Below are 56,281 nucleotides of genomic sequence, written 5' to 3' on the forward strand. Positions count from 1 at the left end.
AGCAAGGCGCTGCGCAATGTGACCGAAAAGATCGAGACGCAGGGCGCCGGCTCGCTGATCGGCGGGCAGAAGCTGCCCGATTACGAGCCATGACGGCCGCGAAGAGACAGGGGAACGCGATGCGCGCGACAGCCATCAGGACATTTCCGGCGCTGGCGGCGCTCGCCGTGCTCGCCGGCTGCGTGAGCTTCGGCAAGGAGCCGCCCGAAAGCCTGCTGACGTTGACTCCCACGGCGGAGGCGCCAGCCGGCTCGGGCACGACCGGTAGCCAGGCGGGAGCGCTCGCGGTCCTCGTTCCCGACGCGCCCGCACGGCTCGACGTCGTGCGCGTGCCGGTGCAGGTGGACGATGCCAACATCGCCTACCTCAAGGATGCGGTCTGGGTGGACAAGCCGGCGCGGCTGTTTCGCGGACTGCTCGCCGAAACGATCCGCACGCGCAGCAACCGGGTGGTGATCGATTCCGACGACCCGGCGCTCACGCCGAAGACACAGCTTCGCGGCGTGCTGCGCGATTTCGGCTACGACGCGCGAACGTCCTCGGTCGTCGTGCGGTTCGACGCGATCCGCGAGGCGGAAGGCGACGGGATCGAGACGCGGCGCTTCGAAAGCGTGGTTCCGGGCGTGGCGGCCGAGGCTGGACCTGTGGGCGAAGCGCTCAACAGCGCGGCGAACGACGTTGCCGGGCAGGTCGCCGAATGGATCGGCTGACCCAGCGGCAGGCCTGACCCGATCGAACTAGACCAAGAGTTTCACGAAGCGGAACGCTTCCAGGAACTCCGCCTTCCGCTTGTCCAGCCGCGCCTCGGCTTCGGCATCCCGGCCCCATAGTTCCGTCTGCCATTCTTCTTCGAGGTGAGCAGCGGACCACAGCGCGTCGGCATCGGCGTTTGCTTCCAGCGCCTCGAGCGCAATGCACAGCGAGGCGCAGAGCGAGGCCATCGTCTGCAGGGCGGCGAGCGTGAAGTCGTCGAGCGTGCCGAGCCGCGTGCGCAAGGCGTCGAGGCTGGCCTGCGGCTGCGGCCGGTGGATCACTCCGCTCACGCGGTCGAGCCGGATACCCTCGCGCGCTTCCAGCGCAGTCACCAGCGGCTCCCAGATCTCGTGCTGGCGGCGATAGAGCGGCTCGTCGGGATCGGCGCGGTAGCAGAGCGTATCGGTCTCGGCGAAAGCCATCAGCTTGCCGATCGCCGCAGCACGATCCGCACGCACCACGTCGATCGCATAGTCGGCCATGTCGCGCTGCGGGAACGTGTGCGGATCGATCTCGTCGCCCTGCTGCGACCACTCCGACGCGAGGGCTTCGGCAAGTGCGCGCGTCGGCACGATCTGCGGCGCGCCGAGTGCGGTCTTGATGGCGCGGCCGTCGAGCGCAACGCGCCATCCGCCCTCGGCTTCCACGACTGCAACCTCGCGGTAGAAGCGCTTCATTCCTTCGGGCTCCGCCAGCGCCGCGCGAGAACGGTGGGCATGACGAAGAAGCCGGCCAGCCCGGCGACGAGGAGTACATAGCCGAGCGCGTCGGGCAGCTCGAGAACGCGCCGCACGACGAGGATGCCGAGCAGGATCAGCGCGACGCTGGCGAAACGGACCGCGACGATCGCGAAATAGCGGGACTGCGCAGGATCGTTCACGACAGCAGGTCTCCCAGTTCGGCCGGAGTGGCGACGACGTGCTCGGCGCCCGCTTCGCGCAGCTCGCTCTCCGTATGATAACCCCAGGCGACGCCGATCGCGCGCACGCCTGCGGCGCGGGCCATCTCCATGTCGAACGTCGTGTCGCCGATCATCACCGCGTCGGCCGGCTCCGCACCCGCGTCGACCAGCGCCGCCTCGAGCATCGCGGGATGCGGCTTCGAGGGATGGCGGTCTGCGGTCTGGAGCGTGACGAAATGGTCGGCGAGGCCGTGGGCGGCGAGGCAACTCGCGAGCCCCCGGTCGGATTTGCCGGTCGCGACGCCGAGCGTCCAGCCGGCCTCCGCAAGACGCACGAGAACCTCGGCGATGCCGGCGAACAGCGGCTCCTCCAGCGTCCCGTCGAGCCGGCAGGCACGGAATGCCTCCTTGTAGGCGTCGACGGCGTGGCGGTGCAGCGCATCGTCGGCGTCGGGTGCGAGTAGGCGGATCGCCTGCGGCAGGCTCAGCCCAACGATGCGGCGCACGTCGTGCCGGTCCGGGGCAGGCAGGCCCGCACTGGCGAAGGCCGTTTCCATCGAACTGCAGATCGCCGCCTGACCATCGACGAGCGTGCCGTCGCAGTCGAAGATCGCGAGCCGCACCGTCACTTGCGCATGCCTCCGCCCTTGGGCTTCGGAGCCGCGCCGCGCGACCGGCGTTCGCCGCGACGCCCCCGGCGGTACTGCTTGGCGTAGGCACGGGCCGCCTGCTTCTTCTCAGCGGGCGTGCGCTCGTTCGATTCCTCTCGCAGGGGCTCGGCGTTGCTGAGCGCCGGGTCGAAGCCGAGCTGCTCCATGCTCGCCGCGAAATGCTCGGGCAGGTCGGCCGTCACGTCGAGCTTGCCGCCCTCCGGCTGCTCGATGATCAGGCGCCGCGCATGGAGATGCATCTTGCGGCTTACGCTACCGGTCAGGAAGGCGTCCTGCCCGCCGTACTTGCCGTCGCCGAGAATCGGATGCCCGATCGCGGCCATATGGACGCGGAGCTGGTGCGTGCGCCCGGTCATCGGCTCCAGTTCGACCCAGGCGGCCCTCTTCGCGGCCTTGTCGACCACGCGGTAGCGCGTGACGGCGCGCTGGCCGTTCTCCTCGTCGACATGCATCTTCTCGCCCCCGGTGCCGGGCTGCTTCGCCAGCGGCGCGTCGATCGTGCCTTCGGGAACGTCGGGAACGCCGATGACCAGCGCCCAGTAGACCTTCTTCGCGCTGCGGCCGGAGAAGCGGCGGGAGTACGATGCCGCGCTCCCCGGAGTGCGCGCCACGAGCAGCACACCGCTAGTGTCCTTGTCGAGCCGGTGCACGAGGCGCGGGCGCGGATCGTCCTCGCCCGGCGCGAAGGCGTCGAGAAGCCCGTCGACGTGGCGGTGCGTCTTGGTGCCGCCTTGCGTCGCGAGGCCGGGCGGCTTGTTGAGCACGATCGCGGAGCGCGTCTGCGCGATGACCATGGCCTGTGCTTCGGCGATCTCTTCCGCCGTCAGTTCGCGCTTCGTCACCTGCTTGCGGTGCGGCGCCTCACCGCCCGGAGGGACCCGCACGATCTGTCCGGCGGCGAGCCGGTCCTCGGGCTTCGCGCGCCCGCCGTCCACGCGAATCTGGCCGGTGCGCGCCCACTTGGAAATCGTCGCGAAGCCGATCTGCGGCAGGTGCCGCTTGAACCAGCGGTCGAGTCGCACCCCGTCGTCGTCGGGCTGGACGGTGAACTGGCGGACCGAATCGCTCATGCTGCGATCCGCATGGCGATGAGGCCGATGTAGAGCCCGGTGAGGCCGGCGAGCACGGAAATCAGCGCGTAGCTCACCGCCAGCCACGGCTGCCCGCGCTCGATCAGCAGCATGAGCTCGAGGCTGAAGGCGGAGAAAGTCGTGAAGCCGCCCAGCAGGCCCACGCCGATCAGCAGACGCCACTGCTCGCCCGCATCGCCGTGCCGTGCCAGCCAGCCGGCGAGCAGGCCCATGGCGCAGCTCCCGATGACATTGACCGCCAGCGTAGCCCAGGGAAAGGCCATGACGGCTTGCGGCCCGAGCAGGTGCGTGAGAAGGCGGCCCGCCTGATAGCGCAGCAGCGCTCCCGCCCCGCCTCCGGCGAAGACGTAGAACGAAGCGGTGAGGGGGGAGACAGCGGACATGGTTCGGCCCTTAGACTGCATTCGCGGGTTCGTCATCCCGCAGCACGTTTGCGATGCCCGGGCGGCGTCCCGGCTTGCCAATCGGTGCGAGTTCGCTTATGCGCGCCCCGGTTCGAGCCGATCCGGAACGGATTCGGCGCACTTTTCGTTGATTTCGAAAGGCGCGCCCCGCGCTGTGCGGGCTTCGCGCCTTTGCTGTGAGGTATTTGAATTTATGCAGATCATCGTTCGCGATAACAACGTCGACCAGGCCCTGCGCGCGCTCAAGAAGAAGCTGCAGCGCGAGGGTGTGTATCGCGAAATGAAGCTGCGTCGCCACTACGAGAAGCCGAGCGAGAAGCGCGCCCGCGAAAAGGCCGCCGCCGTCCGCCGCGCCCGCAAGCTGGAGCGCAAGCGGCTGGAACGCGACGGCGCGAAATAACGCCGGAACGCTTGAAGACGTCACAGCGATAAGCCATCAGGGCGCGGGCCGATCCCCGCGCCCTTTTGCATTCAGGAATCGACAATGGCCGAAGTCACCCGCGTCCCCCTCCAGCCGATCGCGAAAGGTTCGCTGACCAAGCTCTGGCTCGGCGTTGCCGCTGCGGTGCTGCTTGCCGCGGGAATCGCCTGGGCGACCGTGCCGCAAGGCGTGGACGTGGAGGAAGTGCGCGCGGGCACCGGCCCGACCGCGCAAGTCGGTGACGTGGTGTTCGTGAAGTACACCGGCAAGCTCGCCGACGGCACGGTGTTCGACCAGTCGCAGTCGCTGCCGCTTCCCCCGGGGCTCCTGCCCGACGGCAATCCGTTCCCGATCGAGGAAGGCGCGACGATTCCCGGCTTCGAGCAAGGGCTGCAGCAGATGCAGAAGGGCGGCAAGTACGTGCTCGAGATCCCGGCGGATCTCGCTTACGGCGATGCGCCGCCGCCGGGTTCGGGCATTCCCGCGGGCGCCGATCTGATCTTCGACATGGAAGTGACCGAGATCATGAGCCGCGAGGACTTCCAGCGCCGCGTCGCGATGGTCCAGCAAATGATGCAGATGCAGCAGCAACAGCAGATGCCGGAAGGCGCGCCGCAACCGGGGCAATGAGGCGCGCTGCCGCCGCTTGAACGCCCGGAGGCGCGCTGCTAGCGCCGCTCGCGACAATTCACCTCCCAACGAAGGGCAATTCTCATGTCCGTCGACCAGACCACCGTGGCGAAGATCGCCTCGCTGGCCCGCATCAAGATGAGCGAGGACGAGCTCGCGCGCATGGCGCCCGAGCTCTCGCAGATCCTCGACTGGGTCGAGCAGCTCGGCGAGGTCGATACCTCGCAGGTCGAGCCGATGACCGCCGTCATCCCCAACACCCTGCGCCTGCGCGACGACGTGATCGACGCCGACCCGCTGACCGGCGGCGACAAGCGCGATGCGGTGCTGGCCAACGCGCCCGCGGCCGAGCACGGCTTCTTCGGCGTGCCCAAGGTGATCGAATAATGACCGAACTGACCGAACTCGGCGTCAAGGCGATCCGCGACGGGGTCGCCGCAGGCGACTTCACCGCGCGCGAAGTCGCCGAAGCGCACAACGCCGCCGTGGCCGCCGCGGGCGAGCTCAACGCCTTCATCGTCACCACGCCCGACCACGCACTGGCCGCCGCGGAGCGGGTCGATGCCGATCGCGCGGCGGGCAAGCAGCTCGGCGCGATGGCCGGCGTGCCGATCGGGATGAAGGACCTGTTCGCCACCAAGGGCGTCCAGACCACCGCGGCGAGCCACATCCTCGAAGGCTTCACGCCCGAGTACGAGAGCACCGTTTCGCAGAACCTGTGGAACGCGGGCGCGGGCATGCTGGGCAAGCTCAACCTCGACCAGTTCGCAATGGGCTCCTCCAACGAGACCAGCTACTTCGGCAACGTGATCAGCCCGTGGCGGCACAAGGACGGCGGCAATGCCGACCTCGCGCCGGGCGGATCGTCGGGCGGCTCCTCGGCGGTAGTGGCAGCGCGGATCGCGCCGGCGGCGACGGGCACCGACACGGGCGGCTCGATCCGCCAGCCGGCCGCCTTCACGGGCATCTGCGGAATCAAGCCGACCTACGGCCGTTGCAGCCGCTGGGGCGTCGTCGCCTTCGCCTCCAGTCTCGACCAAGCCGGGCCGATGGCGCGCAGCGTCGAGGATTGCGCGGTGATGCTCGGCGCGATGGCGGGGTTCGATCCGAAGGACTCGACTTCGCTCGACCTGCCGGTGCCCGAGTGGGAGGCGAACCTCTCGGCCGATCTGCGCGGCAAGAAAGTCGGCATCCCGAAGGAATACCGGATGGAGGGGACCGACCCCGAGATCCTGGAAAGCTGGGAGCGCGGCAAGGAATGGCTGCGCGACGCGGGCGCCGAGGTGGTCGACATCAGTCTGCCGCACACGAAATATGCGCTGCCGGCCTACTACATCATCGCGCCGGCAGAGGCCTCGAGCAATCTCGCCCGCTATGACGGGGTCCGCTACGGCCTGCGCGATCTGCCCGACGGGGCGGGGCTGCAGGACATGTACGCCGCCACCCGCGCCGAGGGCTTCGGCGACGAGGTCAAGCGCCGCATCCTGATCGGCACCTACGTGCTCTCGGCGGGTTTCTACGACGCCTACTACAACCAGGCGCAGCGGGTCCGCACGCTGATCGCGCGCGATTTCGAGAAGGCCTGGGCACAGTGCGACGTGATCCTCGCGCCGACGACGCCGACCGCGGCCTTCGCGCTGGGCGACAAGATGGACGATCCGCTGGCGATGTACCTGAACGACGTCTTCGCCGTTCCCGCGAGCCTCGCCGGGCTGCCGGCGATGAGCGTGCCGGCCATGCTCAACGGCGACGGCCTGCCGCTCGGCCTCCAGCTCATCGGCAAGGCCTTCGACGAGCAGGGCGTACTGAACGCCGGCCTCGCGATCCAGCAGCGTGCGGGCTTCGACGCGAAGCCGGAGAAGTGGTGGTAAACATCGTCACCCCAGCGCAAGCTGGGGTCGCGGGCCGCTTGGTCCGACGGTTTGGATAGCGATCCCAGCTTTCGCTGGGATGACGGGAATGAGAGAATGAGCACATATCGCATCCAGGGCGCGACGGGCGAGTGGGAGGTCGTGATCGGCCTCGAGGTCCATGCGCAGGTCACCTCGAACGCCAAGCTGTTCTCGGGCGCCTCCACCGCGTTCGGGGCGGAGCCGAACACGCAGGTGAGCCTGATCGACGCGGCGATGCCGGGCATGCTGCCGGTGCCGAACCGCGAGTGCATCCGGCAGGCGGTGCGCACGGGCATGGCGATCGAGGCGACGATCAATGCGTGGAGCCGGTTCGACCGCAAGAACTACTTCTACGCCGACCTTCCGCAGGGCTATCAGATCAGCCAGCTCTACCATCCGCTGGTGGGCGAGGGTTCGCTGACGATCGAGGCGGACGAGAAGGCCGGCATTCCGCAGGACAAGGTCATCGGCATCGAGCGCATCCATGTCGAGCAGGACGCGGGCAAGCTGATGCACGATCAGCACCCGACGATGAGCTACGTCGACCTCAACCGCTGCGGCGTGGCGCTGATGGAGATCGTCTCGCGCCCCGACATGCGCTCGCCCGCCGAGGCCGGGGCCTATGTCCGCAAGCTGCGCACGATCCTGCGTTATGTCGGGTCGTGCGACGGCAACATGGAGGAAGGTTCCATGCGCGCCGACGTGAACGTCTCGGTGCGCCGGCCGGGCGAGGAGTTCGGCACCCGTACCGAGACGAAGAACGTCAACTCGGTGCGCTTCGTCATGCAGACGATCGAGCACGAGGCGCGCCGTCAGGTCGATCTGATCGAGGATGGCGGCACCGTGGTGCAGGAAACGCGCCTGTTCGATCCGAACACCGGCACCACGCGCTCCATGCGGAGCAAGGAAGACGCGCACGACTATCGCTACTTCCCCGATCCCGACCTGCTGCCGCTCGAACTCGACGACGCGTTTCTCGAGGAATGCCGGGCCTCGCTGCCCGAGCTGCCCGATGCCAAGCGCCGCCGCTATGTCGAGGAACTGGGGCTGTCGGACTACAACGCGGCGGTTCTGACGGCCGAGGTCGAGACTTTCGCCCGGTTCGAGACGCTGCTGGCAGAGACCGCCAAGCGGCTCGGCAAGAGCGAGAAGGATGCCGCCACGCAGGTCGCCAACTGGTCGCTGTCGGTCGCGCCGGGCGTGATGAATGCGCTGGGCGACGAGGCGAATCCCGCGCACGCCACGGCCGAGGCACAGGCCGCGATCCTGCAGATGCAGGCCGCGGGCGAGATCTCGGGCGGGCAGGCGAAGGAGATCTTCGAGATCGTCCTCAGGACCGGCCGCGAACCGGCCGAGATTGCCGAGACCGAAGGCCTCAAGCAGCAGAGCGACACCGGCGCGATCGAGGCCGAGATCGACAAGGTCCTCGCCGCCAACGCCGACAAGGTCGAGGAATACCGCGGCGGCAAGGACAAGCTGTTCGGCTTCTTCGTTGGCCAGACGATGAAGGCCATGCAGGGCAAGGCCAACCCGGCGGTGGTGAATGAACTGCTGAAGGCGAAGCTGGGCTGAGCTGCCTCGGCCATAGCCACGTGAGAATTCGGAACCGTTCGTCCTGAAGTCCTGAGCTTGTGGAAGGATTGAAGGGCCGCGCCGTGGGCAGCCTGAGGCCTCCGCCTTCGCGGAGGCTCGCAACAGAACATATATCTCCATCCCAGCGAAAGCTGGGATCGCTCTCGGCGAGGCCGTACGGTGCTGCACGCGATCCCAGCTTTCGCTGGGATGACGATAAGGTGAGGGAGGAGGGTAGGGCGGCGGGCGGCTGTGGCACGCTGCATGAGGACGGTCGGCACAAGCACCCCGCTTCAGTCCCCGTCCACGCCTCCCCCACCTCCATCCTCTTGACAAAACGAACCATATTGGTTACATGGCCACCGCCTGGTGGACCTCAACGCCAGGCAACGAGGATCGGGGCGAGCGCCAGGTCGACGGCGCCTTCGTCTCTCTTCCGCGACCGGGCGGCTCTCGGGCTTGGCCGGTGGCGGCGCGGCCGGTGCGGCTGGCGTGCGATGCATTGGCTTCGGGTGTTGTTTACCCCCAGAGGAGCCGGAAGCTCGCTCCCTTCCGCCGGAAGCCGGGATACGGATGTTCGTGGGTGCCATGCGCTGTCCCTTCGAGCCTCGGCATTGGCCCGAGGTCTCCCGGGCGGCCCCCGCACACCGCGCGCTGGCGTGGCGGATCAGCCACGGGGCATGGGCGGACTTCTCGCGAGTCCCGGCCGCCTGCGCCCGCCGGTCCCGGACCCACGGGATGGAACCGGGCCCGCGCGCGGCGGCGGCGGGCAAGCGGAGCGAGCGCGGCGAACCTCACGCCGGGCAAGCCTTCCGCCGGTCGTTCGCAAAGCACCCCGCCGAACCGCCCGACCCCGCGCGCACGCCTCCTGGCATGCCGCACCGGCCGCGCGATCCGAGTGCCAGGCGTTATGTGTCCGGGTTCGCCGCCGGAGGTTTTCGCACGTGCGTGTGGTCTTCTTAGGTTCACGCGGACATGCGGAGGCGTTTCCTCTCCCCCTAATCCGTCATCCAATCTATCCGTCATCCAGACACACCTGCCCGTCATCCCAGCGAAAGCTGGGATCGCTCACCTCACGCTCCGCTCTAGCGGCCAGCGATCCCAGCTTTCGCTGGGATGACGGCTAATGGACTTTGCATGCTTCCGACAAGCTCGGCATGAACGGAACGTAGGCCGCTCTAGGCGCGCAATATCTTCTCCATCGGGCGGCCCTTGGCCAGCTCGTCGATCAGTTTGTCGAGGTAGCGGATTTCGCGCATGAGCGGCTCCTCGACCTCTTCCACGCGCACGCCGCAGACCGTTCCGGTGATGAGCGAGCGCGCAGGGTTCATTTCGGGTGCCTGTGCGAAGAAGTCCTCGAAGCAGGTTTTCTTCGCCAGCTCGTCCTCCAGCGATGCCTGGCTGTGTCCGGTCAGCCAGCGGATGATCTCGTCGACTTCCGCTTTCGTGCGCCCCTTCTTCTCCGCCTTGGCGAGGTAGTGGGGATACACGCTCGCTACGCTCATCGAGTATATGCGGTGCCTGGTCATGACGCCTCCGGGAATAACGAGCTTGCCGGAGCGGACGCGAAAAGAAAAGGGCCGCCGGATCGCTCCGGCGGCCCTCATTCCCTTCGCGAGGGCGAGTGTCAGCCCTGGCGCTGGCCCGTCATCGGCATGGCGCCGAAGGCGCCGGCGTTGACCGAGCCGGTGAGCTGGTCGCCGTCGACGGTGGCCGTGCCTTCCAGCGTCATCGGCATCGGCACCGTCATGTCCATCTTCCAGGTCAGCGTGTTGCCGTCGATCTTGCCGTCCTTCACGTCCATCGACCCGAGCGTCCCGGCATTGCTGCCGGTGAAGGTCGTGCCGTCCTCGCTCGGGATCACGGTGAAGGTGCTCTTCTGCTCACCCATCGGGGTCTTGGTCACGCAATCGTATTTGCCGCCAACAGACATAGTCATCTCCTCGTTTGTAACGCGCGTCAGCAATCGCGATTGCTTACACTGATGTCAACAAGCTCATTCGCTCGGCGACGTCTCGGCCTCCCGCACTTCGATCGGCAGGCCGAGCGTTTCGAGCTGCGGCCGGACCACGTCGGCATCGCCGACGACCACGAAGACGAGGTCGCTGCCTTCGAGCGTTTCGACCGCCTTGGCGTCGATTTCCGCCGAGGTGAGGGCCGAATAGCGACCGCTCAGCGTCTCGTAATAGTCGTCGGGCCGGCCGTAGGTGACGATCTCGACAATCCCGCCGAGCACGTCGCCGGAAGTCTCGAACTGGCCGGGCAGCTCGCGCACATTGCCGTTGATGAGTCGGGTCAGCTCCTCTTCGGTCACGCCCTTGCCGTCATCGGTATAGGCGGCGAGTTCCTTGCGCAGTTCGACGATCGAGTCGCCGGTACGATCGGCCTGGACCGGGGCGTAGATCATGAAGCTGGAGCGATCGAGCGGCTGCTGGACCATGCTGCGCACGCCGTAGGACCAGCCCTTCGTCTCGCGCAGGTTCATGTTGATCCGGCTGAGGAAGCTGCCGCCGAAGACCTCGTTGGCGGCATCGAGCACGAGGAGATCGTCGGTCCCCTTCTGCTCGAGCACGTGGCCCGCGAGGATCACCGACTGGGGCGAATTCGGCCGGTCGATCAGGATGATCCGCGATTCCTGCGCGGGCACTGCGACCTCGAAGTTCTTCTCCGGCGCGGGCGTGGCGGGGGCCTGCCAGTTGCCGAACGCCGCCTCGAGCAGGCGAGTGGTCTCCGCCAGCGTCGTGTCGCCGACCACGAAGATCCGGGCCAGATCCGGGCGCAGCCAGGTGTCGTGGAAGGCGCGCAGCTCCGGCGCGGTCAGCGATGCGACGACGTCCGGGTTGCCGGTGCCCGACGGCGGGATGCCGTAGGGATGGGCGTCGCCGAACAGGACCGGGGCAAGCGCGCGCTGCGCGATGGCGCCGGGGCTGTTGAGCTCGTTCTGGATCCGGGTGAGCTGCTGCGCGCGGACGCGCTCGAGCTCCTCCGGATCGAACGCCGGATTGCGGATGTAGTCCGCCATCAGTTCGAGCGAGGGCGCCAGGTTGGGCGCCATGGCATCGAGGCCGACCGCGGTCGTATCCATGTCGGCATAAGTGTAGAGGTTCGCGCCGAGCCGCTCCTTGGCGATGGCGAGCGCATTGGAATCGAGGCTGGTGGTGCCTTCGTCCATCATGCTCAGCATCAACGACTGGACGCCGAGCTTGTCCTTCGGATCGGCGGCATAGCCGGCGTCGAAGTTCACCCGCACGCTGACCGTCGGCACGGCGTCGCGCTGCGCGAAGTAGACTTCCATTCCGTTGGAGAGCGTCGCGCGCTGGATGTCGGGGAAGTCGAGCGGTTTCAGCTCGCCCACTTCGGGCAGGGTCGACCGGTCGACTTCCGCCGCGGCGGCGCCGGCCTGCATCGAGAGCGGGCTGGAATAGAACGCAGGGCCGGCAAGGCCGCTGTCGCCGGCGCCGGTGAAGTATCCGCCGCGCGCCTCGCCGCCTTCCTTGCGCTCGCCCGGTTCGACCGTGAGCTTGAAGACCGGACGCGAGAGCCACTTGGCAGTGACGTCGCGGACGCGCTCGGGCGTCATCGCGGCGGCGGTTTCGAGCACTTCCTTGTACTCGGCCGGATTGCCCGAATAGAGCAGGCCCTCGGCCAGCGTCGGCGCCTTGCCCGAGAAGCCGCCGACCTGCTCCAGGCCGCGAATCTGCCCGGCGGCATATGTGGTGACGGCGCGCTGCAGCTCGTCCGCGGTCGGGCCTTCGGCGACGAACTTCGCGATCTCCGCATCGAGCGCGGCGGCGAGCTGTTCCTGGCTCACGCCCGGCTTGGCGTCGGCATAGACCACGAACTGGCCCGCCTGGGCGAAGATCTGCGCGCTGGCGACGACGCGCACCGCAAGCTGCTGCTCGCGCACGAGCGCATTGTCGAGCCGCGAGCTGGCGAGGCCGCCGAGGACGGTCGCGCCCATCGAAAGCGGCAGGTATTCGGGATTGTCGAGCCCGGGCACCGCCCACATGCGGTAGAGGCGCGGGCTGGCGATGCGGTCGTAGATCGTCTTCGACAGCGGCGCCGGCAGCGTCGGCACGGGTGCGGCGACCGCCTTGATCTCGGGCCCGGCGGGAATCGCGCCGAACCACTTGGTCACTTTCTCGCGCGCGGTGGCGGTGTCGATGTCGCCCGCCAGGACCAGCACCGCGTTGTTGGGGCCGTAGTGGTCGCGGAACCAGCTCTGCACGTCCGCCATCGTGGCGCCCGAGAGGTCCGCCATCGAGCCGATCGTCGAGTGGTGGTAGGGGTGGCCCGAGGGGTAGAGGTTCTCGAGCTGTTCGTATTCGACGAGGCCGTAGGGCTGGTTGTCGCCCTGGCGCTTCTCGTTCTGGACGACGCCGATCTGGTTATCGAGCTTCTCCTGCGTGACCGCGCCGAGCAGATGGCCCATGCGGTCGCTTTCGAGCATCAGCGCCAGATCGAGCGCGCCGGTCGGCACCGTCTCGAAATAGTTCGTGCGGTCGAACCAGGTCGTGCCGTTGAAGTCGGTCGCGCCGACCTGCTGGAGGGGCTCGAAGAAGTCACCCGGCGCGTTCTCGCTGCCGTTGAACATCAGGTGTTCGAACAAGTGGGCGAAACCGGTCTTGCCCTTGGGCTCGTGCTTCGAGCCGATCTCGTACCACACCGAAACGCCGACCACCGGCGCCTTGCGGTCCTCGTGCACCAGCACGGTCAGCCCGTTGTCGAGCTGGAACTGCTCGTACGGAATCGAGACGCTTTCGATCAGTTCGGAGACTGGTGCGGGCTCGCCTGTTGTCGCGGCGGCGGCCTGCGCCGCGGGATCCGCGGCATTCTGGGCCTGAGCGCCCGTCGATATGGCAAGCGAAAGCGCGGCAAGGCTCACCGCGGCAAGTTTCAAACGCATGATTTCCCCCGGAATGGATTCGTTCCTGCGGCGTACACTAGGCAGCGAAGAGCGATTCGACACGGTTTTTCGGCGAACGGCATTGTCAGACGTACCGGCGCGCCGAAGCGGCATGCGATTCGCTCGGGATAAGTAATCTTCGCCCCTTCCGGTAAGCGGGATCGGATGGCTAGGCGCATGGGTCGTGAAACCGCAGATCACCATCGGCCATGACGTGGGCGGGGCGCCCGTCACTTTCGACGTCGAGGAACTTCTCGCGACCCGCCTGCTCGTCCAGGGCAACTCGGGCAGCGGCAAGTCGCATCTGCTGCGGCGCCTGCTGGAGGAAAGCGCCGGGATGGTGCAGCAGGTCGTGATCGATCCGGAGGGCGATTTCGTCACCCTTGCCGAGCCGTTCGGCCATGTGGTGATCGACGGCGCGGCCTATTCGCCGGCGGAGATCGAGACGCTCGCCCGCCGCATCCGCGCGCATCGGGCATCGGTCGTGCTCGCGCTCGAAGGGCTGGAGGTGGAGCAGCAGATCCGCTGCGCAGCCCAGTTCATCACCGCGCTGTTCGATGCCCCGCGCGAGCACTGGTATCCGGCGCTGGTGGTGGTCGACGAGGCGCAGATGTTCGCCCCCGCCGTCGCCGGCGAAATAGCGGAGGACACGCGGCGGATGACGCTCTCGGCCATGACCAACCTCATGTGCCGCGGGCGCAAGCGCGGGCTGGCGGGGATCGTCGCGACGCAGCGACTGGCCAAGTTGGCCAAGAACGTCGCCGCGGAAGCCTCGAACTTCCTGATGGGGCGGACTTTCCTCGACATCGACATGGTCCGCGCCGCCGACCTGCTGGGCATGGAGCGCCGCCAGGCGGAACGTATCCGCGAGCTGGAGCGCGGCCACTTCCTCGCGCTCGGCCCGGCGATCACGCGGCGGCCGGTGGCGGTGAAGATCGGGCCGGTGAAGTCGGGCAGCGCCGCGCGCAAGGACGGACTGATGCCGCTGCCGAACGCCGCGCCGGAGGAGATGGAGGCGCTGTTGCTGGATGAGCTGGCGGGCGAGGCCGCGAAGGCCGCTCCGCCACCGCCGCCTCCGCCCGCACCCAAGCCGGAGCAACTGGAGGCGAGCATTGCGCGGCAGGAGGCCGAGCGCGCACCTGCGCCCGATGCGTCCGTTCCTGCGGGGAACGCGCGCGAGCAGGTGGATGCGATCATTGCGGAGATGGCGCGCGGCGAAGGCAGCACGTTCCAGTCCGCGTCGGCGCTCTATCAGGGTTTCCTCGTGCGGTGCCGTCAGCAGCGGCTGGTAGGTCCGCTTCCCGATATGACCGCGTTCCGCCGCCTGTTCGCCATCGCGAGCGCGGGGCTGGAGCGTCTGGACGAACCGGTGCGCGCACGCATCCTGCAACTGGGCGAGGCCGTGCCGGACGATGTGCTCGCGCCCTACCTCGCGGTTGCCGCGGCCGCGGCAGAGGGTCTGTCGGCACCCGACGACGAGGAGCTGGCGCGGGTCTACGGTTCGAGTTCGCCCGGCCGCATCCGTCGCCTGCTCGAGCATATGGAGCGGCTTGGGCTGGTCGTCGTGCGGCAGGATTTCGGTGGTGGGCGGACGCTGATCGTGCCGGGGATCGAGGCGGTTTCGGGCGAGGGTTAGGAAGGGACCGAGCTTGCCGGCTCAGCCATGCCGGGAGGCGAACTCTCGCCGAACTTCCACCACCCCAAACCCCCTCCTCTGAAGAGGAGGGGGCTTTCGTCGGTTCCGCATTCTTCTCCCCCTCCTCTTTAGAGGAGGGGGCCGGGGGGTGGTGCGGTTAGCCGGAACGCATATTTCCTTTGTCCATCACACCACCTCCAAGGCCATACGAAACGCAAAAATTTCGCATTCTCCCTCCCACGAAGCGGAGAACGCCCTATTTCCAACCCACACACCCCACCGAGTCTTGCGGGGGCGTGTTCTTGTGTTGCATATCAGCAACACCATATCGAGCCGGTAACCAGCATGAGGGATCACCGATGAATCTCGAAAAGTTCACCGATCGCGCCAAGGGTTTCCTCCAGAGCGCGCAAACCGTCGCCATTCGCATGAGCCACCAGCGGATCACGCCGCTGCATCTGCTCAAGGCTCTGCTCGAGGATAGCGAGGGCATGGCCGCCGGCCTGATCCAGCGCGCCGGGGGCGATGTGGCGCGCGCAGTGGATCGCGTGGATGCCGAGCTTGCGAAAATTCCCGCCGTGTCCGGCGGCGGCGCGCAGCAGACGCCGGGGCTCGATAACGATGCCGTGCGGGTGCTCGACCAGGCCGAGCAGATCGCGAGCAAGGCCGGCGACAGCTTCGTCACCGTCGAGCGGCTGCTGGTCGCGCTGGCGCTCGCCTCTACCACTGCCGCCGGGCAGGCGCTCAAGGAAGCGAACGTCGATCCGCAGAAACTCAACGCGGCGATCAACGAACTGCGCAAGGGCCGCACCGCCGATACCGCAGGGGCCGAGCAAGCCTACGACGCGATGAAGCGCTACGCCCGCGATCTCACGCAGGCGGCGCGCGACGGCAAGCTCGATCCGGTGATCGGCCGCGACGAGGAGATCCGCCGCACGGTGCAGATCCTCGCTCGCCGCACCAAGAACAACCCTGCGCTGATCGGCGAGCCCGGCACCGGCAAGACCGCGATCGCCGAAGGCCTCGCGCTGCGCATCGCCAATGGGGACGTGCCCGACAGCCTCAAGGGCCGCACGCTGATGTCGCTCGACATGGGCGCGCTGATCGCCGGCGCGAAGTATCGCGGCGAGTTCGAGGAACGGCTCAAGGCCGTGCTCGACGAGGTCAAGGGCGCCGAAGGGCAGATCATCCTGTTCATCGACGAGATGCACACGCTGATCGGCGCGGGCGCTTCCGAAGGCTCGATGGACGCCTCCAACCTCCTCAAGCCCGCGCTCAGCCGCGGCGAGCTGCACTGCATCGGCGCGACGACGCTCGACGAGTACCAGAAGTATGTCGAGAAAGACCCGGCACTCCAGCGGCGCTTCCAGCCGGTCTATATCGACGAGCCGACCGTGGAGGACACGATCTCGATCCTGCGCGGGATCAAGGACAAGTACGAGCTGCACCACGGCGTGCGCATCACCGACGGCGCGATCGTCGCGGCGGCGCAGCTTTCCAACCGCTATATCCAGAACCGCTTCCTGCCCGACAAGGCGATCGACCTGATGGACGAGGCCGCGAGCCGCATCCGCATGGAAGTGGAGAGCAAGCCCGAGGAGATCGAGGCGCTCGACCGGCGGATCATCCAGCTCAAGATCGAGGAGCAGGCGCTCGGCAAGGAAAGCGATCAGGCTTCCAGGGATCGGCTCGAGGCGCTGCGCGAGGAGCTTGCCAATCTCGAGCAGCAGTCGAGCGAGCTGACCACGCGGTGGCAGAACGAGCGTGACAAGATCCACGCCGAAAGCCGCCTGAAGGAAGAGCTCGATGCGGCGCGGATCGAGCTGGACCAGGCGCAGCGCGCAGGCGACCTCGCCAAGGCGGGCGAGCTTTCCTACGGCCGCATTCCCGAGCTGGAAAAGCAACTCGAGGAAGCGCAGGGCCAGGCGGAGAACGCCCTGCTGCGCGAGGAAGTGACGGAGGAGGACATCGCCTCGGTCGTCAGCCGCTGGACCGGCGTGCCGATCGACAAGATGATGGAAGGTGAGCGCGAAAAGCTGCTCCAGATGGAATCGATCATCGGCAAGCGGGTGATCGGGCAGGAGCAGGCCGTGCAGGCCGTATCCAAAGCCGTGCGCCGTGCACGCGCCGGATTGCAGGACCCGAACCGTCCGCTCGGCAGCTTCCTGTTCCTCGGCCCTACCGGTGTGGGCAAAACCGAGCTGACCAAGGCGCTCGCCGGCTTCCTGTTCGACGACGATACCGCGATGGTGCGCATCGACATGAGCGAGTTCATGGAGAAGCACGCCGTCGCCCGGCTGATCGGCGCCCCTCCGGGCTATGTCGGCTACGAGGAAGGCGGCGTGCTGACCGAGGCGGTGCGGCGCCGGCCCTATCAGGTCGTGTTGTTCGACGAGGTCGAGAAGGCGCACAACGACGTGTTCAACGTGCTCCTGCAGGTGCTCGACGACGGGCGGCTGACCGACGGGCAGGGCAGGGTGGTCGACTTCTCGAACACGCTGATCATCCTTACCAGCAACCTCGGCAGCCAGTTCCTGACGCAGATCGAGGACGGGCAGGACGTCGAAAGCGTCGAGCCGCAGGTGATGGACGTCGTGCGCGGGCACTTCCGCCCCGAGTTCCTCAACCGGCTCGACGAGATCATCCTGTTCCACCGCCTCGCGCCCGAGCACATGGCGCCGATCGTCGATATCCAGGTTGCGCGGGTGCAGAAGCTGCTGAAGGACCGCAAGATCGAGCTCGACCTGACCGATGCGGCCCGCCGCTGGCTCGGCCGCGTGGGCTACGATCCCGTCTACGGCGCACGGCCGCTGAAGCGTGCGGTGCAGCGCTACCTGCAGGACCCGCTGGCGGAGAAGCTGCTGGCCGGCGAGATCCCGGATGGCAGCAAGGTCAACGTCGACGAGGGCGACGGCGAGCTGAAGTTCGCCATCGCCTGAGTTGCGTTCAGAGATCGGTCGGGGCGGAGCTCGCGGCGATGATCGCGGCGACCGCCTCGCGCTCGACCGGCGTCAGTTCGGGGCGCCAGAGATCGCCGATCAGCACCACCCGCAGCTTGTCACTATCGTTCCATGCCTCGTGCTCGATCGTGTCGTCGAACACGAAGGCCTCTCCCGGCGTCCATTCGCGGGTTTCGCCGCCGACTCGGAACCCGCAATTGGGCGGAACGATCAGTGGCAGATGGAGCACGAGGCGCGCGTTGGAGATTCCGTTGTGCGGCGGAATCCGGGTGTGCGGCGCCAGGAGCGAAAACATGAGGTTGGGCGAGCGATTGGCGATGGACGGCTGGTCCGCGCCTTCGAACGCCGCCAGCGTGCGTGGACAGTGGCGCGCGTTCGCTTCGACCCGCCGTCCTGATGCAAGGAGATGGATCGCTGTCCAGTCCGGCGAGTGGTTCAGCTCTCCCATCTGGCTCGGCACATCGTCGCTTTCCTGGACGTAAGGGACAAGCTCGCCTTTTTCGGAAGCTATGAGCGCTTCGAACTCGCTGCGGATGTCGTCGGCCCCGGCTTCCAGCTCCGGCAGGAACGGAAAGGCATCGCGCTCGAAGAACTCGTGCTCGGCGAGTCCCGGAAAATGAAAATGGGTCGGCTCCTGATGCCAAGCCCTGGTCTTGCGCAGGGCGTTGGACTGGAACCGTTCGATCCGCCTGCGTTCCGCGGGATCGGCCCGATCGAGGGCATCGGCCGCTGCACGCTCATAAACCGCACCCCGGCGAGTTATGTAGGCCGCGTGCCGATGACGGACGTGGACGAGCTGTTCGCGTATCGCCGGTGGCAGCCGTTCCTCGGGGGGGGCGTGGAAAAGGACTGCCCCGTAGAGCTCGCCGGCCGCGTCGTTGTCGCCCACGTCCTCGAGCAAGCTGGCCTTCAGCAGCAGCGGCAGAAAGCCGAGCGGATCGCGCCGCAGCGCGCCCGATATCGCGGCGAGGGCGCCATGAGGATCGCCAAGCCCCCGCCGGATGGATGCAAGCTTGAACCACACCTCGCCGCGCTCCGGCGCATCGGCGACAACGGCCGCAAGCAGCCGCTCCGCCGCAGCCAGGTCCCGCGCAGCGGCGGCTTGGTCTGCCTCGATCTCGCGGGGATCCTGGGTCACGCAGGTATTCCTATCAGTCCGGGGCGATGGGACAAGCCGTGCCGAGCATGCAAAAAAAAGGCCCCGGTTTCCCGGGGCCTTTCGTTGACTGATTTTCGGATCAGAAGTTGAAGGATGCGTTCGCGAAGAACGTGCGCCCCCGATAATCATAACCCGAATACAGCGGCGCATTGCCGATGGTGGTGAAACCGATGGCTGTGATGCGCGGCGGTTCCGTGTTGAAAAGATTCCGCACGCCGAACGTGAACTCATAAGTATCGTTCACGTCGAACTGAACCGACGCCGAGTGGAGGAAATAATCATCCACGTTAAACGAATAATTATCGCGATAGAACTGGAGATCATCCTGGTTGATCTCTCCAGTCAGGTTATCGAACGCAAAATATTCGTACGTCTTATCACTATCGCCGTCGATCCAATCGACTCCGTAACGAAGAGTGACGTTATCGAACGAATACGTGGCATCAAACGCACCGACCCAGTCAGGCGACGTCACGATGCCATTCGCATCGGTCAGATACTCTTCCGGGAACAAGCGGCTGGACTGTTCGGTATACTTGGTGACGTTCGCGTTCAGGATGAACCTGCCACCCAGGATGTCACGCGCGTAGCGGCCATTGAACTCGAAGCCCTTCACGATGTCTTCCGACAGGTTCACGTAGCTGCTTGTAACGGTGAGTTCGTTGTTCTCGTTACGCTCGACGAAGCGGCAGAAACCTGCGTTCGGATCGAAGTTCGTATCTTCGTAGCAGCGGTTGAGGATGGTGCTACCAGCCAGATCCTGGACGCCATTCTCAACCTTGATGTCGAAGTAATCGAGCGACAGCGACAGCGAGCCGACCGAGGACGGAAGGACCGGATTGAGGACTGCACCCACCGACCAGTTCCGCGACGTCTCCGCTTCCAGACCGGCCTCCGCGCCGCCTACGCGGAACAGAGTCACGCTGCTTGTCTGCGTGAAGTCCGCGGGCAACCCGATCTGAGCGCAGTTGGCTGCGATGGTCTGTTCCCTCGGCGACTGCTCACCAGGAGCCGGCAGATCGCTGCACGGGTCGGACTCCTGGCTCAAGAAGCCGCTCGTCGCTCCGAGGAACTGCTCAGCAAGGGCTGGTGCGCGATAGGACGTGCCGTAGCTAGCGCGAACAGCGAAGCCCCGGATCGGTTCCCACTCGGCGGATACCTTGTAAGTCGTGTCCGATCCGTAGGAGTCATAATCCGTATAACGCAGAGAGCCGTTCAGGTTGAGGCGGTAGAAGCCCGGGGTGTCGGCAAGCAACGGAACAAAAAGTTCGCCGAACACTTCCTTCACATTGTCGGAACCGACCGTCGGCGTACCGGCGGTCAAGCCGAGCAAGTTACCGTTGATCGAATTTTCGTCCGGCTGGTCATTGATGCTCTGCTTGCGGTATTCCGCGCCGAGCGCCAGCTGAACATCGCCACCGGGCATCGCGAACAGCGGACCATCGATGTTGAACGCGAAAGTGGTCTCGCGGAATTGCGTCTTACCGATGGTGTTCGCGAGGATATAGTCGCGATAGGCCTGCGGCAGGTTGCCTCCGATCACATCGGCCGAGAGGGCCGGAGCCGCGATACAATTCGGGTTGGATGCCTGGCTGGCACAGCTAAACGTCCCGTCGCCGTTGTCTACGACATTCATGGAGTTTGCGACGCGATCGATCAGGAACGACTCGATTTCGTACGTGCCATCGTTCCAGGATTTGCCGATGTAGGCATCATAGCGCCAGTCCGGCAGGAAGAAGTCACCACGAAGACCTGCCGATGCGCGAACGTAATCGACCTCCTGCCTCGAATCGGTGAGGCCGTAACCGATAAACGCACGAGCTGCGACGATCTGACCGCTCGACGTTTCATTCGGATTGGAGAAGTATCCGTTGCGCAGTTCGACCGGCAGAAGAGGACTGCCCCGCAGGTAATCCAGCGAAAGCTGCCGATAGAGCGGCGAGGAAGACTTGCGGCGGGTCGCAAGAAACTCACCGTAAATCTCCGCGTCACCCAGAGCGTCAAGCTCATAAGTTGCGGAAAGGTACCCGGTGTAGATTTCGGCTTCGGTGATCAGCGGTTCTTCTTCCTGCCGCGGATCGAAGGTGTCGCGATCGTAAAAGCCGACGCCCAAGAAGCCCGGGAAGGGCCCAGTGGTAACGCCGGGGGCCGGAACAAACCGGTTGTACGTCCCCACGGTTCCGCTTGTGCGGCCGATCGCCTCCACGCCGCCTAGGAAAAGGTTGCCATTCTCGTCCGTCTGCAGGGTGGTATAACCAAGCGTATTGATCGTCACGCCACCATTGTCGAGCGTGAAGCAAGGCGAACCATCGAAGCCGACGCTGTCGCCCGAGCCGAACTCGGTGCCTTCACCGCTCAGAAACCCGCCGACCGGGCAGTCGAAGAAAGGCACGTCGCCGCGAGACAGCTGGTCGCGCTTGCGATACTCCAGCGAGCCGACAACGCTGAGACGGTCGGCTTCGAAGCCGAACGACGCTGCAACGCGCTTATCGACGCCGGAACCCACCTCGGGGACGTTGACCTGCATGTCGAGATTGAGACCGCGAAGCTGCTGATCGGTGATCAGGTTCACCACGCCGGCAACGGCGTCCGAACCGTAAATTGAAGAAGCGCCAGCCTTCAGCACTTCGATTCGCTCCAGAATAGCCGTCGGCAAAACGTTCAGGTCAGCCGCAAGAACGGAACCGCGCGTACCGCCCGGTGCCAGGCGACGGCCATTCAGCAGAACCAGAGTCCGGCTGGGGCCCAAGCCGCGGAGACCCAGCGTGTTGGCGCCCGTGCCGCCATCGGTGACGAAGCCGCCATAGAAGTTGTTGATCTGGCCGGAGCCTTGCGTGACAGCGACGCTCTGCAGAGCGTCGGTCGCGCTGTTGAAGCCAGCCTGTGTAATCTCCTCAGCCGTAACCACAGTGATAGGCTCGGCGGTCGTGAACTCGTCACGACGAATGCGCGAGCCGGTCACGACGATTGCCGCAGGCTCTGCTTCCGACGCTGCCTGCGCCTCAGCCTCAGCCGGCGCGTCAACGCCTTCATCCTGGCTGTCTTGCGCATAGGCTGGCGATCCAGCGACAGCGAGCGCGAGTGCTGCCAGCCCAGCGCCCGCATACAGGCGCTGTCTATTGATCATTGCGAACTTCATGGATTTCAGTCCCCCTAAGGAATGCCGGCGCGAACCAGCGACGACTAAGATGTGACACTGAACAAACCGCGCAGCCTGACGCGCGAAGTTTGTTGCCTTGCCCGATGCGGCACGATCGAGTTAGTCGCAAATGAAATTAACCCCGTGCGTGCCCTTCGGGATATTCTGTCGCGAAAATGCAACACATTGTGGCGGCCTTGAGGCACATCCTTCGTCGCTGCTGAAAATTGGCGTGTCTGCGATGCCGACACATCATGGGTTGGGATCTCTCGTCACCTTGTCTTTTCGGACACAGCGCTCGGTCGACCGGCAGCGGAGCATTGTCGCTCCAGTGACGGGTCTTATCATCCAGCGGGTGGGCCAGGAAATTCGACAGGTGAGAAATCAGCATCGGTGGGGTGGGGTGCGCTCTGTAGCGGCAATGTCACAGTTGTTCGAATACTGTAAATGGTTGAGTTCGGCGCATTGCGAAGAGCTTGTCACGTGACTTAGAAGTCGCCCATTCGGGATACCCCCGAACTGCCTTAAAGCACGGCGCCGGGGAGGCGCTCACCATTAACACAGAGGCCCGTGATGGGTGCTCGTAAGTGGGGGAATGGAATGCGTTACCGTTTCGACAAAGCTTCGCTTTTGGCTGGAACGATCATGGCGTCGGCCCTGATCGCTTCGCCTGCATATGCGCAGCAAGATGATGAGGCCGAACCGGCCGTTACCACGACCGCCGACGCCGAGCCCGCCGCGGAAGGCGAGACCATCGTGGTTACCGGCTCGCGAATTCAGCGGAGCGACCTGACCTCGACCAGTCCGCTGGCCGTCGTTCAGGACGAAGAGTTCAAGCTGTCGGGTGCCGTCAACGTCGAGCAGGTGATCAACACTCTGCCGCAGGTCGTGCCGGGCACTACGTCCTTCTCCAACAACCCTGGTGGGGGCGTCGCCACGCTCAACCTGCGCGGGCTCGGCTCTGCGCGTAACCTCGTTCTTGTCAACGGGCGCCGGTACATTTTCTTCGACGCCAATCAGGTCGTCGACCTCAACACGATCCCGCAGTTCCTGCTGGACTCCGTGGATGTCGTGACGGGTGGTGCTTCGGCGGTTTACGGTTCCGACGCACTCGCCGGCGTTATCAACTTCAAGCTTCGTGACGACCTGAACGGCCTGATCGCGGGCGGTCAATACGGCATTACCGATGAAGGTGATGGCGCGCGCTACAACGCTTATGTTGCGATCGGAAGCGATCTCGCCGACGGCCGCGGCAACGTGACCGCTTATGCCGAATACTACAAGCGAGAGGATATCTTCGCGCGGGATCGGAGCTTCTCGCAGTTCTCCCTGGGCGACGGGGATAATGGCTTGGTGCCGCTGGGCTCGGCAGGCGTGCCGCAGGGGCGTATGGTCGCGCCGGGCACGCTGGCGATCGGTCAGGGCGCCAGTTGCGGAGGTGCAGAGCAGCCGCCACGGAACGATGGCTGCTACGCGATCGCAGAAGGCACGAACTATCCCGGCGCCGGGGCATTTTTCGGTTCCCCTGGCGCGAGCACTCCCTACAATTCCGCCACGGATAGCTATAACTACGCACCGACGAACTACCTCATGGTTCCGCAGGAGCGTTACACGATCGGGGGCTATGGTTCGTACGAGGTCGCCGATGATATCACGGCTTACGCCGAAGTCGCGTTCATCAACAACCGCGTTGAGAACGAGCTTGCTGCGACGCCGCTGACCCAGAACGTCAACTTCGAGCTGGACGCCATTCAGGGGTTGGTCTCACCCGAAGATTTCGCGCAGTTGCAACTCATTGCCCAGCGTCAGCAGGCTGCCATCGCGGCTGCGGCTGATCCGAACTGTCAGCTCAACGACGCTAATCAGCCGGAACCTTGCGCCAATCCGTTCGGTGAACAGGTGACCGGCTCGACCACGATCGGTGCTCTTCAGCCCGGACAGGTCCGGCTCGGGGTCAATACGCGCACGACCAGCATTGCCTCGCGGAATGTGACCGACGAGCGTAATGCGTTCCGCGTGCTTGCCGGCTTCCGCGGCAATCTGACGGACACGCTGCAGTACGATGCGTACTACTCGTACTCACGCACCCGGAATGGCTCGATCCAGGAAGGCAACGTCTCGCGCTCGGCATTTACCCGCCTCGCGGCCGACGGTACCTGTAACGTCTTCGGCGAAGCTCTGCTGAGCCCCGAATGCGTCAATGCGATCTCCATCCTCGCGCAGAACACCGAGGTGTCGACGCTCCAGGTCGCGCAAGGCAGCATTTCCGGCCCGCTGTTCACCTCGGGTTGGGCGACCGACCCCGTGGCATTCGCGGCGGGTGTTGAATATCGCAAGATGAGCGCCGAGTTCATTCCCGACACCGCCTTGGCATCTGGCGACGTGGTTGGCTTCAACGCGGGTCAACCGACTGCGGGTAGCTACAGCGCCAAGGAGGTCTTCGGCGAGCTTCGCGTGCCGATCATCCAGAACGGTTTCGTCGACCGGCTCGAGTTGAGCGGCGGTGCGCGCTATTCGGACTACTCGCTGGAAGCTGTCGGCGGTGTATGGGCATACTTCGCTGGTGCGGAGTTTGCGCCGATCCCGGACATCACGTTCCGCGGTCAGTACCAGCGTGCTGTCCGAGCGCCGAACGTGCAGGAGCTGTTCGGCGGACAGTCGGTCGGCTTCCCGGCGGCGACTGACCCTTGCGCGCTGTCGGACGCTGCTACGAATGCGACGCTGCGGGCGCTCTGTATCGCTACCGGCGTTCCGGCCAGCAACGTTGGGCAGGACTTCCTCCAGCCCAACGCTCAGATCCAGGGCGCGTTCGGCGGCAACCCGGACCTGCAGGAAGAAGTGGCCGATACCTTCACGGTGGGTGTCGTTCTTCGCCCGAGCTTTATTCCGGGCCTCAACGTCACGGTCGATTACTACGACATTGAAATCGACAAGGCCATCGCGACCTACGGCGGCGGCGTGAACAACATCCTGAATATCTGCTATAATATCTATCAGGATGCCAACAGTGAGGCTTGCGGGCTGATCTCGCGCGACTCGCAGGGTGTCATTTCGGGTCCGCCCTTCGTGGTGACGGCTCTGAATGCGAACCTTGCTCAGTTGACCACGAGCGGCATCGACTTCCAGGTCGACTACAGCTTGCCGCTCGGCGCAAGCTTGACCGGCAATGGCGATTCCCGCCTCGGGTTCTACTTCCTCGGAAACTACTCGGACGAGAACAACTTTACGCCGTCGGTTGACCTGCCGGACGAGGTTGTCGAATGCGCCGGCAAGTTTGGTCTTAACTGTGGCAATCCGACGCCGAAGTGGAAGTGGTCCAGCCGCCTGTCGTGGATCGACGGGCCGCTCACGACAACCGTGCGCTGGCGTCACACCGGGAAGGTCTCCGACGACGATGATACGACTGACTACATCGTCGAAGAAATCGGTGCTTACGACGTGTTCGACCTCGCCTTCGGTTTCGAAGTCAACGAGAACTTCACGCTCACCATGGGTGTGAACAATCTGTTCGACAAGATGCCTCCGATCATCGGCGACAACCAGGAGCAGACCAATACCTATCCGGGTGTCTACGACGTTCTCGGACGTGACTACTTCGTTTCGGTCGGCATGACCTTCTGATCTCTCGATCAGTGACGAAAATGGGGGCGGCGTTCTTGAGGACGCCGCCCCTTTTTTGTTGTAACTTATACGCTTAGGTTTTCCGAAGCCCTCGGGCGCATCTCGGGACCGGAGAGCGCGAGGTCAGATCGCCCGCGAATATCACTAGTTCAAAAGATGCCGATTGCCGTCTGGCGGAGGCTCGCGCCGTCAGCGATCCCAGCGCATCAGGTGGCTACAATACCGATCGATGCGTCACTTCTGCGGGGATGCGAACAAACGTCGAAGGCGACCGTCAAACGTCGCGCACCGTCGAAGGGGCGCGTGCCATGATAGAGGGTGCTCGGGAACAGGGCGAGATGCCCGGGTCGGGGGCGTATCGTGAAAAGCGGTGGCAGCTCAAGGCGCAAGTCCGGGGGCGGACGGCCGATCTCGAGCCAACCGGGCTCCCCTCGCGCGTCGATGTCGTCCGGAATCTCAAGGTACAGTGCCGACGAGACGATCCCGTTGGGGTGGATATGCGAGGTGTGATGGTCTCCCCCGCCTGCCAGGCGCACGGACCATGAGCCGGCGATGGACCAGGCATCGTCGCGATGGCGGAGAAGCGGATGATCCGAGTGAGCCGGCGGCAACTTGGCACGGTAGTCACCGAGTGTGCGAATGATCGCCCGGTGCAGCGCTTCATAGATCGGCTCGTACCGATCGAAAAGTCCCGCGCGGGTTTGCGTTCCACCACGCAGCGACTGGCCCAGAGGAAAGCGGGAACTGTCGTGAAGCGCATGCAGGGCGTCGATCGTTTGCGGAACGATGGTGTCGCGATCGTGCAACGGTAGGAACTGCACGAGCCCCTCCTGACCGTGCAGCCAATCCTTTCGCGGATCGTCTAGCAGGCGCCACAGAAGTCCACGGAGCGCCCAGCCAGCGACATTGCTCCGGTCCGCCTGGAGCAGGCTGTCGATCAGCCTCACGGCCCGTTCCGGCTCACCTTGGCGCACGCGGTGGCGCGCCTCATGCAGGTGGTGCGTCGACGACTGGAACTGGAATTCTGCCCAGATGGCTTCGGCGCGCTCGTCCTGCCCGTCCTCTCCCGCATATACTGCTTCGAGCAGGGCGAGTTGCTCGAGTTCGGGAAAGCGTCGCCGGGCGTTGGCGGCGACTTCGGCCGCCTCGGCCTTCCTGTCGATGCCGGCCAGCAATGCGCAATGGGCAATGGAAATCTGCGGATCCTGCGGGGCGCGAGCAGCCGCGTCGCGGTACGGCGCTGCGACATCCGCCACGCCTCGTGCCATGAGCAACTCGGCCTTGAATCTGAGCCCCGCCAACCATCGCGGGGCTTGGCTTACCAATGCCTCTGCGATCGCTTCGGCTTCCTCGTTTCTCCCCTCCACTTCGAGCGCCTGCGCCTTGCCCAGCCACAACTCGAGATTCCCGGGGTCGCGCTGCAAGGCCCGATCGAATCGCATCACAGCATCTGCTTCAGCACGTTCGAGCGCCACCCGCGCTCGCCCGTGCAATGCACGTGCGTGACCTGCATCGATAGCCAAGGCCGCGTCATACCATCGGGCGGCATCCTTGAGTAAACCCGCGTCGCGCGAAGTATTCGCCCGTGTCGAGCAATATCGCACGTCGCGTACTCCGCTGGGTTCGTGTGCGCCCAGCACGGTCAGTGCGTCCCTGTGCCGGCCAAGACGGCCAAGCGCGATCGCATGGTTCACTGCGAATTCGAGCGTTTGCGGTGCGCGTTCACGCGCTTTTGCAAAGTGCGCTGCAGCATCCGGCGTCTTGCCAGCTCGCAGCGCCGCCGCGCCGGCGCTGTTCCATAGTGCGGCATCGTTTGGGAACAGGCCGGCTGCCTTCTCCAGGATCGCCGCGGCTCTCTCGGGTTCTCCTGCTTGCATCGCCGCCTGCGCTTGGGCGCGATAGCCGTCGATGGTTTCTATCACCGGTCTCGAAGCCATCCGGTAATGGCCAAGCGCCCCATTGGGGCGAAGGGCGGAACGTAGCTGACGAGATGAGTCTGCGGCACGGCAAACAGATTCAATGCATTGAAGCGCGGGCGGAATCCTTCGACCACATCTCCGTCCTGGTCGAGGAACAAGAGATATCCCCCCCAATCTGGATGCCATTCGTCCGGCGCGAAGTTCATCACGTAGGCAACACGCCATCCTTCGGCCACATCGCTATCGCTGTGCCTGCCGAGATAGTGATTTGGAGCGTAAAGCGTGGCCTGCGCATCCGCCTTGACCAGATCGTCCATGCCGGTGACTTCACGAGCGAGATCGAGGAAGTCGGGGGCGTTTAGATACTCCAGAAGCAGTTCATGCGGACCATCAGGGTCCCAGCGCTGATTGAGAGCATCAATGATCGGATAATGTGCGTAGCGGAACGCGTAGTCCCCCCGGGCGGACGCCTCATGCGCAGCCATGGCAGCGTGATTCACCTGTTCGGCGCCGCCCGACATGTTCCCCTTGCGGGGGTGGAAGCTTTGCGGCGGATTGGCCGCGCCGTCACCAGCGCGCACGGCCATGCCCCAGGCCGTCCCGCGCGAAAGGATCATGCGGATCTCCTCCGCCGTTTCCCGTGTCAGGACCTCCCGGATCTGCACTCTCGTGCGTTCGGCAAAGCGGCGGGCGCAAGCGGCACGGTCGATCGCCGGGTTGATTTCGAAGAGCTTCTTCATGGGCCTCGGCGCTAACGTTCTGCGGGTGCGAGGTTATGCTGCGAACTACGCTGTTGGCAAGAACGTTGGCGGCCGGGCAGGCAAGCGACACTTGACGTAAACGGAAGCCGATCATACGCGAGAAGCGTTGGAGGAGAATGGGATGCCCGAAGCATACATCGTCGATGCCGTTCGCACCGCCGGGGGGCGCCGGGGCGGGCGGTTGGCCGGGGTCCATCCGGTCGATCTGGCGGCGAAGTCGCTCGATGCGCTGGTGGAGCGCACGGGGATCGATCCCAAGATCGTCGACGATGTGATCATGGGCTGCGTGACCCAGGCGGGCGAGCAGTCGATGCACGTCGGGCGCAACGCGGTTCTCGCGTCGACGAGGCTGCCGCAATCCACGCCGGGGGTCACGATCGACCGGCAGTGCGGATCGAGCCAGCAGGCGGTGCAGTTCGCCGCGCAGGCGGTGATGAGCGGCACGCAGGACGTGGTCATCGCCAGCGGCGTCGAAAGCATGAGCCGCGTGCCCATGGGCTCGAACCTGACGTTCCACATGAAGGAAGGACTGGGCACCTACAAGTCGCCGGGGCTGGAGAAGAAATACCCCGGCGTCCTGTGGTCGCAATTCATGGGCGCGGAGATGATCGTCGAGAAGCACGGCTTCACGAAGGACGATCTCGACCGTTTCGCTCTCGCAAGCCATGAGAAGGCGATCGCCGCAACCCGGGCGGGCGCTTTCGAGGCCGAAATCGTGCCGGTCGAGATCGAGACTCCCGACGGGCCGCAAATGCACACGGTCGACGAAGGGATTCGCTTCGACGCGACGCTCGAGAGCATCGCGGGCGTCAAGCTGCTCAGCGAAGGCGGTACGATCACGGCGGCCACCGCCAGCCAGATCTGCGACGGTTCCAGCGCGGCACTGATCGTGTCCGAGAAAGTCTTGAAGGAACAGGGGCTGACCCCGCTCGCGCGGATCGTGAACCTCACCGTCACGGCAGGCGATCCGGTCATCATGCTGGAGGAGCCGCTGTTCGCGACCGACCGAGCCTTGCGGCGGGCGGGCATGAAGATCGATGATATCGACCTTTATGAAGTGAACGAGGCCTTCGCCCCCGTACCGCTCGCGTGGCTCAAGCATACGGGTGCGGATCCGGAGCGGCTCAACGTCAACGGCGGCGCGATCGCGCTCGGCCATCCGCTCGGCGCCTCGGGCACCAAGCTGATGGCGACCCTTGTCCATGCACTGAAGGCGCGCGGTAAGAGGTACGGTTTGCAGACGATGTGCGAAGGCGGCGGCGTCGCCAATGTGACGATCGTGGAGGCCCTTTAGACATCGTTCATGGGAGAGTCCCGCGTAGTCGGGGACCTCCGGGAAGTATTGCACGAACCCCCGCCTGCGCGGAGGATCAGGAAGAGGAAGACAGGAATGGAAATCGGCAGCAACACTCCCGCGGTGGTTACCGGAGGCGCCTCTGGCCTCGGCGAAGCGACTGCGCGCGCACTTGCGGCGAAGGGCGCCAAGGTCGCGATCTTCGATCTGCAGGAGGAGAAGGGAAAGAAGGTCGCTGCGGAGATCGGCGGCGTGTTCTGCGAATGCAACGTGACCGACGAGGCTTCGGTCGATGCCGCCTTCGCCAAGGCGCGCGAGGCGCACGGACAAGAGCGGATCCTGGTCAACTGCGCCGGTGTCGGCAACGCGATCAAGACCGCCAAACGCGACAAGCAGACCGGTGAGATCAGCCACTTCCCCCTCGATGCGTTCAACTGGGTGATCCAGATCAACCTCGTCGGCACCTTCCGCTGCATCGCCAAGTCGGCGGCAGGCATGATGACGCTTGATCCACTGTCGGAGGACGGCGACCGCGGCGCGATCGTCAACACGGCCAGCGTCGCCGGCGAAGACGGGCAGATCGGCCAGGCGGCCTATTCCGCGTCGAAGGGCGGGGTGATCGGCATGACGCTGCCGATCGCGCGCGACCTCATGGGCGAAGGTATCCGGGTGAACACGATCCTGCCGGGCATCTTCAACACCCCGCTGATGAACGCCGCACCGCCGCAGGTGAAGGAGGCGCTGGCCGCCTCGGTCCCGTTCCCCAAGCGGCTCGGAAACCCCGAGGAATATGCCAAACTGGCGCTGTGCATGATCGAGACCGGATACTTCAATGGTGAGGACGTGCGGCTCGATGGCGGTATCCGCATGGCCCCGCGGTAGTTTCATTGCATGAGTCCCCGCGAAGGCGGGGACCTCGGTCGGCTGCGCTCTTCCGCCTGAGGCCCCTGCTTTCGCGGGGGCTCGTGTCATCGGGAAGGTAGAGGATCATGTCCGAGTTCACGCAGATCAAACTGGACATCGACGACGGCATTGCGACGATCACGCTCCATCGGCCGGAGAAGATGAATGCCTTCACCCGCACGATGATGGCGGAGATCATCGCGGCGATGGATGCGATCGACGCCGACGATGCGGTGCGGGCGGTGATCTTCACCGGACATGGCGACCGTGCGTTCTGCGCCGGCGCCGATCTCACGCCGGACGATGGCGCGAAGCCGTTCGCGAGCAACGAAGCGGTGGGCGATCTGTCCGATCCGCTCGTGCGCGACGGCGGCGGGCAAGTGACCCTGCGCCTGTTCAACTCGACCAAGCCGCTGATCGCCGCGTGCAACGGCGCCGCCGTGGGCATCGGGGCGACGATGCAACTCGCGATGGACATTCGCCTGGCGGTAGAAACGGCGCGGTACGGTTTCGTCTTTGCGCGGCGCGGGATCGTGCCGGAGGCGTGCTCGAGCTGGTTCCTGCCGCGGCTCGTCGGCATCCAGCAGGCGCTCGAGTGGACCTACACCGGCCGGATCTTCGATGCGCAGGAAGCGCTCGCGGCCGGACTCGTGCGCTCGGTTCACCCGCAGGACAAGCTGATGGGCGAGGCGAGGGCGCTCGCGCGCGAGGTCGCGGAGAACACCTCGGCAGTGTCGGTCGCACTGACCCGGGCGATGATGTGGCGGTTGTCCGCCGCGGAACATCCGATGATGGCCCACCGGATAGACAGCCGCGCGATCTACCGCATGGCGAGGACGCCCGACGCAGCCGAAGGCGTGGCGAGCTTTCTCGACAAGCGGCCGCCGCAGTTTCCGATGAAGCCGTCGCGCGATATGCCGGACTTCTACCCCTGGTGGGATGAGCCCGGCTACCAATGACGGGGCGCAAGCCCGGGCCCGGTTGTCAACGCGGGCGGTTGCACTAGAAACGAGTTCCATGACCGAACCCGACGATCGCCACGGCCGGCTCCAGCTCGACCGCTTCCTGCCTTATCAGCTCTCCATCGCGTCGAACGCGGTCAGCAACCGCATTGCGGAAATCTACCGCGACCGGTTCGACCTCAAGATTCCCGAATGGCGGATCATGGCGGTGCTGGGAGATACGGGGCCGGCGACGCAGCGCGAGCTGACCGAGCGCACGCTGATGGACAAGGTCGCCGTCAACCGCGCTTGCCGCACCCTGGCCGAGCGGGGGTTCGTCGAACGCGAACCCAACGCGACCGACGGCCGATCGCACCATCTCGAACTCACCGCGCAGGGGCGCTCGATCTACGATCGGATCATGCCCCTGACGCTGCAGATGGAGCAGCAGCTTTTCGCATCGTTCTCCGCAGCCGAGCGCGATGCTTTCGCCCGACTCCTGAGCCGCGTGCGCGAGCAGGCGGGCGCTCTCGATCCGGTGAGCGAGAACGTCTAGCGAGCTCTGCCGTCGCGGCTGGGAGCGATCCGCTTACTGCCCCGGGTTTGACGCGAAGGCATCGCTGATCGAGCAGGCCGCAGGGCCCAGGATAACGATGAACAGCACCGGCAGGATGAACAGGATCAGCGGCACCGTCATGATCGCGGGCAGGCGCGCGGCCTTCTCCTCGGCGCGCATCATGCGCTCGTTGCGGAACTCGGCCGAAAGCACGCGCAGCGCCGATGCGAGCGGAGTGCCGTAGCGTTCTGTCTGCACCATCGTCGTCACCACGCCGCGCACGGACTCAAGGTCGACGCGGTAGGCGAGATTGTCGAATGCCATCTTGCGTTCGGTGAGGAACGAAAGCTCGATCGCGGTCAGCGCGAACTCGTCGCCGAGTTCGGGGTAGGCGCGGCCCAGTTCCTTGGCGACCCGGTTGAAGGCCGCGTCGACCGTCAGGCCCGCTTCCGCGCAGATCACCAGCAGGTCCAGCGCGTCGGGCAGGCCCTTGCGGATCGCGTCCGTGCGCTTGGTCGCCTTGTTCTTGAGGAAGATCTCCGGCGCCTTGTAGCCTGCGAACAGGAGCGCGCCCATGGCGCCGGTGCGCTTCATCACGCCCCAGTCGGGAAAGTAGTCGATCACGTAGATCAGCATGATGCCCAGCCCGCCGAGCAGCAGCGGCAACAGGATACGGCCCGCGATCACGTAGACCGCGAGCTCCTTGTTGCGGTAGCCGGCGTGGGCGAGCTGTTGCTGGATGACTTCGATCTGGCTCTGCTGGAGGACCTTCATCCCCGCCAGCGTGTCCTTGAGCTTCTCGGTCCCCTCGGTCTTGTGGACGAGGCTCTGGCGTTTGCGGGCGTTGGCCTTGACGATGCCGGCCTTCAGCTCGTCGCGCCGGGCGTTGAGCGCCTTCACGCGGCGCGCCATCGGATCCTTGACCGTGAGCGCAGCGTAAATGGCGAACAGCACGGCGAGCGCGGCGATCCCGGCGAGGATCGAGCCGACGAGAATGACGTCGAAGCCGAGGAGAGTGGGGCCGGCGGGCGTGTCGGGCATGTCCTGTCCTCGCTCAGATCTCGAAGCTGACCATCTTGGCCATGATGAAGCCGCCGATCGACATCCAGACGAGGCCGCCGAGTCCGGTGACGATCAGCCGGTCGTCCTCGAAGAAGCCGCCGATGTAGCCGGGGTTGATCCACCAGATCATGGCGAAGACGATGAACGGCAGCGCGCCGACGATGTAGGCCGAGGCCTTGGATTCCGAGCTCATCGCACGGATCTTCAGCTTCATCTGCGCGCGCTTGCGCAGCACGTCGGCAAGGTTGCCGAGCGTCTCCGCGAGGTTGCCGCCGGTCTCCCGCTGAATCGCCAGCGCGATGCAGAAGAAGTTGAACTCGGGAATGCCGAGGCGGTCGGCGGTGTCCTGCAGCGCCTCTTCCATCGAGCGGCCGATCTTGATCCGCTCGACGACGCCCTTGAACTCGATCCCGACGGGGCCGGGAACTTCCTGCGCCACCACCTGCAGCGTCTCGGTCACCGGCAGACCCGATCGCAGGCCGCGCACCAGCAGTTCGATCGCGTCGGGAAACCTGGCGTTGAAGGCGTTGGTTCGCTTCTTGATGAAGTGACCCACGGCGATATGGGGAATCCCCGCGCCGAGAAGCAGGCCGATGCCGAGCGAAAGAACCGCCGCGCCCGACCGGAGATACACGACCACCGCGACCGCAAGCGCGATCCCCAGCGACGCGTAGACGTACTGCGTGACGGTCCACTTCTTGCCCGTCCGGTCGAGCCGGAGTGCGAGCGCTTCCGTCCGCGATTCCGACCCTGCGACCTTGTGCATCCGGGGCTTGCGCGCGGCGATCGCCTTCTTGAGCTGCGATTCGACCTTGGTGTCGGTGCTCTCGGAATGGCGGTAGCGCAGCGCCTCGATACGCCGCTGCGCTTCCTTGGCGGCCGAAGGACCGGCCAGCAGCATGTAGCCGATGACCATGAGGCTCATCAGCCCGCAACCGACCAGCAGGAGCTGGATGATGTTCATGCTCGTGTCCTGCCCTTCCTGGCTCGCGCCGCGGGCCTTGGCGCCGCGGCAAAATCGCGCACGGTCAGTCGGCCGCGGCCGCGACCTTCCTGTCCTTCTTCGCCAGCAGCGACTTGAAATCGAAGCTGCCGAGCAGCGACTTCTTCTCCGACGCGCCGTCCTCCAGCCCTTCGTCGCTTGCGCCGAGCACGCGCTCGGCCACCTGCCGTATGGCTGCGGCCGGCTTGCTGGCCGGGCTCGCGTCGACGAACGTCTGCCCCAGCTTGGCGGCATTGGCCGCCGTCTTGGCATCGTAAGGTACCGTGAAATCGATCTGGCGCTCGATCGACGCTTCGAAGTCGGCCTTGCTGATCTCGGCAATCGCCGTCTGTACCTTGTTCGCCACCACGATCGGCTGCGCATGCGCGGCGTTGGCTTTCAGCCACGAGAGAATGCGGATCGTGTCGCGCGCCGACGCGAGGGTCATCTCGGTGGCGAGCACCACGACGTTCACTTCCGCCAGCAGGTGGGGGAAGTTGATCAGCATGTTGCGCGGCAGGTCGATCACCGTCATCTCGAACGCCTGGCGGAACTCCTCCTCCAGTTGCACGAAGGCGGATCCGTCGGTCATCAGCGGGGCGCTGATCGGCGCTTCGGCCGAGAGGATCGCGAGATTGTCGTTCGCGCGGATCATCGCGCGCTCGATGAACAGGCCGTCGATGCGGCTCGGGTTGTCGATCGCGTCGGTCAGGCCTCGGCCGGGCTCGAGGTCGAGCGCCAGGGCGCCAGTGCCGAAATGCACGTCGAGATCGAGCAGCGCGGTCGGCAGCTTGTGATCGGTGCTGAACAGCCAGGCGAGCGATGTCGCCAGCGTCGAAGCGCCCACCCCGCCGCGCGTGCCGACGACGGCAGTCGAGATGTGCCGCTTGGCCGCCTCGGGATCGCTCGCGCGGGGGGCAGCGAACACTGCCTGCGCATGATTGAACGCATCGCGCAATTGCCCGGCAGACAGGGGCTTGAGCAGATAGTCATGAATGCCGCTCGCCAGAAGATCGCGATAGAGCCGCACGTCGTTGACCTGGCCAATCGCGATAACGACCGTACCCGGTTCGCAGACCTCGGCCAGCGCGTTGATGTCGTTCAGCGGGTCGCCGCTTTCGGACAAGTCGACGAGCAGGATGTTCGGGCTCGCGGTGACCGAGAGCGACTGCACGGCGTTGCGAAGGCCGCCCTTGGCGCACTTCTCGGGCTGCCAGCCCATGTCGACGACCACCGGCCGCAGCACGTCGAGCGCAGCTTCGTCGCAGATGAAGGCGGCGAACGGATCGCGGTTTCCGCCGGCTTTCCAGGGGGCGTTCATGCTCAATTTCCTCCCTCGCTGGTGCTCGACGCGGTCAGGCCGCCTTCGCCCGTCGGTGCCTGTTCGCGGTAGCTGCTGATGGCTTTGCTCGAGCTCATGACGACGGTCTCGCCGGTGCCCTTCTGACCGCTGATCAGATCTTCGGGGTTGGCGATCATTGCAGCCATGTTGCTGTTCACGGCGCACCCGTAGTTGGGCGAGGTCGCGTTGGTGTAGTTCATGTCCGATTTGGCCGACCAGTCTGGGCAGCCGGCGACGTGCGCGCTCGACCGGGTGATTACGATGCGGGCACGCCCGGGCTCGACATAGCCGGCGGTCACCGGCGCGCCGTCACTGAGCAGGATGCCGCGGCGAGCGGCGAGTTCGGCAACCGCTTCGCGGGTCGCGCCGCTGCCTGCCGGATCGTCGATCGCGACCCGATCGCCGTAGCGAAGGTCCATCACCTCGAACCATTCGGAGACCCGCTGCTGTTCCGAGATCGGCAGGCCGTCGGCGTTCGCCTGGACGTCGAGCACGTAGTTGGTCCGTTCGACCACCGGCTGCTTCGTCGAATAGAGACTGCGGTTCTGCGGCATTCCGCCGCACGCCGCGAGCGACAGGCCGAGCGAGAGGGCGATCGCACCCGCCAGTTTGCGATTGATAGCCTTGGGCATCGTGATCACCTTTCTCACTTCAGGCTGAAACCGGGGGCGGCGCTGTCCGCGCGGCGGTCCTGACGGCTGCCGGATTGGGGCAGCACGGCCTGCGGATCGATCCGCGAGATATCCGGCTCCGGCGCCTCGCGCTCGACCGTGCTGGGGGCCGGACGGGCCTCACCGCTGACGCCGGCGTTTTCCTGGTAGCCCAGCAATTGCTCGATTTCGTTCGACCCGTGGAAGCCGTCGGTCGGGAGCTTGATGTCGTTCGCGTCGACCGGGTTCACCAGATAGGGCGTGACGACGATGACCAGCTCGGTTTCGCCCTTGCGGAACTGGCGCGAGCGAAACAGGTTGCCGAGGATCGGCACGTCGCCAAGTCCGGGGGCCTTGTCGATCGAATTCTGCGCACTGTTGCTCATCAGGCCGGCGATCATGAAACTCTGGCCCGAGCCCAGCTCCACGGTGGTCTCGGCACGCCGAATGGTGAGCGCGGGAATCTGGAAATTGTCCATCATCACTGCGCCCTGGCTCGACAGCTCGGAGACCTCCGGTCGCACACGGATCGAGATACGACCGTTTGCCAGGACCGTCGGCGTATAGGCGAGGCTGACGCCGAACTTTCGGTATTCGATCGCGGTGGTGCCGAGACCTTGGCTGATCGGGATCGGAAACTCTCCGCCCGCGAGGAATTCCGCGGTCTCGCCGGAAAGCGCCGTGAGATTCGGTTGGGAAAGCGTGGTCAGCAGGCCGTTTCGTTCGGCGAGATCCAGCGCGCCCGCGAGATCGAGCCCCAGGAAACGCCCGAAGCCGGCGATGGTCGTGCCACCTTCCATGCCGGTCACGACGGACGAGCCCTCCGTGGCCTCCGTCACTCCCGTGAATACGCCGCCTCCGGGCGCATACTGCGGAAAGGGCGAGCGGCCTGTCGTCACACCGAACTTGAAGCCGTTCGTGCCATCGAAGCTGGCGAGATTGGCGCCGATCGCGCGAACCAGCGAGCGGCTCACCTCCGCGAAGCGGACCTGCAGGTTGACCTGCAGCGGCGTCGCCATCTTGAGACGGCTGATCACATTGGTTTCTTCGCCGACGAAAGCCTGGACGAGCCGCTCGGCCTCGGCAGCGTCTTCCGGAGCGGCAACGGTGCCGGTCAGCAGCACGGTGTTGGTGCCCATCGTCGCGACGGAAATCTCCGCCTCGGGCATGGCCAGCGCGAGCATCTGGGGAATGCTGTCGATGTTCGATCCGACGCGCACGTTGGCCGACCAGATGATGTCGCCCGCGGCGTTGCTGGCGTAGATCGTGGTCTCGCCGCCCGACTTGCCGAATACGAAGAGCTGGCGCTGCGACTTCACCTGGACGTCGGCGATCGCTTCGTTGGCGATGAACACGTCGGCCATGGAGCCGGGGACGTTGATCAGTTCGCCGCGGCCGATCGAGAGCACGATGCTCTGTGCGGGCGTGGAAATGGTTTGCGCATTGGCGACGTTCGCAGGCAGGCTCCCGATCGGGGCCAGCACGACACCGGCAAACAGCGCGGTTGCGATAAGGCGGCGTTTCATCATCTTGCCCCTCGGTTGCATGCCGCGGCTGCGGCAGGCGGAAAATGCGTGGATGCGGCGCATGTCAGTTCTTCCCGACCGGAACTTCGACCGTCGTCTTGCCGCGGGTGACGCGCACGCTCGGTCCGCTGCGGACGGGTGCGACTTCGCCCTCAGGCCCGGACCTGGGCATGTCCATCGAAGCGGGGCCGGACATTACGGGACGCGCCGGAGGCATCGACGAACGCTGGAAGCGCGAGACGTCGCCGCCCGTCACGAAAGACGAGCTGTGGTCGATCGGGCGAGCCATCGCCTGGCGCAGCAGCTTTTCTTCTTCCTCCGGCGTCGCATCGTCGGGGATCTTGATCTCGCCGGCCGCGACGGCGCGCTCGAGTTCGGACTGGTTGTCGGCGATGGAGCGCAGCGAGAGGCTCAGCGTACCGATGGTCTGTGCCACGGCGACCTTTTCGGCGATCTTCGGCGTAACCTCGATGGTCACCGTCCGGAACGCGCGGACCACGGTCTGGCCGTCGACGATTTCCTGCGTGGTCGACTGGTCGGTCGCCAGCACCCGCAGGTTGCGCAGGATCGTTTCCGATGCCTTGAGCGACTGGCCCTCGTCACCCTTGACCGTCTGCGTCAGCACGAGGTCGACGCGGTCGCCCGGGAACACGAAGCCGGCCACGCCGGTCTGGGCCGAAACGGGCACCGTGACGGCACGCATGCCGGGGCCCAGCGCGGCGGCGAGGAAGCCGCTGTCGCCCGGCTTCACCAGCGAGCCCTGCGTGACCGGTTCGCCCGCCGTGATCGGCAGGCGCACCACGGTGCCGAGCAGCTTGGAAATGTCGGCTTCGCCGTCGATGAAATAGGCGTCCTGGACGAGGTCCTCGGGCCACATCTGGAAGCCGAGCGCGTCGGCGGTGATGATCGTACCGGCCGGCAGCGCGCGCTGGGCGACCAGCACGCGCGGCCCCTCAGGCACCGGCGGTGCGGCTTCGGCCTGGGGCGCAGCCGCCCCGGCAAACATGCTGCGGGCCGCCAGGGCCGTGCCGATCGCGATGACCAGCGCGCCGAGCAGCAGAACCAGCTTCTTCCTGTCCATGGCTTTTGAAGCCCCCTCGTCATGCCCAGCGAATTGCGGGCGAGTCCAGATTTCGTCCTAGAATCGAACTGGTTAAAATGGAGTTCACCCCAATTTGGCAGCGGTTGCGGCTGCCGGGAGGTAATGGATGCCCAGGACCCAAAGGCCCCCTGCGGAGATTGCCACGCCATAGGGAACCGCGAGCCGATCGCGCTGACGCCGCATCACATGCCAGGCGCCGAGCACGATGGTCAGGAGCCCGCCTGCCAGCGCCATCACGATCAGCAGTTGCAGGAACAGGCCGGGCTCTATCCACAGCGCCAGAGCGGTCAGCAGCTTCACGTCGCCCCCGCCCATCATGCGCAGGGCGAAAAGGCCGGCGAGGACTGCGAAAGCCGCGAGCGCGACGCCGAGCTGGATCGCTACTCCGGGCCACAGCGAGACCCCGCTGGCCCACCAGAAAAGCGGTGCGCCCAGCGCGATCGCGCCGGTGAGCCAGTTGTCGATCTGCCGGCGGCGAAGATCGGTAAACGCCGCAACAAGCAGCGCGATTGCCAAGGCTACGAGCAGCCCGTAGTGGAAATAGCCGTCCGGCATCGAAACCCCCCGTGGTCCCCCGTCAGGCGCCGGTGCTACAGAAGATGGCTTACCAAAGGGTAACCATCCGCAGGAGGGCGGCGTTAGCCAGGTGCAGGAAGCCGATGTGAACCGTGACGCGATCGACCGCCGCGCGATCCCTCCGCATGCGGTCGAGAGCCGCTGGATGGCGCCCGATCAGTACGCCATCCGCCGCATCGACTGGCCGGGTCGTGCTGCTCAGCCGCGGGGCTCGATCCTGTTCCTGCCGGGTCGCGGCGACTGCTACGAGAAGTATCTCGAGACACTGGAGGAATGGCACCGCGCCGGCTGGCGCGTGACGGCGTCGGACTGGCGTGGGCAGGCGGGCTCGGGCAGGCTCGGCGCTGATGCGGTCACCGGTCACGTCGACGACTTCTCGCGCTGGGTGGACGATCTCGCGCATCTGTGGACCCGGTGGAAAGCGGAGACGCCCGGTCCCCATGTGCTGATCGGCCATTCGATGGGCGGCCACCTGGTGCTGCGCACGGTGGCGGAACAGCGCGCGGATCCCGATGCGGTGATCCTCTCGGCGCCGATGCTGGGCTTCTTCGGCAGCGTTCTACCAGTAAGCTGGATGCACCGGGTGGCGAAGGTGATGCTGCGCTTTGGCGACCCGGCGCGCCCGGCGTGGAAATGGAGCGAGAAACCCGGCGAGGTTCCGGCGAGCCGCGTGACTCTGCTCACCCACGATCCGGAGCGCTATCAGGACGAGCTCTGGTGGCGGGAGAAACGCCCCGAACTGGTCATGGGACCGGGAAGCTGGGGCTGGGTCGAGCGTGCCTACGGGTCGATGCGCCTGCTCTACGCGCCGGGCACGCTCGAGGCGATCCGCACGCCTGTGCTCCTGATCGGAACCACCAGCGACAGGCTGGTCGACATGATCGCGATCGAGGCTGCTGCGCGGCGCCTGCCGAACGGCGAACTGCTCGCGTTCGGTGAGGAGGCGCGGCACGAAATCCTGCGCGAGGTCGATGCCGTGCGTGACCGCGCAATGAAGGCGATTGCCGACTTCCTCGACCGCGCCGCGCCGCCGAAAGCGTAGGTCGGACTTGGCGGAACGGTTCGATATCGCGATCGTCGGCGCGGGTATGGCGGGGGCAAGCCTCGGCGCCGAACTCGCGCCACATGCCAGCGTGCTCGTGCTCGAGGCGGAGGACCAGCCCGGCTATCACGCAACGGGTCGCTCGGCCGCGTTCTGGGAGGAATGCTACGGCGGACCGGAAGTGGTGCCGCTTACCCTCGCATCGGGTTCGTATTTGCGCGACCACGGGTTCCTGCGGCGTCGCGGCGCTATCTACGTGGGACGCGGCAGCGATACGGCTGCGCTAGACGCCTTCCTCGCCCGGTTCAGTGCGCGAGGCGCGCATATCGAGCGGATCGATCGCAAAGCTCTCGAGGAGCATGTTCCCGGCCTCCGCCCAGCCTGGACCGGCGGCGTGTGGGAGCCCGCCTGTTCCGACATCGACGTGGCCGGGCTGCACGCGCACTATCTCGCCGCCTTCGCCCGCGCCGGAGGCACGCTGCGGACACACGCACGGGTCGAGCGTCTCGAACGCACCGCCGGTGGATGGTTGATCACGTCGGGAGGCGCTGCGTTCGAAGCAACGATCCTGGTGAATGCCGCAGGCGCATGGGCGGACGGCATCGCTGGAATGGCCGGGGTTCTGCCAGCGGGGATCTCGCCGATGCGGCGGACGGTGGTGCAACTCAGGGTCGACCGGCCGCCGCCGGGCGACATGCCGCTGGTACTGGACATCCACGGCGGCTTCTACTTCCGGCCGGAGAACGGCCGGCTCTGGCTCAGCCCGCAGGACGAGACGCCCTCCGCGCCGTGTGACGCCGCACCCGAGGAACTGACCGTCGCCCAAGCGGTGGACCGCCTGCAGCAGGTCGTGGACTGGCGAGTCGAGGCGGTCGAACGCAAGTGGGCGGGCCTGCGCAGCTTCGCGCCCGACCGGCGCCCCGTCTACGGTGTCGATCCGGCCGACCCCGCGTTCTTCTGGTTCGCCGGACAGGGCGGCTTCGGCATCCAGACCGCGCCCGCCGCGGCGCGCCTCGGCGCGCAACTGCTGCTCGGCAGGCCGCGCGACGGGATGACCGAAGGATTGAACCCGGCGCTTTACTCTCCGGCCCGGCTGAGCCGATAAAGCGCTGGCCATCCGCATATCATTTGTTAGTCTGCCGATGCTTCGCAATCGACAGGAGACGACGCACCCATGGCTCATCACTTCAAGATCAAGAAGAACAAGGCCGGCGAGTTCGTGGCTTACTTCATGTACAACTCGGAGGCGATCTTCTGGACGGAAGGTTACTCGAGCAAGGCCAGCGCGAAGAACGCCATCGAGTCGATCAAGAAGAACGGACCGGGCGCCGACACCGTCGACGAAAGCTGACTCAGGGGCTCGCGGTCAGGGAGTCATCTCGCGCGCGATCCGGTCGGCTTCGTCGCTCGCAAGACGGTCGACGCGTTCGTTCTCCGGGTGGCCCGAATGCCCCCTGACCCATTGCCACGTGATCTCGTGGCGGCCCGCGACTTCGATCAGCTCGTGCCACAGGTCCGCATTGCGGACCGGCTTCTTGCTGGCATTCTTCCAGCCACGCCGCTTCCATCCCTCGACCCATCTGGTGATGCCGTCGAGCACGTACTTGCTGTCCGAATAGAGCGTCACGCGGCAAGGCTCGGTCAGCGCCTGAAGCCCACGGATCGCGGCGGTCAGTTCCATGCGATTGTTGGTCGTGTCGCTCTCGGCGCCGGCCAGTTCCTTCTCGTGCCGTCCCATGCGCAGCAGAGCGGCCCAGCCGCCCGGACCGGGATTGCCCTTGCACGCCCCGTCGGTGAAGATCTCGACCTGCTTCATTGCCGTCGTTCGTGCCTCCTCAATCGCGCGCCGCGAACGGGGCGTCGCCCGCTTCGGCATAGAATCGCCAGCGCCGCGCGAAATCCATCGGGTCCTTGCGCGTCACCAGCGCGTCGGACGGCGTATCGAGCCAATCCTCGGCGCGGCTCGCCGTGAAGCGCAGGCAGGCGCCCTGGGCAAGCAGCGGCATCTCCTGACGTTCGCGCGCGGCGAGCGGTCGAACCGCCTCGTAGCCCTCGATCAGCGCCTTGCCGACCTCGGGCCTATAGCTGGCTCCGCGCGCGTCGAAACTCCAGGCGGCATGGGTCACCGCCAGATCGTAGGCCATCGCGCCGCTGCATGCGAAATAGAAGTCGATCATTCCCGAGACGCGGTTACCGAGCATCAGCACATTGTCGGGAAAGAGATCGGCGTGAATGATCGCGCGGTCGAGGTCCGTCGGCCAATTCGCGGCTATCCGCCCGGCCATATCTATCATTCCCGGCAAAATGGGATCGATCGATGCCAGCGCCTGCTCCCCGCAACGCTCGAGCGTATGCCAGTTGAAGCCGGGATCGAGCGGGTCGACCCGTTCGAGCGGGAAGTCGCGCGAGGCCAGATGGATCTGCGCCAGTGCCGCCCCGACGGCCCGCGCCTGCGCGGGCGTCGGCCGATCGACCGAGACACCGGGGAGGAACTCGATCAGCGCGACGGCCTTGCCGTCGAGAATCCGCGACGCCCGCCCCTCGCGGTCGTGGATCGTCCTGGGCACCGGGCAATCGGCCGCCGATAGATGGTCCAGCAGTCCGAGGAAGAAGGGCAGGTCGTCCAGATCGATCCGGCGTTCGTACATCGTCAGGATGAACCGGCCGCGATCGGTCTCGATCAGCCAATTGCTGTTGGAAACGCCTTCGGCAATGCCCTTGGCCGAAACCAGCGTGCCGACGTCGTAGTGCGCAATCAGATCGGCGAGATCTTCGGCCCCGAGATGGGTGTAGACGGCCATTGCTCTAGTCGAGGAGCTGGCGCGGCAGCTTGAACACCATCTTCTCTTCGGTGGTGACGAGCGTGTGTTCCTCGACCGTTCGCCACTGCGAAAGCTGCTCGACCACCTCGCGCACCAGTTCTTCCGGGGCGGATGCGCCCGCGGTGAGGCCGACCGTTTCTACGCCGTCGAGCCATTCGGGTCGGATGTCGCTGGCGCGCTGGATCAGCCTGGCATCGGTGCCGCAGCGCTCGGCGACTTCGACCAGCCGCAGCGAGTTCGAGCTGTTGGGGGCCCCGATCACGAGGACGAGATCACTGTCGGGCGCGATCGCCTTGACGGCCGCCTGGCGGTTCGAGGTGGCATAGCAGATGTCTTCCGCCTTCGGGCCCACGACATGCGGATACTTGTCCCGCAGCGCCACGACGATCGCCCGCGTGTCGTCGACCGAGAGCGTCGTCTGCGTCAGGAACGCGAGCGGCTGGTCTGCCGGAAATTCGAGCGCCTCGACCTCGGCGACGGTCTCGACCAGCGTCATCGTGCCATCGGGCACCTGGCCCATCGTGCCGATGACTTCCGGATGCCCCTTGTGGCCGATGAACACGATATGGCGGCCGGCCTCGATCTGTCGTTCGGCCTGGCGGTGGACCTTGCTCACCAGCGGGCAGGTGGCGTCGAGGTAGTCGAGCCCGCGCCGCCCCGCTTCGGCGGGGACCGATTTCGGCACGCCGTGGGCGCTGAACACCACCGGCGCGCCGTCGGGCACCGAATCGAGCTCCTCCACGAACACCGCGCCCTTGGCCTTGAGGGAATCGACCACATAGCGGTTGTGGACGATCTCGTGGCGCACGTAGACCGGCGGCCCATAGCGCTCGAGCGCGCGCTCGACGATCTCGATCGCCCGGTCGACCCCGGCGCAGAACCCGCGCGGTGCGGCGATCAGCAGGGTCAATGCGGCGCGCTCCTGGGCGCGGTCGCGGGATTGCAATGGGGCATTCATATCCGCGCCTCTAGCGCTTTGCCGCGCGCCTCGCTAGGGCGGCGAGATTGGAATTCGAAGGAAGCCTTGCATGAAACCGAGCCGCCGCCTCTTCGCCCCGATCGCCCTCGCAGCAGCGCTGGCGGGTTGCGCGGGCGAAGGCGATCTCGTCATCAATCAGGGCGTCGGCATCACCGCGGTGCGGACCGCCTGCCCCGCCGTGGGCGTGCCCGACTACACTGGCGACATGACGCTGTTCCGCACGCCTGGCCAGCCCACCGCCGCCAATATCGACGTCACTGCGGTGATTACCAACCTGCGCAGCACCTGCAACGAAACCGGCGAGCGGATCTATTCCGAAGCGACGTTCGACGTGCTCGCGCGCCGCACCGATGCGAGCGAAGCGCGCCGGGTCGAACTTCCCTACTTCTCCACCGTCCTGCGCGGTGGTTCGGCGGTGCAGTCGAAGCGCGTCGGCACGGTCGTGATCGATTTCGCGGCCGGGCAGGAGCGCGCGCAGGGCAGCGGCGTTGCCGGCGCGTTCATCGACCGGGGCGCCGCGACGCTGCCGGAGGACATTCGCGAGCAGATCACGCGCCGCCGTGAACCGGGCGATCCCGATGCGGCACTCGATCCGCTGGCCAACCCCGAAGTCCGTGCGGCGCTCGACCGGGCGAATTTCGAGCTGCTGGTCGGGTTCCAGCTCACGCAGGAACAACTGACCTACAACGCCACCCGCTAAGGGCGCGCAGCAAGCGCTTGTCGGGGGCGAGCGCTTGCGCTTTGCGGCATTTCGTCTAACCGCGCGGGCCATGCCCGAACACAAGATTTCCCAGCGCAAGACCCTGCACGCCGCCTTCGCGGCGAAAGTCGATGCCGTGCTCGCCGCGCTCGAAGCCGAAGGCGCACTGCCCGCCGGCAGTCCGCGCGCCAATGTCGCGGTCGAGCCGCCGCGTGATCCGAGCCACGGCGACCTCGCCACCAATGCCGCTATGGTGCTGGCGAAGCACGCCGCGACCAACCCGCGCGCTCTGGCAGAGAAGGTGGTCGCTCACCTCGAACGCGATCCGGACATCGAAAGCGCCGAAATCGCCGGCCCGGGCTTCATCAACCTGCGCCTTTCGGACGCCGCCTGGCGCGACGAGCTGGCCGCGATCGCGGAACTCGGCGCGGATTACGGCCGCTCGGCACTCGGCACCGGCACGCGCGTCAACATCGAATACGTCTCCGCCAACCCGACCGGCCCGATGCACATGGGGCATTGCCGCGGGGCCGTCGTGGGCGACGCGCTCGCCGCACTGCTCGAATTCGCCGGGCACGAGGTGGTCCGCGAATACTATGTCAACGACGCCGGCGGACAGGTCGACGTGCTCGCCCGCTCGGTGCACCTGCGCTACCGCGAGGCGCTGGGCGAGGACATCGGTGCGATCCCGGAAGGGCTCTATCCCGGCGATTATCTGAAGCCGGTCGGCGAAATGCTAGCGGCCGAGCTCGGCGACAAGTATCGCGACGCCCCCGAAAGCGAGTGGTTGCCGGAATTCCGCGCGCGCGCCGTCGCCGCGATGATGGACCTGATCAAGGCCGACCTCGCGCTGCTCGGCATCCACCACGACGTGTTCGCCTCGGAAGCCGAGCTCCAGCGTGCCGACAAGCCCGCGCAGGCGGAAGCATGGCTGCGCCAGCACGATCTCGTCTACGACGGCTTGCTCGAGGCGCCCAAGGGCAAGACGCCGGACGACTGGGAGCCGGTCGAACTGCCGCTGTTCCGCTCGACCCGCTTCGGCGACGATCAGGACCGCCCGATCCGCAAGAGTGACGGAAGCTGGACCTACTTCGGCGCCGACCTCGCTTACCACATGCAGAAGGCGGAAGGCGCCGACGCGCTGATCGACATCTGGGGCGCGGATCACGCGGGCACCGTGAAGCGGATCAAGGCGGCGGTCGCGGCTCTCTCCGAGGGCGAGGGCAAGCCGATCCCGTTCGACGTGAAGCTGGTGCAGATGGTCCAGCTCCTGCGCGGCGGCGAGCCGGTGAAGATGTCCAAGCGCAGCGGCACGTTCGTCACGCTGGCGGACGTGGTGCAGGAAGTGGGCAAGGACGTGGTCCGTTTCACCATGCTCACCCGCAAGCCCGAAGCGCAGATGGAGTTCGACTTCGCCAAGGTGGTCGAAGCGTCGAAGGACAACCCGGTGTTCTACGTGCAATATGCGCATGCCCGGATCAGCTCGACGCTGCGCAAGGGCGCTGCCGAAGGCGTGACCCCGTCCGATGCCGCGATTGCCCGTCTGGGCGCCGAGGAACTCGCGCTGGTCAAGCAGGCGGCGCAGTTCCCGCGCATGGTCGAAGCGGCGGCTCAGGCACGCGAGCCCCACCGCGTCGCCTTCTTCCTCTACGATCTGGCGGCGGCGTTCCATGCCTACTGGAACCTCGGCAACGACGCCCCGGCAAAGCGCTTCATCGTGGCACAGGATGCCGAGCTCAGCAGCGCGAGGCTTTTCCTCGCCGCGCAGATCGGGCAAGTGGTTCGCAATGGCCTCGAATTGCTGGGGGTGGAGGCCGTCGAGGAGATGTGACGATGACGGGGCGGGGCGGAAACATCGAAGACGGCGGGCCGGTGGCCGGCGAGTGGGAAGACGATGGCGAGGCCATGGATACCCGCGAACTCGAACTCGACGATGACGAACGACTCCCCTGGCTCGAATCGGCCGACGACGAAGGTGATGAGCAGGGCGTCGACGCCGGCCGGATCGTCGGCTTTGTGCTCATCGCACTGCTCGTGCTGGCCGTTGTGCTCGGCGGCGGCTGGTATCTGCTGAAAGGGCGGGGCAATCCCGAACTCATCGCGGACGGCAGCACGATCGAGGCGCCCGAGGGCCCCTACAAGGAACGGCCCGAGGATCCCGGCGGCCGCATCGCAGAGGGAACCGGCGACGTCGCGCCGGCGGTGGGCCTGGGCCAGAGCCAGCAGGGGCGCCTGGCGCAGGAACAGGACGTGCCAGCGCCGCGCGCCGCCTCCGAAGCCGAGGGGAGCGAAACCGAAACCTCGACCGGCGTCGCGGTGCAGGTCGGCGCATTCTCGAGCCGCGAGACGGCACAGCGCGGCTGGGCCACGCTGACCCGCCAGACCGAGGTTCTGAGCGGGGTCAAGCATCGCATCGTCGAGGGCAAGGCCGACATCGGCACCGTCTACCGCCTCCAGGCGGTCGCCGGCGACGTGGCCGCCGCCAAGCGGCTGTGCGACGCGCTTCAGGCCGACGGGGTGGCTTGCCAGGTCAAGCGCTGAGCCGCAGCGCCCGCTATCCACACCGCAGCCTGCCGCCGTGCTTGCGACAGGCGCGGATTGCTGCGATTCCTGATCCATGACGCCCGCAATTTTCGGACTGTCCGGCACCAGGCTGACCGCCGAGGAGCGCGACTTCTTCCGCGAAGCCGATCCCGCGGGCTACATCCTGTTCGGCCGCAACTGCGAAACGCGCGAGCAACTGCGCGCGCTCACCGATTCCCTGCGCGAGTTGCACGGGCGCGAGCGTCTGTTCGTCTGCATCGATCAGGAAGGCGGCCGGGTTGCTCGCCTGCGCCCGCCGCAATGGGCCGGCTATCCCGCCGGCGCGGCGTTCGACGAGCTCTACCGAATCGCGCCGGCAAGCGCGATTGAGGCGGCGCGCGCCAATGCGGAGGCGATGGCGCTCGAGCTTTCGGCCATGGGCATTACCGTCGACTGTCACCCGCCGCTCGACGTGCGGCAGGAAGGTGCGCACGACGTGATTGGGGACCGGGCGCTCGGCAGCGAGCCCAGGCAGGTCGCCGCGCTTGGCCGTGCGATCCTCGACGGTCTCGCGCGGGGCGGGGTCGCAGGTTGCATCAAGCACATGCCGGGACACGGCCGCTCGAGCACCGACACCCACAAGGAAATGCCCACCGTCACTGCGAGCGAGGCGGAGCTGGAGACCGACCTCGCGCCCTTCCGCGCGCTGGCCGACGCCCCGATCGGCATGACCGGCCATCTGCTGTTCACCGCGTGGGACGCCGACAACCCGGGGACCCTCTCGCCGACGGTCGTGAACGCGGTGATCCGCGGGCGGATCGGCTTCGGCGGCCTCCTGCTGACCGACGACATCGACATGGAGGCGCTCTCCGGTTCGGTTCCCGAGCGGGCCGAGCGTGCCATTGCCGCGGGCTGCGATCTCGTCCTCAACTGCTGGGCGAAGATGGATGACATGGCGGCTATCGCCGCGCGCCTTCCCGCCTTGCCGGACCAGGGCCTGAAACGCCTCGAACAGGCGCTCAAAGGCACACAGGTGCGCGAGAGCGACGAACGGGCGGCCGATCTACTGGCCAAGCGGGACGCCTTGCTCGCGCTGGCGGGACGGGCGGCGTGATCGAAGACGGCCTGCTCTTCGATATCGCTGCCGGCTCCGATGGCGACGACGATGAGAGCTGGTCCGGCGCCGGGGCGGGCGAGACCGAGAACACCGCGCTCTATCTCGAACTCGAGGGGTGGGAGGGGCCGCTCGACCTGCTGCTCGACCTCGCGCGGCGGCAGAAGGTCGACTTGCGTTCGATCTCGATCCTCGCGCTGGTGGATCAGTACCTCAGCTATATCGAGCGGGCGGAAGCTTTGCGGCTGGAGCTTGCTGCCGACTACCTCGTGATGGCGGCCTGGCTTGCTTATTTGAAGTCGGCCCTGCTGCTGCCGAAGGACGAGCAGGAGGACCCGAGCCCCGAGGAACTCGCGCTGCGGCTGCAACTGCGGCTCCAGCGGCTGGGGGCGATGCGCGAGGCGGCGGCGCGGCTGATGGCGCGCGACCGGATCGGGCGCGACGTTTTCGTTCGACCCGCGCCGGAGGGGCTGCGGATCGACCGCACGACCAAATGGACCTGCGACTGGTACGCGCTCGTGCAAGCCTACGGGCAGGTCAAGGCGCGCACGGCGCCGGCGATCCACATGGTCAGGGAACGGCCGGTCATGACGCTCGAATCGGCGCTCGACCGGGTCTCGGCCATGCTCGGGGTCACGCTCGACTGGATGGAACTGCGCGACTTCCTGCCGCCCCATGCGGAGCCGCGCCTGCGCCGCTCGGCGCTCGCATCGAGCTTCGTGGCGGCGCTCGAGCTCGCCCGCCTGGGCAAGGCGGAGCTGGCGCAGGAGGAAGTGTTCGGACCGCTCCGTCTGCGGCGCGTGACCGCATGACGGCGGCGGTCGACGAACTTCAGCGCGCCATCGAGGCGACGCTGTTCGCCGCCGAAGAACCGATGACGGTGGAGGCGCTGGCAGGACATCTGGGCGGCGCCGATCCGGGCGACATCCGCGAGGCGCTGCGCGAACTGGCCGCATTCTACGAACCGCGCGGCATCCGCCTGGTCGAGCGGGCGAAGCGCTGGCACTTCCAGACCGCGCCCGATCTCGCGCACTTGCTGCGGCGCGAACGCGAGCAGGTCCGCCGGCTTAGCCGTGCGGCGACCGAGGTGCTCGCGATCGTCGCGTACCACGAGCCGGTCAGCCGGGCGGAGATCGAGTCGATCCGCGGCGTGCAGACGTCCTCCGGCACGCTCGACGTGCTGATGGAGGCGGGCTGGGTGCGCGCGGCGGGGCGGCGCGAGGTGCCCGGGCGGCCGGTGATCTACGCGACGACCCCCGAGTTCCTGCAGCACTTCGGCCTCGAATCGCGGCGCGACCTGCCCGGTATCGACGAGCTGCGCGCTGCGGGCCTGCTCGATCCGGTCGATGATGCTTACGAGGCGATCGCGGCAGGCGAGGATATTGCCTCCGATACGGAAACGCCGGGGCAAACGCCGCCCTCGACGTGAATCCGCGCCCGCTCCGCGCTGGCGCATGGCGGTCGAAAGGCCTATATCGCCCCCAAGCAACGAAAGGTTTCCCATGTCGCTCGGCCCCTGGCAGCTCATCATCATCGCGCTCGTCATCCTCGTTCTCTTCGGGCGCGGGCGCATTTCCGAAATGATGGGAGATTTCGGCAAAGGCATCAAAAGCTTCAAGGAAGGGATGAACGAGGAAGACGGCAAGGCTTCGAAGCCGTCGCCGCGAATCGAAGGTCCCGCGCACGAGGCGAAGCCCGCGTCCGAAGCGGCCCGCGATGCGAAGCCGGCGGAAAGCCGCGACAACAGCCGTTGATCCCGAATTTCCGCGCCGTCTGAGCCATGTTCGATATCGGCGCCACCGAACTGCTCGTCATCGTAATCGTGGCCGTGATCGTGATCGGCCCGAAGGACCTGCCGCTCGCCTTGCGCACGGCGGGTCGGTGGATCGGCAAGATCCGGCGCGTTTCCGGCCATTTCCGCACAGGGATCGAAACCATGATTCGCGAGGCGGAAATGGAGGAGATGGAGAAGAAGTGGCGCGAGCAGAACGCGAAGATCATGGCGGAACATCCGGCGGAAGCGGCGGAGCCGGCTGACCCGGCGGCCGCGCCGGCCGCAGTCCCCCCTGCATCGGCCGCCGAGTCGCGGGCTGAACCTCAGGCGCCGCCGGCCGAAACCGACGAGCAGCCCAAGCTGCCGCTCGGCAAGCCGGGGGCCGAGTAGTCCCGCATGGCGTTTCAATTGCGCGATCTCGACGAAACGCAGGCGCCGCTGCTCGATCACCTGATCGAGCTGCGCACGCGTCTGTTGCGATGCGTCGTCGCCCTGGCGATCGCCTTCGCGGTCTGCCTCTACTTTGCCGACGACATCTTCGGTTTTCTCGTGCGGCCGCTCACGCTCGCCTTTCCCGAAGGGCAGGGGAAGCTGATCTACACGCAGCTCTACGAAGCGTTCTTCGTCGAGCTGAAGGTGGCTCTCTTTGCGGCTTTCTTCATCAGCTTTCCGGTGATCGCGAACCAGCTATGGGCGTTCGTCGCGCCGGGGCTCTATGCGCGCGAGAAGAAGGCGTTCCTGCCCTTCCTGATCGCCACGCCGATCCTGTTCCTGGCCGGCGCGGCGCTGGCTTATTACGTGGTGATGCCGACGGCGTTCCGCTGGTTTCTCGGCTTCGAGGGCACGGTCGGCGGCCTCGATATCGAGGCGCTGCCCGGCACCGGCAACTACCTTTCGCTGGTGATGCAGTTCATTCTGGCATTCGGGATCAGCTTCCTGCTTCCCGTCCTGCTGCTGCTGCTGAACCGCGCGGGCATCGTGACGCGCGCGCAACTCGTTGCCGCGCGGCGATACGTTATCGTGGCTGTGGTCACGGTGGCCGCGATCGTCACTCCGCCCGATCCCGGCTCGCAATTGATCCTGGCGGTACCCCTGCTGCTGCTGTTCGAAGGCTCGCTCCTGCTGATGCGCTTCTCGGAGCGTAAGGCTGCGCCCGACGATGAGGAGCGCGACGAGCCGGACGAGATCACCGAAGGCTAGCTCTAAACCTTCGTTCGTCGCGTAGCTTGTCCGGGTGGCCGGCCTCGCCTGCTCCACCCTCCAAGCCTGCTATCGTTTCCGAGCGCCGAGGATGCGAATGCCTAGGTTCCGTGCCTGGCCCGGGGTGACGCCCAGCGCCGGAATTCCGTTTCGTCCAGGCTCCGCGCCGCCCGCACGCCTCTTCCGGACATAAAAAAACGGGGCCGTGAGGCCCCGTTTTCAATTTCGTTCTGGAACGTCGATCAGACGCTGACCGGATCGTCGTCACCACCGTCGACGGCAATCACGATGCCGGCGATGACCGCAGCAGCGGCGAGGATTGCGAGAACGACGCCCGAACCGCCGCCGTTCAGCTTGCTCTCACCTTCGACCGGAGCCGAGGCGCGATCGGCGCTGACGGCCGACTGAGCGATCGCCGGCGACGCGGCCAGGGAAAGCGCTGCCGTTGCGGCAACAAGATTACGGAACTTCATCGATTCGTCTCCTCCGAATTCTCTTTAACGTTCAAACTCGCTGTCCCCCCTAAGGCAGACAGAAGATGCTGGCAACCCGTAACATTTAGATTTTCTCGTTACTTGTGGCCCAACTGTAACACCTTAAGCGCGGACAAAATCATCCTTACCGCGAACTCAAGGCCGGTTCGCGGCGTCGAATCGGAAGAAACCCCGCTCGATCGCCCGAACTCGGCGCACCTGCCGGCCCCGGCAACCGTGCCGCGACAAATCGACCAATGCCTTGTCTCGCCTAGGTTTCCAAGGTTGCAAAAACCTTAAATCGGCGGCGATTTCGCGTGCTTTGCGCCGATTTGGGGGATTATTGAGCCGATGTGTTGGCCGGCGCGTCTTCCGTTGCATTTCCGGCCATGTAGTAGCGTTCGCCGCCGACCCAGGTCTCCAGGACCCGGGTGGCGCGCAGTTCGTCCGGAGTCGCGAGGAGCGGGTCGCGGTCGATCATCACGAAGTCCGCGCGCTCACCCTCGACCAGGCGGCCGAATCGGCCCTCCGCGAAGGCCGCGTAGGCGCCGTCGCTGGTGAAGGCCGCGAGCGCCCGCTCGCGCGACACTGCCTCTTCGGGCCGCCAGCCGCCGAACGGCTGTCCGTCCGCGCCTTGGCGAGTGAAGGCGGCTGCGAGTCCGGCAAAGGGATCGGGCGCTTCCACCGGTGCATCCGAACCGAACACCAGCGTGGCGCCGGCGTCGGCAATGCTCTTCCAGGCGTAGGCGCCTTCGAGTCGCGCGGGATCGAGCCGCGCCTCGGCCATCAGCCGGTCGGAGGTCTGGTGCACCGGCTGCATCGAGGCGACGATGCCGCGCCCTCCGAATTTCGCGATGTCTGCGGGGTCGATGATCTGGGCATGCTCGATCCGCCAGCGCCGGTCGCCCTCGTACGTGCCGGCGAGTTCGTGGATCGCCGAAAGCACCTCGCCGTTGGCGGCATCGCCGATCGCGTGGACCGCGATCTGGAACTTGTCGAGCGCGGCGCGGCTCATCAGATTGCGAAGCTGCGAACCGGTGAGCAGCGGCAGCCCGGTGTTGTCCGGGTCGTCCGCATAGGGGCGCTTGAGCCACGCCCCGCGCGAGCCGAGCGCGCCGTCGAGATAGATCTTGACCCCGTTGAGCCGGAGCTTGTCGTCGTAGAGCCAGGGGGAGGGACGGGGGCCGGCGATCAGCTCCATGGCCCCGGTTCCCGCCGCATAGGCCATGATGCGGATCTTGAGCCAGCCGCTGTCGCCCGCGCGGCGGTAGGACTGCCAGTCCTCGATCGTGGTGCCCATGTCGGCCGCCGCGGTCACGCCGTTGCGAAGGAGGATCTCCTGCGCCTTCTGCAGCGCCAGATCCCGGTCGGCCGGGCGCGGTTCGGGGACCTTGGCGGCGATCAGGCCGGTGGCGGCGTCGACGAAGACTCCGGCCGGCTTGCGCGATCCCGCGACCCGCTCGATCCGCCCGCCAGCAGGATCGGCGGTGGCGTCCGTCACGCCCGCGATCCGCATGGCCGCCGAGTTCGCCCAGCCGGCGTGGCCATCGACCCGCTCGAGCCAGACGGGGCGATCCGCCACCACGGCGTCGAGCTCGGCTGCGGTGGGGAAGCGGCCGAGACCCCACTTCACTTGATTCCACCCGCGCCCGATGATCCAGCGCCGCCCCGGATTCGCAGCCGCGTATTCGGCGATCTTCGCCTGCGCTTCCGCGAGCGAATTCGTGTCCGACAGGTCCAGCGTGATCGCCGCGAAGCCGAGACCCATGACGTGGAGATGCGAATCGATCATGCCGGGAATGACGAAGCGGCCATCGCCGTCGACCTGGAAGTCGACGTCGCGCGGGCGCTTGTCGCGGCGGTCGAGCACGTCCTTGATGCGCCCGTCGTCGCCGATCACCAGGCCGGTGAAGTTGTCGATCTCGCCGTCCTCGTCGATCGTGACGCCCTGGATGTTGTCGATCAGCGTGTCGGCCGCGGCCGCGGCGCTCCAGCAGCCGGCGGCAAGGGCAAGGGCGGAGGTGGCAAGACGGATCATGCAGGCATTCCTCTGTCGCGGGCGGGACGTGAGACCCGGATGGGCGGGCAACTAGGGCAAGTCGGCGCCAAAGCAAATGCCCGCGCGCGGACACGTAACAAGCCGTGTTTCCTGCCGCCGGGTTTTGCCCTAGGGCGCTTGGCCATGAACCAGACCCAATCCGTTTCCGCTGCGGAATCCGCGGCGCAGAGCCTGACCATCGACGATGTCCGCGCGGCCGCAGAGCGGATCAAGGGCGCAGTGGTTCGCACGCCCACGATGTACAGCCAGACTCTCTCGGAGATCGCCGGGGCCGACATCTGGCTCAAGTTCGAGAACTTGCAGTTCACCGCCGCCTACAAGGAACGCGGCGCGCTCAACGCGCTGCTGCTGCTGTCGCAGGAACAGCGCGAGCGCGGGGTCATCGCGGCCTCGGCCGGAAACCACTCGCAGGGGCTCAGCTACCATGGCCGGCGGCTCGGCGTGCCGGTGACGATCGTCATGCCGCGGCCCACGCCGACGGTGAAGGTCATGCAGACCGAGAGCGTCGGCGGCAACGTCGTGCTCGAGGGCGAGACATTCGACGAGGCCTACGCCCATGCGCGCAAGCTGGAGCAGGAGCTCGGCCTGACCTTCGTTCATCCGTTCGACGATCCCAATGTCGCGGCAGGGGCGGGCACGACCGCGCTCGAGATGCTCGAGGACGCGCCCGAGATCGACTGCCTCGTCACCCCGATCGGCGGCGGCGGGCTGATTTCGGGCATGGCGACGGTAGCGCGCGCGCTGCGGCCCGACATGCAGGTGATCGGCGTCCAGGCGGCGCTGTTCCCCTCGATGTACGCCAAGATCAAGGGCGAGAATCCGATCTGCGGCGGCGATACCCTGGCCGAAGGGATTGCGGTCAAGGCGCCCGGCGTATTCACCTCGCAGGTGATCGCCGAGCGGGTCGACGACATCCTGCTGGTGAGCGAGGAAGCGCTGGAAAAGGCGGTCTCGCTCCTGCTTCAGATCGAGAAGACGGTGGTCGAGGGTGCCGGGTCAGCCGGCCTCGCCGCCATGCTCGAGCACCGGGAGCGTTTTGCCGGGCGCAAGGTCGGTCTGGTCCTGTGCGGCGGCAATATCGACACGCGCCTGCTCGCCAACGTGCTCCTGCGCGATCTCGCCCGCTCGGGCCGGCTCTCGCGGCTGCGCATCACGCTGCAGGACCGCCCCGGCGCGCTCTACCGCGTGATGCGCGAATTCGAGGCGCACAACGTCAACATCATCGAGATCTACCATCAGCGGATCTTCACCAGCCTGCCGGCCAAGGGCCTGATCACCGACATCGAGTGCGAAGCGCGCGACCGCGAGCAGATCGACGCGCTGATCGCGGCGCTACGGGCCAACGGCTATTCGGTGAGCCAGGTGGAACTCGCCTGACGTACGAGAGCCGGCCGGCTGCCCCGCCAGCTCTGATTGTGCAAAACGGCCCGTCCCAGCCATGATACATGGTTAAGGGACTTTTACCGCGCGGCACTTGTCGGCATAGTCGGGATCGAATTGCAGCCCTGTTCGATTCTGCTGTCAGAGAGGTAGATTCCACGCCGTGACGGCCCCCGTTCGTTTTCCCCGGTTCTTCGTGACCAGCCCGGCGCCGTGCCCCTATCTGCCCGGCCGCAGCGAACGGAAGGTGTTCACCGAACTCAAGGGCGCGAACGCCGACCAGCTCAACGAAGCGCTCGGCCGGATCGGTTTCCGCCGCAGCCAGACGGTCGCCTACCGCCCGAGCTGCCTCGACTGCCAAGCCTGCGTTTCGGTGCGGGTCGTCGCAAGCGAGTTCGAGCCGTCCTCCACCCAGCGGCGCATCATGCGGCGCAACGAGGATCTGGTCGCCACCGAATGCCGCCCCTGGGCGACGGACGAACAGTTCGCCTTGCTGCAGCGCTATCTCGGCGTGCGGCACCCGGGCGGCGGCATGGCGTCGATGGACGAATTCGACTTCGCGGATATGGTGGAACACACTCCCGTAACCAGCTATGTGGTTGAATATCGGGAGCCCTCCGACGGTCAGAGGCCGGGTCGCCTTGTGGGAGCGTGCCTGACTGATCGGCAGGGTGACGGCCTGTCGATGATCTACAGTTTCTACGACCCGGAGCACGAGGCACGGTCTGGACTTGGAACCTACATCATCCTCGACCACATCCGGCGCGCCGCCGCAGACGGGCTGCCTTACGTCTATCTCGGCTATTGGGTCGATGGTTCGCAGCGCATGCAGTACAAGATCCGCT

The 56,281-nt window shown here is 66.2% G+C and carries 52 protein-coding genes (2 of these 52 running past the window's edge); 28 read left to right on the forward strand and 24 right to left on the reverse strand.

The features are described 5' to 3' along the window. Both JNO53_RS08040 and JNO53_RS08045 read left to right on the forward strand, forming a co-directional pair. On the forward strand, positions 1-93 hold the end of the coding sequence (locus JNO53_RS08040; RefSeq protein ID WP_203109458.1) for an MlaD family protein. Its footprint begins 867 nt before the window's first position; the window shows 93 of its 960 coding nt (coding positions 868-960); the start codon falls outside the window, past its left edge; it ends in the stop codon at positions 91-93. 26 nt (positions 94-119) lie between these two features. Continuing rightward, the gene (locus tag JNO53_RS08045; RefSeq protein WP_203109460.1) at positions 120-710 is read left to right on the forward strand and encodes an ABC-type transport auxiliary lipoprotein family protein; all 591 of its coding nucleotides are present in this window, start codon (positions 120-122) and stop codon (positions 708-710) included. Positions 711-737: 27 nt separating this feature from the next. Here JNO53_RS08045 and JNO53_RS08050 read toward each other — a convergent pair whose 3' ends face one another. Genes JNO53_RS08050 through crcB form a run of 5 tightly spaced genes read right to left on the reverse strand, consistent with a single transcriptional unit; the run spans position 738 to position 3,799 of the window. Beyond that, on the reverse strand, positions 738-1,430 hold the full coding sequence (locus tag JNO53_RS08050) for an ATP12 family chaperone protein (protein ID WP_203109462.1): 693 nt from the start codon (positions 1,428-1,430) through the stop codon (positions 738-740). Beyond that, a complete protein-coding gene (locus tag JNO53_RS08055) occupies positions 1,427-1,633 on the reverse strand; it encodes a hypothetical protein (RefSeq protein WP_203109463.1) in 207 nt (68 codons plus the stop codon). The genes JNO53_RS08050 and JNO53_RS08055 overlap by 4 nt, the downstream gene beginning before the upstream one ends. Next, positions 1,630-2,277 carry an HAD-IA family hydrolase gene (locus tag JNO53_RS08060; protein WP_203109756.1) on the reverse strand — a complete coding sequence of 216 codons (648 nt, stop codon included), beginning with the start codon at positions 2,275-2,277 and terminating at the stop codon, positions 1,630-1,632. The genes JNO53_RS08055 and JNO53_RS08060 overlap by 4 nt, the downstream gene beginning before the upstream one ends. Positions 2,278-2,279: 2 nt before the next feature. Beyond that, positions 2,280-3,395, reverse strand: a complete 1,116-nt coding sequence (locus JNO53_RS08065) for an RluA family pseudouridine synthase (protein ID WP_203109465.1) — start codon at positions 3,393-3,395, stop codon at positions 2,280-2,282. Further along, positions 3,392-3,799 carry a fluoride efflux transporter CrcB gene (crcB, locus tag JNO53_RS08070; protein WP_203109467.1) on the reverse strand — a complete coding sequence of 136 codons (408 nt, stop codon included), beginning with the start codon at positions 3,797-3,799 and terminating at the stop codon, positions 3,392-3,394. The genes JNO53_RS08065 and crcB overlap by 4 nt, the downstream gene beginning before the upstream one ends. Positions 3,800-4,013: 214 nt before the next feature. On the opposite strand from crcB, the gene rpsU reads away from it, so the two are divergent. The 5 genes from rpsU to gatB all read left to right on the forward strand — a co-directional run bounded on the left by rpsU (position 4,014) and on the right by gatB (position 8,335). Beyond that, entirely contained in the window at positions 4,014-4,220 is a 207-nt protein-coding gene (gene rpsU, locus JNO53_RS08075) for a 30S ribosomal protein S21 (RefSeq protein WP_203109758.1), read from the forward strand. 84 nt (positions 4,221-4,304) lie between these two features. Then, positions 4,305-4,871 carry an FKBP-type peptidyl-prolyl cis-trans isomerase gene (locus JNO53_RS08080; protein ID WP_203109469.1) on the forward strand — a complete coding sequence of 189 codons (567 nt, stop codon included), beginning with the start codon at positions 4,305-4,307 and terminating at the stop codon, positions 4,869-4,871. Positions 4,872-4,955: 84 nt separating this feature from the next. Further along, positions 4,956-5,258 carry an Asp-tRNA(Asn)/Glu-tRNA(Gln) amidotransferase subunit GatC gene (gatC, locus tag JNO53_RS08085; RefSeq protein ID WP_203109471.1) on the forward strand — a complete coding sequence of 101 codons (303 nt, stop codon included), beginning with the start codon at positions 4,956-4,958 and terminating at the stop codon, positions 5,256-5,258. Then, positions 5,258-6,742, forward strand: coding sequence for an Asp-tRNA(Asn)/Glu-tRNA(Gln) amidotransferase subunit GatA (gatA, locus tag JNO53_RS08090; RefSeq protein ID WP_203109472.1), 1,485 nt, complete (start codon positions 5,258-5,260; stop codon positions 6,740-6,742). Before gatC ends, gatA begins: the two co-directional genes overlap by 1 nt. A 96-nt stretch (positions 6,743-6,838) precedes the next feature. Next, positions 6,839-8,335: an Asp-tRNA(Asn)/Glu-tRNA(Gln) amidotransferase subunit GatB gene (gatB, locus tag JNO53_RS08095; protein WP_203109473.1), complete on the forward strand. Its 1,497-nt coding sequence runs from the start codon at positions 6,839-6,841 to the stop codon at positions 8,333-8,335. 1,178 nt (positions 8,336-9,513) lie between these two features. Here gatB and JNO53_RS08100 read toward each other — a convergent pair. The 3 genes from JNO53_RS08100 to JNO53_RS08110 all read right to left on the reverse strand — a co-directional run bounded on the left by JNO53_RS08100 (position 9,514) and on the right by JNO53_RS08110 (position 13,241). After that, positions 9,514-9,864, reverse strand: a complete 351-nt coding sequence (locus tag JNO53_RS08100) for a DUF2200 domain-containing protein (RefSeq protein ID WP_203109474.1) — start codon at positions 9,862-9,864, stop codon at positions 9,514-9,516. A 98-nt stretch (positions 9,865-9,962) separates the two neighbouring features. Continuing rightward, a complete protein-coding gene (locus JNO53_RS08105; protein WP_203109475.1) occupies positions 9,963-10,268 on the reverse strand; it encodes a hypothetical protein in 306 nt (101 codons plus the stop codon). Between the two features lie 63 nt (positions 10,269-10,331). Continuing rightward, the gene (locus JNO53_RS08110; protein WP_203109476.1) at positions 10,332-13,241 is read right to left on the reverse strand and encodes a M16 family metallopeptidase; all 2,910 of its coding nucleotides are present in this window, start codon (positions 13,239-13,241) and stop codon (positions 10,332-10,334) included. Between the two features lie 184 nt (positions 13,242-13,425). Between JNO53_RS08110 and JNO53_RS08115 the strand changes: the two genes are divergently transcribed. Next, the gene (locus tag JNO53_RS08115) at positions 13,426-14,877 is read left to right on the forward strand and encodes a helicase HerA domain-containing protein (RefSeq protein WP_203109478.1); all 1,452 of its coding nucleotides are present in this window, start codon (positions 13,426-13,428) and stop codon (positions 14,875-14,877) included. A 359-nt stretch (positions 14,878-15,236) separates the two neighbouring features. Continuing rightward, positions 15,237-17,816 (forward strand): ATP-dependent chaperone ClpB, encoded by a 2,580-nt coding sequence (clpB, locus tag JNO53_RS08120; protein ID WP_203109479.1) that lies wholly within the window; start codon positions 15,237-15,239, stop codon positions 17,814-17,816. Between the two features lie 7 nt (positions 17,817-17,823). Here the strand turns inward: clpB and JNO53_RS08125 are convergent, their stop codons facing one another. After that, entirely contained in the window at positions 17,824-18,975 is a 1,152-nt protein-coding gene (locus JNO53_RS08125) for an aspartyl/asparaginyl beta-hydroxylase domain-containing protein (protein ID WP_203109481.1), read from the reverse strand. Positions 18,976-19,075: 100 nt separating this feature from the next. Then, positions 19,076-22,135 carry a TonB-dependent receptor domain-containing protein gene (locus JNO53_RS08130; protein ID WP_203109483.1) on the reverse strand — a complete coding sequence of 1,020 codons (3,060 nt, stop codon included), beginning with the start codon at positions 22,133-22,135 and terminating at the stop codon, positions 19,076-19,078. Positions 22,136-22,735: 600 nt separating this feature from the next. Here JNO53_RS08130 and JNO53_RS08135 point away from each other — a divergent pair. After that, entirely contained in the window at positions 22,736-25,756 is a 3,021-nt protein-coding gene (locus tag JNO53_RS08135) for a TonB-dependent receptor domain-containing protein (RefSeq protein WP_203109485.1), read from the forward strand. A gap of 206 nt (positions 25,757-25,962) precedes the next feature. Here the strand turns inward: JNO53_RS08135 and JNO53_RS08140 are convergent, their stop codons facing one another. Next, positions 25,963-27,678 carry a 2OG-Fe(II) oxygenase family protein gene (locus JNO53_RS08140; protein ID WP_338015324.1) on the reverse strand — a complete coding sequence of 572 codons (1,716 nt, stop codon included), beginning with the start codon at positions 27,676-27,678 and terminating at the stop codon, positions 25,963-25,965. Beyond that, positions 27,675-28,415, reverse strand: coding sequence for a 2OG-Fe(II) oxygenase (locus tag JNO53_RS08145; protein ID WP_203109489.1), 741 nt, complete (start codon positions 28,413-28,415; stop codon positions 27,675-27,677). The genes JNO53_RS08140 and JNO53_RS08145 overlap by 4 nt, the downstream gene beginning before the upstream one ends. 142 nt (positions 28,416-28,557) lie before the next feature. Between JNO53_RS08145 and JNO53_RS08150 the strand changes: the two genes are divergently transcribed. From JNO53_RS08150 to JNO53_RS08165, 4 genes are all read left to right on the forward strand, one after another. After that, positions 28,558-29,730, forward strand: a complete 1,173-nt coding sequence (locus JNO53_RS08150; RefSeq protein ID WP_203109491.1) for an acetyl-CoA C-acetyltransferase — start codon at positions 28,558-28,560, stop codon at positions 29,728-29,730. A gap of 96 nt (positions 29,731-29,826) precedes the next feature. After that, positions 29,827-30,612 carry an SDR family NAD(P)-dependent oxidoreductase gene (locus JNO53_RS08155; protein WP_203109493.1) on the forward strand — a complete coding sequence of 262 codons (786 nt, stop codon included), beginning with the start codon at positions 29,827-29,829 and terminating at the stop codon, positions 30,610-30,612. 107 nt (positions 30,613-30,719) lie between these two features. Further along, positions 30,720-31,592 (forward strand): crotonase/enoyl-CoA hydratase family protein, encoded by an 873-nt coding sequence (locus JNO53_RS08160; protein ID WP_203109495.1) that lies wholly within the window; start codon positions 30,720-30,722, stop codon positions 31,590-31,592. Positions 31,593-31,650: 58 nt separating this feature from the next. After that, positions 31,651-32,130, forward strand: coding sequence for a MarR family winged helix-turn-helix transcriptional regulator (locus tag JNO53_RS08165; protein ID WP_203109497.1), 480 nt, complete (start codon positions 31,651-31,653; stop codon positions 32,128-32,130). Between the two features lie 33 nt (positions 32,131-32,163). On the opposite strand, the gene JNO53_RS08170 is transcribed toward JNO53_RS08165, so the two are convergent. The 7 genes from JNO53_RS08170 to JNO53_RS08200 all read right to left on the reverse strand — a co-directional run bounded on the left by JNO53_RS08170 (position 32,164) and on the right by JNO53_RS08200 (position 39,349). Next, positions 32,164-33,171 (reverse strand): type II secretion system F family protein, encoded by a 1,008-nt coding sequence (locus tag JNO53_RS08170; RefSeq protein ID WP_203109499.1) that lies wholly within the window; start codon positions 33,169-33,171, stop codon positions 32,164-32,166. Positions 33,172-33,184: 13 nt separating this feature from the next. After that, positions 33,185-34,156: a type II secretion system F family protein gene (locus tag JNO53_RS08175; protein ID WP_203109501.1), complete on the reverse strand. Its 972-nt coding sequence runs from the start codon at positions 34,154-34,156 to the stop codon at positions 33,185-33,187. Positions 34,157-34,220: 64 nt separating this feature from the next. Continuing rightward, positions 34,221-35,495, reverse strand: a complete 1,275-nt coding sequence (locus tag JNO53_RS08180; protein WP_203109504.1) for an AAA family ATPase — start codon at positions 35,493-35,495, stop codon at positions 34,221-34,223. 2 nt (positions 35,496-35,497) lie between these two features. Further along, positions 35,498-36,148, reverse strand: coding sequence for a CpaD family pilus assembly protein (locus JNO53_RS08185; protein WP_203109506.1), 651 nt, complete (start codon positions 36,146-36,148; stop codon positions 35,498-35,500). Positions 36,149-36,162: 14 nt separating this feature from the next. Next, positions 36,163-37,692, reverse strand: a complete 1,530-nt coding sequence (locus tag JNO53_RS08190) for a type II and III secretion system protein family protein (protein WP_203109508.1) — start codon at positions 37,690-37,692, stop codon at positions 36,163-36,165. Between the two features lie 64 nt (positions 37,693-37,756). Beyond that, positions 37,757-38,773 (reverse strand): Flp pilus assembly protein CpaB, encoded by a 1,017-nt coding sequence (cpaB, locus tag JNO53_RS08195; protein ID WP_203109510.1) that lies wholly within the window; start codon positions 38,771-38,773, stop codon positions 37,757-37,759. Between the two features lie 84 nt (positions 38,774-38,857). After that, on the reverse strand, positions 38,858-39,349 hold the full coding sequence (locus JNO53_RS08200; protein ID WP_203109512.1) for an A24 family peptidase: 492 nt from the start codon (positions 39,347-39,349) through the stop codon (positions 38,858-38,860). 166 nt (positions 39,350-39,515) lie between these two features. Here JNO53_RS08200 and JNO53_RS08205 point away from each other — a divergent pair, with 166 nt between their 5' ends. From JNO53_RS08205 to JNO53_RS08215, 3 genes are all read left to right on the forward strand, one after another. Further along, a complete protein-coding gene (locus JNO53_RS08205; protein WP_203109760.1) occupies positions 39,516-40,412 on the forward strand; it encodes an alpha/beta fold hydrolase in 897 nt (298 codons plus the stop codon). Between the two features lie 7 nt (positions 40,413-40,419). Next, on the forward strand, positions 40,420-41,517 hold the full coding sequence (locus tag JNO53_RS08210; protein WP_203109514.1) for an NAD(P)/FAD-dependent oxidoreductase: 1,098 nt from the start codon (positions 40,420-40,422) through the stop codon (positions 41,515-41,517). Between the two features lie 69 nt (positions 41,518-41,586). Further along, positions 41,587-41,763: a YegP family protein gene (locus tag JNO53_RS08215; RefSeq protein WP_084573180.1), complete on the forward strand. Its 177-nt coding sequence runs from the start codon at positions 41,587-41,589 to the stop codon at positions 41,761-41,763. 15 nt (positions 41,764-41,778) lie between these two features. On the opposite strand, the gene rnhA is transcribed toward JNO53_RS08215, so the two are convergent. From rnhA to ispH, 3 genes are read right to left on the reverse strand one after another with little or no spacing between them, the layout of a single operon-like run. Next, positions 41,779-42,228, reverse strand: coding sequence for a ribonuclease HI (rnhA, locus tag JNO53_RS08220; RefSeq protein WP_203109516.1), 450 nt, complete (start codon positions 42,226-42,228; stop codon positions 41,779-41,781). A 19-nt stretch (positions 42,229-42,247) separates the two neighbouring features. Then, a complete protein-coding gene (thrB, locus tag JNO53_RS08225) occupies positions 42,248-43,213 on the reverse strand; it encodes a homoserine kinase (RefSeq protein WP_203109518.1) in 966 nt (321 codons plus the stop codon). A gap of 4 nt (positions 43,214-43,217) precedes the next feature. Further along, positions 43,218-44,192, reverse strand: a complete 975-nt coding sequence (ispH, locus tag JNO53_RS08230; RefSeq protein WP_203109520.1) for a 4-hydroxy-3-methylbut-2-enyl diphosphate reductase — start codon at positions 44,190-44,192, stop codon at positions 43,218-43,220. 70 nt (positions 44,193-44,262) lie between these two features. Here ispH and JNO53_RS08235 point away from each other — a divergent pair, with 70 nt between their 5' ends. From JNO53_RS08235 to tatC, 9 genes are all read left to right on the forward strand, one after another. After that, positions 44,263-44,913 (forward strand): hypothetical protein, encoded by a 651-nt coding sequence (locus JNO53_RS08235; RefSeq protein ID WP_203109523.1) that lies wholly within the window; start codon positions 44,263-44,265, stop codon positions 44,911-44,913. A gap of 70 nt (positions 44,914-44,983) precedes the next feature. Then, a complete protein-coding gene (gene argS, locus JNO53_RS08240) occupies positions 44,984-46,744 on the forward strand; it encodes an arginine--tRNA ligase (RefSeq protein WP_203109525.1) in 1,761 nt (586 codons plus the stop codon). Between the two features lie 2 nt (positions 46,745-46,746). Beyond that, entirely contained in the window at positions 46,747-47,454 is a 708-nt protein-coding gene (locus JNO53_RS08245; RefSeq protein WP_203109527.1) for an SPOR domain-containing protein, read from the forward strand. A 76-nt stretch (positions 47,455-47,530) separates the two neighbouring features. After that, positions 47,531-48,550 carry a beta-N-acetylhexosaminidase gene (nagZ, locus tag JNO53_RS08250; protein WP_203109529.1) on the forward strand — a complete coding sequence of 340 codons (1,020 nt, stop codon included), beginning with the start codon at positions 47,531-47,533 and terminating at the stop codon, positions 48,548-48,550. Beyond that, the gene (locus tag JNO53_RS08255; RefSeq protein WP_338015325.1) at positions 48,547-49,362 is read left to right on the forward strand and encodes a segregation and condensation protein A; all 816 of its coding nucleotides are present in this window, start codon (positions 48,547-48,549) and stop codon (positions 49,360-49,362) included. Before nagZ ends, JNO53_RS08255 begins: the two co-directional genes overlap by 4 nt. Next, positions 49,359-49,979, forward strand: coding sequence for an SMC-Scp complex subunit ScpB (gene scpB, locus JNO53_RS08260; protein ID WP_203109531.1), 621 nt, complete (start codon positions 49,359-49,361; stop codon positions 49,977-49,979). The genes JNO53_RS08255 and scpB overlap by 4 nt, the downstream gene beginning before the upstream one ends. A gap of 73 nt (positions 49,980-50,052) precedes the next feature. Beyond that, entirely contained in the window at positions 50,053-50,304 is a 252-nt protein-coding gene (gene tatA / locus JNO53_RS08265; RefSeq protein WP_203109533.1) for a twin-arginine translocase TatA/TatE family subunit, read from the forward strand. A 26-nt stretch (positions 50,305-50,330) separates the two neighbouring features. Then, on the forward strand, positions 50,331-50,714 hold the full coding sequence (tatB, locus tag JNO53_RS08270) for a Sec-independent protein translocase protein TatB (RefSeq protein WP_203109535.1): 384 nt from the start codon (positions 50,331-50,333) through the stop codon (positions 50,712-50,714). A gap of 6 nt (positions 50,715-50,720) precedes the next feature. Beyond that, positions 50,721-51,524 carry a twin-arginine translocase subunit TatC gene (gene tatC, locus JNO53_RS08275; RefSeq protein ID WP_203109537.1) on the forward strand — a complete coding sequence of 268 codons (804 nt, stop codon included), beginning with the start codon at positions 50,721-50,723 and terminating at the stop codon, positions 51,522-51,524. 242 nt (positions 51,525-51,766) lie between these two features. On the opposite strand, the gene JNO53_RS08280 is transcribed toward tatC, so the two are convergent. Further along, positions 51,767-51,997 (reverse strand): hypothetical protein, encoded by a 231-nt coding sequence (locus JNO53_RS08280; RefSeq protein WP_203109539.1) that lies wholly within the window; start codon positions 51,995-51,997, stop codon positions 51,767-51,769. 340 nt (positions 51,998-52,337) lie between these two features. Continuing rightward, positions 52,338-54,035: an amidohydrolase gene (locus JNO53_RS08285; RefSeq protein ID WP_203109541.1), complete on the reverse strand. Its 1,698-nt coding sequence runs from the start codon at positions 54,033-54,035 to the stop codon at positions 52,338-52,340. Between the two features lie 144 nt (positions 54,036-54,179). Here JNO53_RS08285 and JNO53_RS08290 point away from each other — a divergent pair, with 144 nt between their 5' ends. After that, positions 54,180-55,433: a threonine ammonia-lyase gene (locus JNO53_RS08290; RefSeq protein WP_203109542.1), complete on the forward strand. Its 1,254-nt coding sequence runs from the start codon at positions 54,180-54,182 to the stop codon at positions 55,431-55,433. 166 nt (positions 55,434-55,599) lie between these two features. Then, a protein-coding gene (locus JNO53_RS08295) for an arginyltransferase (RefSeq protein WP_203109544.1) crosses the window boundary here: on the forward strand, positions 55,600-56,281 show its 5' portion. Its footprint extends 161 nt past the window's final position; the window shows 682 of its 843 coding nt (coding positions 1-682); its start codon is at positions 55,600-55,602; its stop codon lies beyond the right edge, outside the window.

Origin of the sequence: Altererythrobacter sp. C41, from assembly GCF_016803135.1 — a bacterium.
Classification (GTDB): domain Bacteria; phylum Pseudomonadota; class Alphaproteobacteria; order Sphingomonadales; family Sphingomonadaceae; genus Pelagerythrobacter.

Excerpts from the sequence above, each read along its gene's own strand:
- JNO53_RS08045 (WP_203109460.1), top strand. The coding sequence starts at position 120 with ATGCGCGCGACAGCCATCAGGACATTTCCGGCGCTGGCGGCGCTCGCC.
- JNO53_RS08050 (WP_203109462.1), bottom strand. The coding sequence starts at position 1,430 with ATGAAGCGCTTCTACCGCGAGGTTGCAGTCGTGGAAGCCGAGGGCGGA.
- JNO53_RS08065 (WP_203109465.1), bottom strand. The coding sequence starts at position 3,395 with ATGAGCGATTCGGTCCGCCAGTTCACCGTCCAGCCCGACGACGACGGG.
- crcB (WP_203109467.1), bottom strand. The coding sequence starts at position 3,799 with ATGTCCGCTGTCTCCCCCCTCACCGCTTCGTTCTACGTCTTCGCCGGA.
- rpsU (WP_203109758.1), top strand. The coding sequence starts at position 4,014 with ATGCAGATCATCGTTCGCGATAACAACGTCGACCAGGCCCTGCGCGCG.
- JNO53_RS08080 (WP_203109469.1), top strand. The coding sequence starts at position 4,305 with ATGGCCGAAGTCACCCGCGTCCCCCTCCAGCCGATCGCGAAAGGTTCG.
- gatC (WP_203109471.1), top strand. The coding sequence starts at position 4,956 with ATGTCCGTCGACCAGACCACCGTGGCGAAGATCGCCTCGCTGGCCCGC.
- gatA (WP_203109472.1), top strand. The coding sequence starts at position 5,258 with ATGACCGAACTGACCGAACTCGGCGTCAAGGCGATCCGCGACGGGGTC.
- gatB (WP_203109473.1), top strand. The coding sequence starts at position 6,839 with ATGAGCACATATCGCATCCAGGGCGCGACGGGCGAGTGGGAGGTCGTG.
- JNO53_RS08100 (WP_203109474.1), bottom strand. The coding sequence starts at position 9,864 with ATGACCAGGCACCGCATATACTCGATGAGCGTAGCGAGCGTGTATCCC.
- JNO53_RS08105 (WP_203109475.1), bottom strand. The coding sequence starts at position 10,268 with ATGTCTGTTGGCGGCAAATACGATTGCGTGACCAAGACCCCGATGGGT.
- JNO53_RS08110 (WP_203109476.1), bottom strand. The coding sequence starts at position 13,241 with ATGCGTTTGAAACTTGCCGCGGTGAGCCTTGCCGCGCTTTCGCTTGCC.
- clpB (WP_203109479.1), top strand. The coding sequence starts at position 15,237 with ATGAATCTCGAAAAGTTCACCGATCGCGCCAAGGGTTTCCTCCAGAGC.
- JNO53_RS08130 (WP_203109483.1), bottom strand. The coding sequence starts at position 22,135 with ATGAAGTTCGCAATGATCAATAGACAGCGCCTGTATGCGGGCGCTGGG.
- JNO53_RS08135 (WP_203109485.1), top strand. The coding sequence starts at position 22,736 with ATGCGTTACCGTTTCGACAAAGCTTCGCTTTTGGCTGGAACGATCATG.
- JNO53_RS08145 (WP_203109489.1), bottom strand. The coding sequence starts at position 28,415 with ATGAAGAAGCTCTTCGAAATCAACCCGGCGATCGACCGTGCCGCTTGC.
- JNO53_RS08150 (WP_203109491.1), top strand. The coding sequence starts at position 28,558 with ATGCCCGAAGCATACATCGTCGATGCCGTTCGCACCGCCGGGGGGCGC.
- JNO53_RS08155 (WP_203109493.1), top strand. The coding sequence starts at position 29,827 with ATGGAAATCGGCAGCAACACTCCCGCGGTGGTTACCGGAGGCGCCTCT.
- JNO53_RS08160 (WP_203109495.1), top strand. The coding sequence starts at position 30,720 with ATGTCCGAGTTCACGCAGATCAAACTGGACATCGACGACGGCATTGCG.
- JNO53_RS08165 (WP_203109497.1), top strand. The coding sequence starts at position 31,651 with ATGACCGAACCCGACGATCGCCACGGCCGGCTCCAGCTCGACCGCTTC.
- JNO53_RS08170 (WP_203109499.1), bottom strand. The coding sequence starts at position 33,171 with ATGCCCGACACGCCCGCCGGCCCCACTCTCCTCGGCTTCGACGTCATT.
- JNO53_RS08175 (WP_203109501.1), bottom strand. The coding sequence starts at position 34,156 with ATGAACATCATCCAGCTCCTGCTGGTCGGTTGCGGGCTGATGAGCCTC.
- JNO53_RS08180 (WP_203109504.1), bottom strand. The coding sequence starts at position 35,495 with ATGAACGCCCCCTGGAAAGCCGGCGGAAACCGCGATCCGTTCGCCGCC.
- JNO53_RS08185 (WP_203109506.1), bottom strand. The coding sequence starts at position 36,148 with ATGCCCAAGGCTATCAATCGCAAACTGGCGGGTGCGATCGCCCTCTCG.
- JNO53_RS08190 (WP_203109508.1), bottom strand. The coding sequence starts at position 37,692 with ATGAAACGCCGCCTTATCGCAACCGCGCTGTTTGCCGGTGTCGTGCTG.
- cpaB (WP_203109510.1), bottom strand. The coding sequence starts at position 38,773 with ATGGACAGGAAGAAGCTGGTTCTGCTGCTCGGCGCGCTGGTCATCGCG.
- JNO53_RS08200 (WP_203109512.1), bottom strand. The coding sequence starts at position 39,349 with ATGCCGGACGGCTATTTCCACTACGGGCTGCTCGTAGCCTTGGCAATC.
- JNO53_RS08205 (WP_203109760.1), top strand. The coding sequence starts at position 39,516 with ATGGCGCCCGATCAGTACGCCATCCGCCGCATCGACTGGCCGGGTCGT.
- JNO53_RS08215 (WP_084573180.1), top strand. The coding sequence starts at position 41,587 with ATGGCTCATCACTTCAAGATCAAGAAGAACAAGGCCGGCGAGTTCGTG.
- rnhA (WP_203109516.1), bottom strand. The coding sequence starts at position 42,228 with ATGAAGCAGGTCGAGATCTTCACCGACGGGGCGTGCAAGGGCAATCCC.
- thrB (WP_203109518.1), bottom strand. The coding sequence starts at position 43,213 with ATGGCCGTCTACACCCATCTCGGGGCCGAAGATCTCGCCGATCTGATT.
- ispH (WP_203109520.1), bottom strand. The coding sequence starts at position 44,192 with ATGAATGCCCCATTGCAATCCCGCGACCGCGCCCAGGAGCGCGCCGCA.
- JNO53_RS08235 (WP_203109523.1), top strand. The coding sequence starts at position 44,263 with ATGAAACCGAGCCGCCGCCTCTTCGCCCCGATCGCCCTCGCAGCAGCG.
- argS (WP_203109525.1), top strand. The coding sequence starts at position 44,984 with ATGCCCGAACACAAGATTTCCCAGCGCAAGACCCTGCACGCCGCCTTC.
- JNO53_RS08245 (WP_203109527.1), top strand. The coding sequence starts at position 46,747 with ATGACGGGGCGGGGCGGAAACATCGAAGACGGCGGGCCGGTGGCCGGC.
- nagZ (WP_203109529.1), top strand. The coding sequence starts at position 47,531 with ATGACGCCCGCAATTTTCGGACTGTCCGGCACCAGGCTGACCGCCGAG.
- scpB (WP_203109531.1), top strand. The coding sequence starts at position 49,359 with ATGACGGCGGCGGTCGACGAACTTCAGCGCGCCATCGAGGCGACGCTG.
- tatA (WP_203109533.1), top strand. The coding sequence starts at position 50,053 with ATGTCGCTCGGCCCCTGGCAGCTCATCATCATCGCGCTCGTCATCCTC.
- tatB (WP_203109535.1), top strand. The coding sequence starts at position 50,331 with ATGTTCGATATCGGCGCCACCGAACTGCTCGTCATCGTAATCGTGGCC.
- tatC (WP_203109537.1), top strand. The coding sequence starts at position 50,721 with ATGGCGTTTCAATTGCGCGATCTCGACGAAACGCAGGCGCCGCTGCTC.
- JNO53_RS08280 (WP_203109539.1), bottom strand. The coding sequence starts at position 51,997 with ATGAAGTTCCGTAATCTTGTTGCCGCAACGGCAGCGCTTTCCCTGGCC.
- JNO53_RS08285 (WP_203109541.1), bottom strand. The coding sequence starts at position 54,035 with ATGATCCGTCTTGCCACCTCCGCCCTTGCCCTTGCCGCCGGCTGCTGG.
- JNO53_RS08290 (WP_203109542.1), top strand. The coding sequence starts at position 54,180 with ATGAACCAGACCCAATCCGTTTCCGCTGCGGAATCCGCGGCGCAGAGC.